At 68.7% G+C, this 56,511-nt stretch carries 52 protein-coding genes and 1 tRNA gene (2 of these 53 running past the window's edge); 34 read left to right on the top strand and 19 right to left on the bottom strand.

Annotated elements, in window-relative coordinates:
* The 5 genes from AC1RRS_RS00730 to AC1RRS_RS00710 all read left to right on the top strand — a co-directional run.
* A protein-coding gene (locus AC1RRS_RS00730; RefSeq protein ID WP_492853529.1) for an indolepyruvate ferredoxin oxidoreductase family protein crosses the window boundary here: on the top strand, positions 1–2,899 show its 3' portion. 542 nt of this gene lie to the left of the window's left edge; 2,899 of the gene's 3,441 nt are visible here — the last part of the coding sequence; its start codon lies off the left edge, out of view; the stop codon is at positions 2,897–2,899.
* Positions 2,900–3,000: 101 nt separating this feature from the next.
* Entirely contained in the window at positions 3,001–3,306 is a 306-nt protein-coding gene (locus AC1RRS_RS00725) for a hypothetical protein (RefSeq protein WP_492853528.1), read from the top strand.
* Positions 3,303–3,578: a type II toxin-antitoxin system RelE/ParE family toxin gene (locus AC1RRS_RS00720; RefSeq protein ID WP_492853527.1), complete on the top strand. Its 276-nt coding sequence runs from the start codon at positions 3,303–3,305 to the stop codon at positions 3,576–3,578. The genes AC1RRS_RS00725 and AC1RRS_RS00720 overlap by 4 nt, the downstream gene beginning before the upstream one ends.
* Positions 3,575–4,684 (top strand): NAD(P)/FAD-dependent oxidoreductase, encoded by a 1,110-nt coding sequence (locus AC1RRS_RS00715; protein ID WP_492853526.1) that lies wholly within the window; start codon positions 3,575–3,577, stop codon positions 4,682–4,684. The genes AC1RRS_RS00720 and AC1RRS_RS00715 overlap by 4 nt, the downstream gene beginning before the upstream one ends.
* Before the next feature lie 114 nt (positions 4,685–4,798).
* Positions 4,799–5,167 carry a hypothetical protein gene (locus AC1RRS_RS00710; protein ID WP_110119513.1) on the top strand — a complete coding sequence of 123 codons (369 nt, stop codon included), beginning with the start codon at positions 4,799–4,801 and terminating at the stop codon, positions 5,165–5,167.
* On the opposite strand, the gene AC1RRS_RS00705 is transcribed toward AC1RRS_RS00710, so the two are convergent.
* Together AC1RRS_RS00705 and AC1RRS_RS00700 are read right to left on the bottom strand one after the other, a co-directional pair.
* Positions 5,168–6,331 (bottom strand): aspartyl protease family protein, encoded by a 1,164-nt coding sequence (locus tag AC1RRS_RS00705; protein ID WP_492853525.1) that lies wholly within the window; start codon positions 6,329–6,331, stop codon positions 5,168–5,170.
* A 75-nt stretch (positions 6,332–6,406) separates the two neighbouring features.
* Positions 6,407–7,651 carry a PQQ-dependent sugar dehydrogenase gene (locus AC1RRS_RS00700; protein WP_492853524.1) on the bottom strand — a complete coding sequence of 415 codons (1,245 nt, stop codon included), beginning with the start codon at positions 7,649–7,651 and terminating at the stop codon, positions 6,407–6,409.
* 140 nt (positions 7,652–7,791) lie between these two features.
* On the opposite strand from AC1RRS_RS00700, the gene AC1RRS_RS00695 reads away from it, so the two are divergent.
* Positions 7,792–8,841 carry a glycosyltransferase gene (locus AC1RRS_RS00695; protein ID WP_492853523.1) on the top strand — a complete coding sequence of 350 codons (1,050 nt, stop codon included), beginning with the start codon at positions 7,792–7,794 and terminating at the stop codon, positions 8,839–8,841.
* A gap of 42 nt (positions 8,842–8,883) precedes the next feature.
* Positions 8,884–8,960, top strand: a tRNA-Met gene (locus tag AC1RRS_RS00690).
* Between the two features lie 117 nt (positions 8,961–9,077).
* Here AC1RRS_RS00690 and AC1RRS_RS00685 read toward each other — a convergent pair.
* The 4 genes from AC1RRS_RS00685 to AC1RRS_RS00670 all read right to left on the bottom strand — a co-directional run bounded on the left by AC1RRS_RS00685 (position 9,078) and on the right by AC1RRS_RS00670 (position 14,091).
* A complete protein-coding gene (locus AC1RRS_RS00685; RefSeq protein WP_492853522.1) occupies positions 9,078–9,902 on the bottom strand; it encodes a hypothetical protein in 825 nt (274 codons plus the stop codon).
* Between the two features lie 96 nt (positions 9,903–9,998).
* Positions 9,999–12,569, bottom strand: coding sequence for a hypothetical protein (locus tag AC1RRS_RS00680; protein ID WP_492853521.1), 2,571 nt, complete (start codon positions 12,567–12,569; stop codon positions 9,999–10,001).
* 111 nt (positions 12,570–12,680) lie between these two features.
* Entirely contained in the window at positions 12,681–13,067 is a 387-nt protein-coding gene (locus AC1RRS_RS00675; RefSeq protein WP_110119508.1) for a helix-turn-helix domain-containing protein, read from the bottom strand.
* A 121-nt stretch (positions 13,068–13,188) separates the two neighbouring features.
* Entirely contained in the window at positions 13,189–14,091 is a 903-nt protein-coding gene (locus AC1RRS_RS00670; RefSeq protein WP_487288580.1) for a PAS domain-containing protein, read from the bottom strand.
* A 276-nt stretch (positions 14,092–14,367) separates the two neighbouring features.
* On the opposite strand from AC1RRS_RS00670, the gene AC1RRS_RS00665 reads away from it, so the two are divergent.
* From AC1RRS_RS00665 to AC1RRS_RS00650, 4 genes are all read left to right on the top strand, one after another.
* Entirely contained in the window at positions 14,368–14,793 is a 426-nt protein-coding gene (locus AC1RRS_RS00665) for a TadE/TadG family type IV pilus assembly protein (protein ID WP_492853520.1), read from the top strand.
* Positions 14,793–16,460: a pilus assembly protein TadG-related protein gene (locus tag AC1RRS_RS00660; RefSeq protein WP_492853519.1), complete on the top strand. Its 1,668-nt coding sequence runs from the start codon at positions 14,793–14,795 to the stop codon at positions 16,458–16,460. Before AC1RRS_RS00665 ends, AC1RRS_RS00660 begins: the two co-directional genes overlap by 1 nt.
* Positions 16,461–16,500: 40 nt before the next feature.
* Positions 16,501–16,824, top strand: coding sequence for a hypothetical protein (locus AC1RRS_RS00655; protein ID WP_492853518.1), 324 nt, complete (start codon positions 16,501–16,503; stop codon positions 16,822–16,824).
* An 83-nt stretch (positions 16,825–16,907) separates the two neighbouring features.
* A complete protein-coding gene (locus AC1RRS_RS00650; protein WP_487288585.1) occupies positions 16,908–17,261 on the top strand; it encodes a PilZ domain-containing protein in 354 nt (117 codons plus the stop codon).
* A gap of 89 nt (positions 17,262–17,350) precedes the next feature.
* Here AC1RRS_RS00650 and AC1RRS_RS00645 read toward each other — a convergent pair whose 3' ends face one another.
* The 5 genes from AC1RRS_RS00645 to AC1RRS_RS00625 form a co-directional block, all read right to left on the bottom strand.
* Positions 17,351–17,782 (bottom strand): helix-turn-helix domain-containing protein, encoded by a 432-nt coding sequence (locus tag AC1RRS_RS00645; protein WP_110119520.1) that lies wholly within the window; start codon positions 17,780–17,782, stop codon positions 17,351–17,353.
* A gap of 111 nt (positions 17,783–17,893) precedes the next feature.
* On the bottom strand, positions 17,894–18,715 hold the full coding sequence (locus AC1RRS_RS00640; protein WP_492853517.1) for an acyl-homoserine-lactone synthase: 822 nt from the start codon (positions 18,713–18,715) through the stop codon (positions 17,894–17,896).
* A gap of 264 nt (positions 18,716–18,979) precedes the next feature.
* On the bottom strand, positions 18,980–19,708 hold the full coding sequence (locus tag AC1RRS_RS00635; RefSeq protein WP_487288587.1) for a helix-turn-helix transcriptional regulator: 729 nt from the start codon (positions 19,706–19,708) through the stop codon (positions 18,980–18,982).
* 169 nt (positions 19,709–19,877) lie between these two features.
* Positions 19,878–21,401, bottom strand: a complete 1,524-nt coding sequence (locus AC1RRS_RS00630) for a response regulator (RefSeq protein ID WP_492853516.1) — start codon at positions 21,399–21,401, stop codon at positions 19,878–19,880.
* Positions 21,402–21,544: 143 nt separating this feature from the next.
* A complete protein-coding gene (locus tag AC1RRS_RS00625) occupies positions 21,545–24,535 on the bottom strand; it encodes a TonB-dependent receptor (RefSeq protein ID WP_492853515.1) in 2,991 nt (996 codons plus the stop codon).
* 471 nt (positions 24,536–25,006) lie between these two features.
* Between AC1RRS_RS00625 and queC the strand changes: the two genes are divergently transcribed.
* The 5 genes from queC to AC1RRS_RS00600 all read left to right on the top strand — a co-directional run bounded on the left by queC (position 25,007) and on the right by AC1RRS_RS00600 (position 28,134).
* Entirely contained in the window at positions 25,007–25,786 is a 780-nt protein-coding gene (gene queC / locus AC1RRS_RS00620; protein ID WP_492853514.1) for a 7-cyano-7-deazaguanine synthase QueC, read from the top strand.
* Positions 25,787–25,915: 129 nt separating this feature from the next.
* Complete coding sequence (gene queE, locus AC1RRS_RS00615) at positions 25,916–26,548, top strand: 7-carboxy-7-deazaguanine synthase (RefSeq protein ID WP_492853513.1); 633 nt, start codon at positions 25,916–25,918, stop codon at positions 26,546–26,548.
* Between the two features lie 72 nt (positions 26,549–26,620).
* Positions 26,621–26,989, top strand: coding sequence for a 6-pyruvoyl trahydropterin synthase family protein (locus tag AC1RRS_RS00610; protein ID WP_334348542.1), 369 nt, complete (start codon positions 26,621–26,623; stop codon positions 26,987–26,989).
* Positions 26,990–27,197: 208 nt separating this feature from the next.
* Positions 27,198–27,671: a recombinase family protein gene (locus AC1RRS_RS00605; protein WP_492853512.1), complete on the top strand. Its 474-nt coding sequence runs from the start codon at positions 27,198–27,200 to the stop codon at positions 27,669–27,671.
* 67 nt (positions 27,672–27,738) lie between these two features.
* Complete coding sequence (locus tag AC1RRS_RS00600) at positions 27,739–28,134, top strand: YciI family protein (RefSeq protein ID WP_487288593.1); 396 nt, start codon at positions 27,739–27,741, stop codon at positions 28,132–28,134.
* 105 nt (positions 28,135–28,239) lie between these two features.
* On the opposite strand, the gene AC1RRS_RS00595 is transcribed toward AC1RRS_RS00600, so the two are convergent.
* Positions 28,240–28,470: a hypothetical protein gene (locus AC1RRS_RS00595; protein ID WP_110119496.1), complete on the bottom strand. Its 231-nt coding sequence runs from the start codon at positions 28,468–28,470 to the stop codon at positions 28,240–28,242.
* Between the two features lie 254 nt (positions 28,471–28,724).
* Here AC1RRS_RS00595 and AC1RRS_RS00590 point away from each other — a divergent pair, with 254 nt between their 5' ends.
* Positions 28,725–28,919 carry a hypothetical protein gene (locus tag AC1RRS_RS00590; RefSeq protein WP_233245226.1) on the top strand — a complete coding sequence of 65 codons (195 nt, stop codon included), beginning with the start codon at positions 28,725–28,727 and terminating at the stop codon, positions 28,917–28,919.
* A 954-nt stretch (positions 28,920–29,873) separates the two neighbouring features.
* Here the strand turns inward: AC1RRS_RS00590 and aroC are convergent.
* From aroC to argH, 4 genes are all read right to left on the bottom strand, one after another.
* Positions 29,874–31,001, bottom strand: a complete 1,128-nt coding sequence (gene aroC, locus AC1RRS_RS00585; protein ID WP_492853511.1) for a chorismate synthase — start codon at positions 30,999–31,001, stop codon at positions 29,874–29,876.
* Positions 31,002–31,100: 99 nt separating this feature from the next.
* Complete coding sequence (gene lysA / locus AC1RRS_RS00580; RefSeq protein ID WP_492853510.1) at positions 31,101–32,366, bottom strand: diaminopimelate decarboxylase; 1,266 nt, start codon at positions 32,364–32,366, stop codon at positions 31,101–31,103.
* A 19-nt stretch (positions 32,367–32,385) separates the two neighbouring features.
* Complete coding sequence (locus AC1RRS_RS00575) at positions 32,386–32,700, bottom strand: hypothetical protein (protein ID WP_199228294.1); 315 nt, start codon at positions 32,698–32,700, stop codon at positions 32,386–32,388.
* Complete coding sequence (argH, locus tag AC1RRS_RS00570; RefSeq protein WP_492853509.1) at positions 32,697–34,115, bottom strand: argininosuccinate lyase; 1,419 nt, start codon at positions 34,113–34,115, stop codon at positions 32,697–32,699. Before argH ends, AC1RRS_RS00575 begins: the two co-directional genes overlap by 4 nt.
* Between argH and AC1RRS_RS00565 the strand changes: the two genes are divergently transcribed.
* The 6 genes from AC1RRS_RS00565 (at position 34,116) to AC1RRS_RS00540 (ending at position 38,411) form a co-directional block, all read left to right on the top strand.
* Positions 34,116–34,745, top strand: coding sequence for a TlpA family protein disulfide reductase (locus AC1RRS_RS00565; protein ID WP_492853508.1), 630 nt, complete (start codon positions 34,116–34,118; stop codon positions 34,743–34,745).
* Positions 34,742–35,482 carry a GNAT family N-acetyltransferase gene (locus AC1RRS_RS00560; protein ID WP_492853507.1) on the top strand — a complete coding sequence of 247 codons (741 nt, stop codon included), beginning with the start codon at positions 34,742–34,744 and terminating at the stop codon, positions 35,480–35,482. Before AC1RRS_RS00565 ends, AC1RRS_RS00560 begins: the two co-directional genes overlap by 4 nt.
* Positions 35,483–35,557: 75 nt before the next feature.
* Positions 35,558–36,091 (top strand): CcdC protein domain-containing protein, encoded by a 534-nt coding sequence (locus tag AC1RRS_RS00555; RefSeq protein ID WP_492853506.1) that lies wholly within the window; start codon positions 35,558–35,560, stop codon positions 36,089–36,091.
* Between the two features lie 124 nt (positions 36,092–36,215).
* Positions 36,216–37,427, top strand: a complete 1,212-nt coding sequence (locus tag AC1RRS_RS00550; protein ID WP_492853505.1) for an acyltransferase family protein — start codon at positions 36,216–36,218, stop codon at positions 37,425–37,427.
* A 32-nt stretch (positions 37,428–37,459) separates the two neighbouring features.
* The gene (locus AC1RRS_RS00545) at positions 37,460–38,092 is read left to right on the top strand and encodes a hypothetical protein (protein ID WP_487288604.1); all 633 of its coding nucleotides are present in this window, start codon (positions 37,460–37,462) and stop codon (positions 38,090–38,092) included.
* Between the two features lie 7 nt (positions 38,093–38,099).
* Positions 38,100–38,411, top strand: coding sequence for a winged helix-turn-helix domain-containing protein (locus AC1RRS_RS00540; RefSeq protein WP_492853504.1), 312 nt, complete (start codon positions 38,100–38,102; stop codon positions 38,409–38,411).
* Here the strand turns inward: AC1RRS_RS00540 and gluQRS are convergent.
* Together gluQRS and AC1RRS_RS00530 are read right to left on the bottom strand one after the other, a co-directional pair.
* Complete coding sequence (gene gluQRS / locus AC1RRS_RS00535) at positions 38,408–39,247, bottom strand: tRNA glutamyl-Q(34) synthetase GluQRS (RefSeq protein WP_492853503.1); 840 nt, start codon at positions 39,245–39,247, stop codon at positions 38,408–38,410. The genes AC1RRS_RS00540 and gluQRS overlap by 4 nt on opposite strands.
* Positions 39,248–39,281: 34 nt before the next feature.
* The gene (locus AC1RRS_RS00530) at positions 39,282–39,905 is read right to left on the bottom strand and encodes a TetR/AcrR family transcriptional regulator (protein ID WP_110117906.1); all 624 of its coding nucleotides are present in this window, start codon (positions 39,903–39,905) and stop codon (positions 39,282–39,284) included.
* Positions 39,906–40,370: 465 nt separating this feature from the next.
* Between AC1RRS_RS00530 and greA the strand changes: the two genes are divergently transcribed.
* The 9 genes from greA to AC1RRS_RS00485 all read left to right on the top strand — a co-directional run bounded on the left by greA (position 40,371) and on the right by AC1RRS_RS00485 (position 52,595).
* Positions 40,371–40,850, top strand: a complete 480-nt coding sequence (gene greA / locus AC1RRS_RS00525; protein ID WP_492853501.1) for a transcription elongation factor GreA — start codon at positions 40,371–40,373, stop codon at positions 40,848–40,850.
* Positions 40,851–40,877: 27 nt separating this feature from the next.
* Entirely contained in the window at positions 40,878–41,564 is a 687-nt protein-coding gene (locus AC1RRS_RS00520) for a DNA-3-methyladenine glycosylase family protein (protein WP_492853500.1), read from the top strand.
* Between the two features lie 171 nt (positions 41,565–41,735).
* Positions 41,736–42,299: an HNH endonuclease gene (locus tag AC1RRS_RS00515; protein ID WP_487288647.1), complete on the top strand. Its 564-nt coding sequence runs from the start codon at positions 41,736–41,738 to the stop codon at positions 42,297–42,299.
* A gap of 1,673 nt (positions 42,300–43,972) precedes the next feature.
* Positions 43,973–45,685: a potassium-transporting ATPase subunit KdpA gene (gene kdpA, locus AC1RRS_RS00510; protein ID WP_492853499.1), complete on the top strand. Its 1,713-nt coding sequence runs from the start codon at positions 43,973–43,975 to the stop codon at positions 45,683–45,685.
* A 30-nt stretch (positions 45,686–45,715) separates the two neighbouring features.
* Positions 45,716–47,788, top strand: coding sequence for a potassium-transporting ATPase subunit KdpB (kdpB, locus tag AC1RRS_RS00505; protein ID WP_492853498.1), 2,073 nt, complete (start codon positions 45,716–45,718; stop codon positions 47,786–47,788).
* A gap of 109 nt (positions 47,789–47,897) precedes the next feature.
* Entirely contained in the window at positions 47,898–48,581 is a 684-nt protein-coding gene (locus tag AC1RRS_RS00500) for a TorF family putative porin (protein WP_492853496.1), read from the top strand.
* 11 nt (positions 48,582–48,592) lie between these two features.
* Positions 48,593–49,171 (top strand): potassium-transporting ATPase subunit KdpC, encoded by a 579-nt coding sequence (kdpC, locus tag AC1RRS_RS00495; protein WP_492853495.1) that lies wholly within the window; start codon positions 48,593–48,595, stop codon positions 49,169–49,171.
* A gap of 111 nt (positions 49,172–49,282) precedes the next feature.
* On the top strand, positions 49,283–51,895 hold the full coding sequence (locus tag AC1RRS_RS00490) for a DUF4118 domain-containing protein (RefSeq protein ID WP_492853992.1): 2,613 nt from the start codon (positions 49,283–49,285) through the stop codon (positions 51,893–51,895).
* Between the two features lie 7 nt (positions 51,896–51,902).
* Positions 51,903–52,595, top strand: a complete 693-nt coding sequence (locus tag AC1RRS_RS00485) for a response regulator (RefSeq protein ID WP_487288613.1) — start codon at positions 51,903–51,905, stop codon at positions 52,593–52,595.
* 237 nt (positions 52,596–52,832) lie between these two features.
* On the opposite strand, the gene AC1RRS_RS00480 is transcribed toward AC1RRS_RS00485, so the two are convergent.
* Complete coding sequence (locus tag AC1RRS_RS00480; RefSeq protein ID WP_492853494.1) at positions 52,833–54,620, bottom strand: ATP-binding protein; 1,788 nt, start codon at positions 54,618–54,620, stop codon at positions 52,833–52,835.
* A 289-nt stretch (positions 54,621–54,909) separates the two neighbouring features.
* On the opposite strand from AC1RRS_RS00480, the gene AC1RRS_RS00475 reads away from it, so the two are divergent.
* Both AC1RRS_RS00475 and AC1RRS_RS00470 read left to right on the top strand, forming a co-directional pair.
* Complete coding sequence (locus AC1RRS_RS00475) at positions 54,910–55,887, top strand: NAD-dependent epimerase/dehydratase family protein (protein WP_492853493.1); 978 nt, start codon at positions 54,910–54,912, stop codon at positions 55,885–55,887.
* Positions 55,888–56,109: 222 nt separating this feature from the next.
* Positions 56,110–56,511: the 5' end (the start) of a peroxidase family protein gene (locus AC1RRS_RS00470; RefSeq protein WP_492853492.1), read on the top strand. The gene runs 1,449 nt beyond the window's last position; the window shows 402 of its 1,851 coding nt (coding positions 1–402); it begins with the start codon at positions 56,110–56,112; its stop codon lies beyond the right edge, outside the window.

Raw genomic sequence — 56,511 nt, 5'->3', positions numbered from 1 at the left:
CTACGGGCTCCTCGGCATCGCCATGTCGCGCTTCTCGGGGCTCTGGACCGGCCTGATCGCCCTGGCCGACACCATGGACAGCGGCGTCACCATCGACGTGTCGCTGGGCCGCCACCATGTGGTGATCCCAGACTTCGCCATGCCGCCCGGCGGCCTGGGCATCCGGCTGAAGGACCAGCCGATGGAGAAGGAGCGCCGTCTACGCCTCCACAAGATCCCCGCCGCCCTGGCCTTCGCCCGCGCCAACCAGATCGACCGCGTGGTGCTGGGCGCCTCGCACGTGCGGGTGGGCAAGGCCCGCCTGGGCATCGTCTGCCAGGGTCAGGCCTACAAGGACGTGCTGGAGGCCTTCTCGGCCATGGGCGTGAGCCTGCAGGAAGCCGCCGACCTCGGCGTCTCGGTCTACAAGGTGGGCATGCCCTGGCCGCTGGAGCCTCTGGGCCTGCGCGCCTTCGCCGCCGGCCTCGAAACGCTCATGGTCATCGAACACAAGCGCGCCCTGATCGAACCCCAGGCCCGCGCCGCGCTCTACGACCTGCCGGCCCAGGCTCGCCCCCGCATCATCGGCAAGACCGACGAGAAGGGCCATCCGCTGCTGTCGGAGCTGGGCTCGCTGTCGGTGGCCGAAATCGCGCTGGCGATCTACGATCGTCTGCCGCCGGGGCCGCACATGGAGCGGGCCCGAGCCTATCTGGACCGCGTCTCGGCCGCCGGCGTCGCCGCCGTCAGCCTGGCCGCCGACCAGGCCCGCAAGCCGTTCTTCTGCTCGGGCTGTCCGCACAACACCTCGACCAAGCTGCCCGAGGGCAGCCGCGCCCTGGCCGGCATCGGCTGCCACTACATGGCCGGTTTCAACGACCCCTCGACCGACCTCAACACCCACATGGGCGGCGAGGGCCTGACCTGGGTGGGCGCGGCGCCCTTCACCACCGAGAAGCACGTCTTCCAGAACCTGGGCGACGGCACCTACAACCACTCGGGCTCCCTGGCGATCCGGGCCGCCGTCGCGGCCGGGGCGCACATCACCTACAAGCTGCTGTTCAACGACGCCGTGGCCATGACCGGCGGCCAGCGGGCCGAAAGCGGCTTCACCCCCGCCCAGATCACCCGCCAACTGGCCAGCGAGGGCGTCTCCAGGACCGTCATCGTCGTCGACGACCTCAAGCGCTACGAGGCCGTCACCGACCTGGCACCCGGCGTCGAGATCTTCCCGCGCGCCGAACTGATGAGCGTGCAGCAGATGCTGCGCGACACGCCCGGGACCACGGTGCTGCTCTACGACCAGACCTGCGCCACCGAGAAGCGCCGTCGCCGCAAGCGCGGGACCATGGCCAAGGCCACCCAGAAGGTCTTCATCAACCCGCTGGTCTGCGAGGGCTGCGGCGACTGCTCGGTGAAGTCCAACTGCGTGTCGATCGAACCGCTCGACACCGCCTTCGGCCGCAAGCGCAAGATCAACCAGTCCAGCTGCAATCAGGACTATTCGTGCCTTGAGGGCTTCTGCCCGTCCTTCATCACCCTGGAAGGCGCCGAGAAGGCCGGCGAGAAGGTCAAGCCCGCGCCGCTGTCGGTCGATTCCACGCCGCTGCCCGCGTTCGAGGAATTCCACGGCGTGCGGCGGATCATCTTCACCGGCGTCGGCGGCACCGGGGTGACCACCGTCGCCTCGATCTTGGCCATGGCCGCCCACATCGACGGCCGCGCCGGCAGCGTCGTGGATATGACGGGCCTGGCCCAAAAGGGCGGGGCGGTGTTCAGCCACGTCAAGATCGGCGAACTGGAGGACACCATCGTCGGCGGCCGTGTGCCGGCCGCCAGCGCCGACGTGCTGATCGCCTGCGACCTGCTGGTCGCCGCCAGCCCCGAGGCCCTGTCGCTTTACGCCAAGGACCGGACCATGGCCTTCGGCAACAGCGACTTCGCCCCCACCGCCGACTTCGTCACCAGCCGCGACGTGCGCTTCGACGGCGGGGCCATGGCCCGGCGGGTCAAGGCCGCGACCAAGGCCTTCGACGCCTGCCCGGCCCAGCGCCTGGCCGAGAGCCGCTTCGGCGACGCCATCTACGCCAACATGATCATGGTCGGCTTCGCCTGGCAGCGCGGGGTGATCCCGCTCTCCAGCCGCGCCCTCTACCGGGCCATCAAGCTGAACGGGGTGGACGCCGACGCCAACCTGCAGGCCTTCGAGCTGGGCCGCCAGATCGCCTTCGACCCGGCCGCGGCCGGCGACAAGCCGGTCGACGTCCCCACGCCCCAGACCGAGCCGCTGGACGCCCTGATCGCCCGCCGCGTCGAGGACCTGGTCGCCTACCAGGACGCTCACTACGCCGCCCGCTACGCCGAGCGGATCGCCAAGGTGCGTCATGCCGAGGTCGCCATGGTCGGGGAGGGGGCGGACCTGCCGCTGACCCGCGCGGCGGCGACCAATCTTTACAAGCTGATGGCCTACAAGGACGAGTACGAGGTCGCGCGCCTCTACACCGACGGCCGTTTCGCCAAGGAGCTGGCTGGAACCTTCAAGGGCGGCAAAGCCAAGGTCTGGCTGTCGCCGCCGCTGATCGCGCCCAAGGGCAAGGACGGCAAGCCGCGCAAGATCGCCTTCGGCGGCTGGATGCTGGATCTGGCCTTCCCGATGATCGCCCGCATGAAGGGTCTGCGCGGCGGGGCCTTCGACATCTTCGGCAAGACCGAGGAGCGCCGGATGGAGCGGGGGCTGATCGCCGACTACGAGGTCACGCTCGACCGCCTGGTCGCCGGCCTGCGTCCCGAGCGCAAGGCTCTGGCGCTGAAGCTGGCCGAGGTTCCCTCCGAGATCCGCGGCTACGGCCACGTCAAGGAGGCGGCGGTCGAAAAGGCCAAGGCGACGGCGGTGAAGCTGTGGGGGCAGTGGGAGGGCTGAGGCCCTCCTACCGGGCCTTGCCGCCGCGCACGGTGCAGGGGCGAGCGCCCGGCCCGCCATGAGCCATGGCGGGCCGGGAGGTTCGTGCTAGGCTTCCCGCCATGAACAGGCCGGTTCGACATCCAGACCAGGTGACGGTGACCTTGAGCGCCGAGGACGCGGCTGACCTCCTGGCGCGGGTCGAGCGGGGCGAGTTCGCTTCGCTGGAAGAGGGCGTCGCCGCCGAACTGGCGGAGCTCAACTATCGCCGAGCGGTCGATATCGTCGGTGGTTCGGACAAGCTCGAAGCCTTGCTCGACGAACTGGAAATGGAAGCCGTCGATCCGGCCGAGCATGTCGATGGCCGCCAATTCCTGTCTGAAATGCTGGCGGATCTGAAGGCGCGGGCCAAGGCCTCCGGCGAGTGAGCCTTCCCTATGTCCTGACGCCGCGCGCTCGGCGCGACTTGACGCGAATTCGCGACTATATCGCCGAGGACAGCCCGCGCGCCGGCGTCCGCTTTATCGAGAGCCTGATGGAGCGTTTCGAGCAGCTCGCCTTTGCGCCCTACATGGCTCAGGCGGTCGCCCGTCATCCTCGTTTCCGCAGGCTGCCGCACGGCGCCTATGTGATCTTCTACGAGGTCACGGACGACGCGGTGATCATCCGTTCCATCGAACATTCAGCGACCCTCAAATGACCGAGTTCGATTTCGACGCCGTGGTGGTGGGCGCCGGCGCCGTGGGGCTGGCCTGCGGTTACGCCCTGAGCCAGCGCGGGCTGACCGTCGCCGTGCTGGAGGCCGAGGGGCACATCGGGCAGGGCGTGTCGTCGCGCAATTCCGAGGTGGTCCACGGCGGGCTCTACTATCCGACCGGCTCGCTGAAGGCCCGGCTGTGCGTGCAGGGACGGCGGCGGCTCTACGCCTTCCTCGACGCCCACAAGGTCGCCTACAAGAAGTGCGGCAAGCTGGTGGTGGCCACCAGCGACGACGAGATCGCCCGCCTCGACGCCATCTGGGACCAGGCCCTGGCCAACGACGTCGAGGGCATGGAACGGCTCACGGGCGCGCAGGCCCGGGCGCTGGAGGCGGGCCTCAACGCCCACGCGGCGCTGCTGTCGCCGGAAAGCGGCGTCTTCGCCAGCCACGACTACATGCTGGCCCTGCAGGGCGAGATCGAGGCCGCCGGCGGGGCGGTGGTGCTCTCCACGCCGTTCGAGGGCGCGACCCCGCTGGAGGGCGGCGGCTTCACCGTGCGGGCCGGCGGCGCCGAGCCGACCACCCTGACCACCCGCCTGCTGGTCACCGCGCCGGGGCTGTCGTCCCAGGCCGTGGCGGCGAGCATCGAGGGCTTTCCGGCCGACCAGATCCCGGCCGCTCACTACGGCAAGGGCGTCTATTTCCGGCTGACGGGCAAGGCGCCGTTCCAACGCCTGGTCTATCCGCCGCCGATCCATGGTGCGCTGGGCACCCACTATCGCAACGACATGGGCGGCCAGGCGGTGTTCGGACCCGACCTCGAATATGTGCCCGCGCCCGACTACTCCGTTGATCCGAACCGGGCCGACGCCTTCGCCGCCTATATCCGCAAGTTCTGGCCGGGCCTGCCCGACGGCGCCCTCAGCCCCGACTACGCCGGGGTGCGGCCCAAGCTTCATGGTCCGAACGAGCCCCAGCCCGACTTCCAGCTGCGCGGCGCCGACACGCATGGCCTGCCGGGCCTCGTGGCCCTGTTCGGCATCGAGAGCCCGGGCCTGACCAGCTCGTTGGCGATCGGCGAAGCCGTATCCGAGTTGCTTTCTTGACGCGCGGTCGCCAAAACTGCTCACACTTTCGGCTGCCACGCGCCCTTGTGTCGGCCGGCTGACACCAAACCCCCGCTCGCGCGTTAGCCGATAGGCTGTTTCACGGAGAGGGCGATGGTGGACGATTTCATCGAGCGGCTGACCTCGCGCCTGGTGCGGGGCGCGGGACTGGTCATGGCCGCGGCGATCGCGGCGGTGTCGGGGGCCATGGCGGTGTTCGCCTTCCTGGCCTCGATCGTCGGCACGGCCTGGGCTCACGCCATCGTCGCCGGCATCGCCGCGGCGGTGGTGGCGATCTGGGCCCTGGCCCAGTCGAACCATCAGGCCAAGCATCGCAAGGCCCCGATCGAGGAGCGGGTGGCCGACATCATCCTGGCCCACCCCACCGCCTCGTTCCTGGCCGGCGTCGCGGCCGGGGCCCTGGTCAAGGGCAAGCCGTCCGAGGCCCGCAAGGCCTGGCGAGCCCGGCGCGAGGTCGACTAGCTACAGGTAGTCGGCCAGGGCGAAGCGGGCGTCCGTCGACTGACCCTTGCGTGTCAGCGGCAGGGTCACTTCGCGTCCCGCCGGGCCGCTGGTCATGACCACGGCCTCGCGCACCGAACTCACGCCGCGAACGATGTCGCCGGGCTGCACGCCGGCCTTGGCGGCGGGGCTTCCCGCGCCGACCTCCGCGACCCTGACTTCCGACCCCTCCAGATCGACCCACAGGCCCGAGCGGGCGTAGGTCGTCGTCGCAACCGGCAGCCCGTTGCGCTTCACCCACAGGGCGTTGTCGCCACGGTCGAAGGACAGGTTCAGCGTCTGCAGGATCGGCAGGCCCATCAGCGAGCCGGACGTCAGTTCCTGCGGCGCGTGGACCACGACCAGGGGATTCTCATAGACTTCCGACCCCACCTTCAGCCGCTTGGCGCGAACGGTGCGCGAGAGGTTCTTGGTCGGCCCGGCGATCCCTCGCGGGCGGATTGGCGCGTAGGGCGTTTGGTCATTCCACAGGCCCAGCTGACGCCCGAGCCGGTTTTCCATGTACAGCGCGTTCGGCGCGCCGGTGTCGAGCAGCGGCCGCAGCGGCTGGCCGTCGAGCTCGACGGCGGCGACGATGCGCGGCGAGCCGGCGACGGCGTTGCTTTCGCGCAGGTCCGATTCCAGGCGGGTGAAGCCGCTGCGATCGGCCAGGCCGCCGGGCCAGACCCGCCACAGGCCGGCCTCGAAGTCGAGCTCGCTGTCGAAGCTGGTCAGCATGCCTGCGGCGAGCAGGCCGTCGCCGTCCAGCTTGACGTCGGTCAGGCCCGCCAGGCTGACGCCCGACTGCCGGACCGCGCCGCCGAACACCACGTCATCGACGGCGTAGAGCGGGAAGACCTTGCCCTGGTTCAGGCGCACGTCGCGCAGCTTGCGCAGGCCCAGCTGCCCCGGAAGGTCGGGCCGCATGCCGCTGATCACCGCCCCGGTGTCGATGATGAAGGTGTAGGGACCCTTGCCGTCCAGCAGGACATCGATGACCACGCGCCGTCCCTGCAGCCGCACCTTGGCGGTGATGGGGGCGGTGATGGGGGCGGCGGTCGGGGCGTCCGCGGCCAGGGCGGTATTGGCCCCGGCGGCTCCGAACAGGGCGGCGAGCAGGGCGAGGGTCTGGCGGCGATCGAGCATGGATGCGGACTCGGGACTGGATTGGCGATCACAGTCTCAGGTTGTCGTCCTGCGTCAATCGCGCCTTGGTGAAATTCAGCCCTTCGGCGTGATCCGCAGCACCTTGCCGTCTTCCTCGTCGGTCACCGCCCAGACGGCGCCGTCGGGGCCGACCACGACGTCGCGGATGCGTTCGCCGAATTCGGTGGCGATGCGCTCCTCGCCCACCACCTTGTCGCCGTCCAGCGTCAGACGGGCGATGTGGTGCTCCTTCAGCGAGCCGACCAGCAGGCTGCCCTTCCAGGCCGGGAACAGGTCGGCCTCGTAGAAGGCCATGCCCGACGGCGCGATCACCGGGTCCCAGTAATAGATCGGCTGCTCCAGGCCTTCCTTGGCGGTGATCCCGTCGCCGATCGGCTTGCCGGAATATTCCTCGCCATAGGTGATGGTCGGCCAGCCGTAGTTCTTGCCGGCGCGGGGGATGTTCAGCTCGTCGCCGCCCTTGGCGCCGTGCTCGACGGTCCACAGCTCGCCGGTCTTAGGATTGATCGCGGCGGCCTGCAGGTTGCGGTGGCCGATCGACCAGAGCTCGGGCTTGGCCCCGTCCTGGCCGGCGAACGGATTGCCGGCGGGGATCGAGCCGTCCGGCCTGATGCGGATCACCTTGCCCAACGTGCCGTCCAGGCGCTGGGCCTGCATCCGGCCCTCGATGATCGAGCGCTCGCCGGTGGTGATGAACAGGTTTCCGTCGCGGGCGAAGACCAGCCGGCCGCCGAAGTGCAGGGCCGAGGCCAGGGTCGGGGTCTGCCGCCAGATCACCTGGACGGTCTCGACCTTGGGCGTCGCGCCCGGAACCAGCTTGCCGCGGGCCACGGTCGTGCCGTTGCCGCCGTCGCGCGGCTCGGCATAGCTCCAGTAGATCAGGCCGTTCTGGGCGTAGTTCGGATCGACCGCCAGGCCCAGCAGTCCGCCCTGGCCGTTGGCGTCCACCGCCGGCAGGCCGGCGACGGCCGGCGACAGGGTTCCGTCCTTGGCGAGGATGCGCAGGCGGCCGGCGCGTTCGGTCACCAGGGCCGAACCGTCGGGCAGGAAGGCGATGGCCCACGGATGCTCCAGGCCCTTGGCCACGACCTGCACCTGATAGGCGACGCCGGCGGCCTTCAGGGGCGCGCGGGTCTGGCCGGCGAAGGCCGGCTTCTGGTCGGGCGCGTTGGCGGTGCGCGTCTCCACCGGCCCGCCGTCGGCGGTGACGGCCGGGGCGGCGCTGTTCTGGGCCTCGCCGGGACCGCAGGCGGCCATGGCGAGAAGGGCGGAGGCGGCGAAGATCAGGGATGAGCGCATGAGGCGACCATAAACGGCTTTTCTCCCGGCAGGCGAGGGGGCGGCGAGGGGCGGGCCTGATTTTCGGCCGGCGCATTGACAGCGTGGGTCTCGCGGGGAAGGTTCCGGCGCTTGTTTTCCCGTCAGTTTCGGAGATCGCCTTGACCGCCATCCTGCACGCCATGCTGGGCAAGGGTCTGGGCGGCCTGGAACAGGTGTTCCTCGATTATCAGCCGATCCTCGAGACCTGGACGGCCCGCCGCGGCGGCCTGTGCGCGGGCGTGGTGCGGGCGGGGAGCAAGGTGGCTCAGGCCCAGGCCGGCCGCACCCCGCCGCTACTGTCGATGCCCGCCTACACCGACTGGGACCCCCTGACCCTGGGCGCGGCTCGCCGCATCGTGAAGGCGGTCAAGCCCGCCATCATCCTCAGCCACGGCCAGCGACCCGCGCGCCTGTTCGCCAAGGCCGCCCCGAAATCGACCCGCCTGGCGATCTGCGTCCACAAGCCGGTCTTCGACATCGAGACCACGCGCACCGACTACATCTGCGTCGGCCGTCACCTCGCCGACCTGGCGATCGAGCGCGGCGTACCCGCCGCCCACGTGCACTTCGTGCCCAACGCCGTGAAGATCCCGACCGTGCGGGCGACGCCCTTCGCCGAGCCTGGCCGCCCGCCGCGCATCGTCGCCGCCGGCCGCCTGCATCCCAAGAAGGGCTTCGACGTGCTGATCGCCGCCGCCGCCCTTCTGCGCGACCGGGGCCTGTCCTTCGAGGTCGAGATCGCCGGCGAGGGCGACGAGCGCGCCAAGCTGGAAGGCCTGATCGCCCAGCACGCTCTCTCCGACCGCGTGCGCCTGGTCGGCTGGCGCGACGCCTCGGCCTTCCTGGCCACGGGCGACGTCTTCGCCTTCCCGTCCTACCAGGAGGGCTTCCCCCTGGTGCTGCTCGAAGCCATGGCCGTGGGCCTGCCGGTCGCGGCCAGCGCCATTCCGGGTCCGGACGAGATGATCGTCGAGGGCGTCAGCGGCCGCTTGCTGCCGCCGGGCGACGCGGTCGCCCTGGCCGACGCCCTGGCCGCCCTGGTCGCCGACCCCGCCGGATCGCTGGCGTTTGGCGAAAAGGCCCGTGAAGCGGTGCTGGCCGACTATGGTCCCGACAGCCTCGCGCGGCGCCTCAGCGCAGTTGTGGATGACATCGCAAACCGGGCTTGAAGCCGGCGTCAGTTTGCGCTTATAAGCCCGCTCCGCTTCGGCGGCTGGGTAGCTCAGATGGTTAGAGCGGTGGATTCATAACCCACAGGTCGGCGGTTCGATCCCGCCCCCAGCCACCAACGGTTCCTCCCGACAAGTTGGCCTTAATGCGCCTGGCGTCCTTTTTGGCGCCATCTGCAAGTGTTATTGATTGACGCCAATGTGGGTAAGTGCGCGATCTTTATGCGAACTTGCCATTAATGCTGTATTCTAAATCCTATACCACCGATATTCATCATTATGGATTGGGTTAAGAACTGTTCTGGGCCTCCCTTTTCTTGAGCCTCTTGCATTGAGTATGGCGTCATTTCCTCAAGCTGAAAGCGATTCTCAAATCTAAAAACTTCCTCGAGCATTGGAATCCCGAATGAGTTCGGGTTTGATGGATCGTGATTTTCACTATTTATTCTGAGAAAGTCCCTTAGGTCATTTGTCATTACTCCGAAGACGAGTGGCCAAAGTTCTGATTTTTCATTCATAAATCTAGCTACTATAGCATTTCTATTTTCATAGTTAAAATTGCCTGATTCTTCCAGCAGGTTTATAAATGATTGTCTGGAATTTGGCTTATCGCTCTTAACTGTGTCTTCTTCGGACCAGTATATTGTGGATTTTCCGTCGTGAATTTGTGTCAGCATGTTGTGTACTAATTGATGCCTATTCATGCATATCATTGCCATTTCTGATTTGCTGAATATGCTGCACAATTTTATGGCCGAGATGTCGAATTCATTTATGAGTTTGCACGCAAAATTTGAAAAAATGTTGCTTTCTTCGGCTGATTTTTGCTCCCATACTTCCATTATGGATTGCTTGTTGGTGTTTGATTTGTATTTTCTTTGATATGCGCCCTCAAGCATGGCATAAACCATGATATTTATAGAATTTCTTTTTAGAACAATGCCGTATTCTTCGGTTGGTTTTCTGTACAAATATTGCCCAAGTGCCGTTACTGAATTGTATATATTCATCAATGTGTAGTGAACGCTCATTGGGAAGGGGAGTTCTGGGAGGGTTTTCATAAATATTTTGCCCTATGCTCAATTTTAGAATGTTTTGAACTGTTTGATATGGTCGCATTAGTTTCGGTGGTTCGGCAGTCCACATTGATGACCACATTAACCTTTCGGGTCATTGCCAACAGGCTTGGAGACGGCGCCTGACGCCTTGATGGTTGCTCGCGGCGTCCTCGGCTCCGGCGCTCCGCCCAGCGCCTGGCGGGCGGCGCGGGCGATGGCCGTGTCGAGCGAGCGCTGACAGGGGATCGGCTGGTCGAGGATCTTGCGGCAGGCGCTTTGCCGGCCCTCAGCGATCGCCGTCCCGCCGGCCGCCTTGCGCATATAGGCCTTGGCGCAGCCCGACAGCGCCCAGTCCATGGGCGGTTCGAAGGGCCGCGGACCCGTCTGCTTGCACAGCAGGATCGGCTCGTAGTGCGCCAGGGGTGTCGAGGCGTAGAGGATCGGGTTGATGTCCCGGGGATCGCCCGACGCCTCCAGCTTGAGCTCCCGCTGCAGGTGGCCGGCATGGGCCGAGCGGCTGCCGAACAGGGCCTTCAGCGGTGCGCTCAGTTCGTTGAGGAAGCTGTTGGCCCTCGGTTCGTCGGCCGGGGCGGCGGCGCTGGCCAGGGCCTCGTCGGTGCGCTCGCGATAGCCGATATAGACGAAGACGATGCGCAGCTTGTCGCCGCGCTTCTCGGCGATGGTCCGCAGGGCCGGCGCCAGTTCCCGCAGGACCTCGACCCCCGCGGCTTCGAAATAGCCGCCGTCGACGATATGGCCGGAGCCGGACCCGTCCTTGCGGGTCAGGGTTCCGGCCGGGCTGATCCAGGGGAAGCGCGCGCCGTTGTGGATCGCGGTGGAGACCGGAACGTCGCGATCGACGACGTTGTAGAAGTCGTCGGCATTGATCTCCCACGGGCTGAAGCGCAGGCGGCTGGTGAGGATGCGCCGGCCGGTCTCCTGGCTCGCGCCGTTGATGATGACCAGCGGCCGCCAGGCGGCGTCGGTCGGGCCGAACTGGCTGAAGCTCCGGCTCAGCAGATCCGGATGATCGCAGCCCGGAACGTCCTTGCAGTGCGCGCGCCATCCGGCCTCGAAGGCCAGTTCCAGGCCCTGGGCCCGGTCGGGCAGCAGGGCCACGGGCACGAGGCGCTGCAGCAGATCGGGGAACAGCATCCCGCCGAAGGTGGGGCTGAGGAAATCCCGGCCGGCGAAGTCGGTGACCGCGCCGCGCAGATCCTTCGGCTGCAGGTTCGGGCGGTCCTGCAGCACCGCCGCATAGCCGATCGCGCCGACGCTGCCGCCGGAAACCGAGCTGATGGCGAAGAGGTTGTGGGCCAGCTTGCCCCCCGTCTTCTCGTGCAGCGAGGCCAGAACCTCGGCGGTCCAGTAGCCGGCCCGCGACGCGCCGCCTTCCGAGGCGACCAGCACCAGGGTGCGCGCGCCGTCGGGTCCTGCCGGCGCCTGTTTGGCCCAATCCTCGTAGGCCCGATCGAGCGTCAGCCGCTGGTCCTGCGCGATCGCGTGATAGGGCGTCGTGGCCGCCCGCCAGCCGACCGGGTGGTTGTCGATCCACAGCCCGAAGATCGCCGCCGCGACCACCAGGAAGGCCAGGGTCGGCACGCGCGCGGCGTCGCCGGTCTGGATCAGCACGACCAGCACCGGGATGATGCAGCCTACCCCGAGGAAGGCCACGGCCGGCGCGCCCAGGGTCCAGCCGAAGGCGACGGGGAAGAAGATCGCCCACAGCATCGCGGTCAGGCTGATCAGGAAGCTGGCGATCACCCACAGGCGGCCGATGCGCAGCGGCTCGCGCGGCGGCAGGTCGGGTTCGCGTCTGGCGTTCGCCGTCGCCCTGATGCGTTTGCGGGCGTCGTACTGGGCGATGATCGCCGCGAAGAAGCCCAGGCCGATCAGCACCAGGGCGGCGATCAGTCCGGTGTTGGGGGCCGGGTTCTTGAACAACGCCCCGATGACGAACAGGAACGGCGCCAGGCCCAGCAGCCTCGGCGTCCAGCGCAGCAGCCAGTTGGGGGTCCAGGCCTGGCGATCGCGCCCGTAGTTCGACAGGATGATCAGGCGGGGCCAGATCCAGGTCTGCACCGCCAGGAACAGCAGGGTCAGGGCGAAGAAGATCTGGCGCACCGCGGTGTCGCCGGAGAAGTCGCCCTCCGCCACGGTGCGCACCAGGTCTCGGCCCTGCTGGACGAAGACCAGCGCCGCGCCGGCGGCCAGGGTGAGGATGGCGGTGGAACCGACGCCCTTGGTCTTGTCCAGCGTGTCGCGCAGAAGCGTCCACTTGCCCGGCAGGCCGTCGTACTGGCTGTGGTCGGGGAGGGGCTCTGGGCAGTCGCAGGGCTCGTAGTCGACCTCGACGGCGCCGCTGTTGTTCCAGTTGAACCCTTCGACGTCGTTGGCGAAGAGCTCGACCGTGCCCGCCTGCTCGAAGGTGACCGTCGCGCCCCGGCCGATGGGATAGAGCGTTTCGGGGTGCTCCCGCACGCGGGCGGTGAGCTCGAAGAACGGCCGATCCTTCGATACGGGGTAGATGTCCAGGATGTCGGCCAGGAAGAAGCGGTAGCCGCCGGCGCCCGAAGGCACGAACCAGTCCCACCAGCGGCCGCGGGCCGAGAAGCGCCAGCTTGCGCCGGCGGCGACCTCGCCGATCTCGGCGCCGTCTCGCGCCGGCACCCTTATCGTCTTCGCTTCGCCCATAGCCGCATCCCCCCGGATGTGTCGGATTGGCTACTATAGGTAGAGCAAATGGTTATGGCAAACTATGGCTGTGTCGTCTGCCGGTGATCAGGACGTCGCCCCGTCCTCGGCGGCGTAGACCGTGGCCAGCCTGAACAGCTCCGCCCGGATCGCGTCGGGAAGCTCGACGGCCGCCTGCATGAACGGACTGGCGTCGCGCAGGGCCGTGAAGCGCACGATCAGGTTTTCCCCGTCGGGACCCGTGTCGAGGCCGTCGAACAGGGCCGAGATCGGCACGTTGAGCGTCCTGGCCACCTCGACCAGCTTGGAAGCGCTGATCCGGTTCTCGCCGGTCTCATACTTCTGCACCTGCTGGAAGGTCAGGCCGATCGCCTTGCCCAGCTCTTCTTGTGAAACACCGGCCGCGCGACGATGCGCGCGGATCAGCGCGCCGACATGGGTGTCGACTGGATGTGGAATGGGCGAGCCCGCCATGACGCCGCTTCCGTATACGAAAACCAACGTTTCGGGTTTGCCTTGTGATCATCAAAAAGACAAGCGCTTACAGCGCATTGGCTGGCGATTGTTCCGTACGGTCAAGTTAACGGTATAGCGGTCAGGCCGCGATCGCGATCAGCACGCCGTCGGGGGCTCCGTCTCGCCGGATGGTCGCCAGCCCCAGCTCGACCGTCCGCTCGGCTCCGTTCTTGATCAGCAGGGTCACCGACAGGCGGGCCGGCGGGTCGCCTTGCAGGGCGTGCTCGACGGCCATGGTCAGGCCGCGACGCTCGGCGGGACGGACGATGTCGCTGAGCCGGCAGTCGCGCAGCTCGGCTTCCGAGAACCCGGTCAGGGTCAGGAAGTCGGCGTCCATGCTGGCCAGCACGCCGCGGATGTTCAGCCGGGCGGTCGCCAGGCCCGGCAGCACGGCCAGGGCCGTCTCCAGGGCCGAGGCGCGGTCGAGGCGGCCGCGCAGGTCGCGCTCCTCGGTGCGGTTGACGAACAGGGCCGCCACGCCGCCGGGATAGGGGAAGACGCGCACGCCAAAGCAGCGGCCGGCCTGGACGGTGGATTCCGACTCGAACTCCAGGGTCTCGCCGGTGCGCAGAACGCGGCGGAACTGCTCGCCGATCAGGGCCTGGGACGGCGCGTTGAACACCTCGTTCCAGGCCGCGCCGATCAACTGGGCGGCGCTAGAGCCCTTCAGGTCCTCGAACACCGGATTGACGGCGGTGATGCGCAGGTCGGGGTCGAGGGCCACGAAGGCCTCGTTCATGTGGCCCAGGATCGCCGATCGCGCGGTCTCGGCCGTGTGCAGCTCGGAATCGTTGTCGTGACCGCCCGGACCTTCGGTGAGGCCGGCGGCGGCGTAGTGCTCGGCTGAGATCATCACCACCCGTGGACGGCCATGGTGCGTGACGATGACGGGCCCCGACAGGGCCACATCCTGCCATTGGCCGAAATTGCGGCTGATTTCTCCGGCGGTCACCCTTGCGGGTGCGATGTCGCGCGACTTCATGTCGCTCCTCCAGATTTGCGTGGAATCCGGACGCTACGCATTCACTGAAGCAAACTCTCGGAATGGTTGGTCAGTTGCGCGCTAAAGTTACCGGTGGCTGAGTACGGGGGCAACGCAGTCTGGGGGGTGGCAGAACGTCGCAGAGGATGCGGGTTCCATGTCCGCGAACTTCGCGAAATCCGGATTACACGTACGAACGCGGAGACAGCCAAGGTCGATCTAATCTCGCTTCACAACCCAAAGGGTGTTCGCTCCAAACGGGTACGGGAGGCGTATGTGACGAAGACGCGTTCGATCCGGAAGTTCGCCGCCGACCGGCAAGGTACGGCCCTGGTGGAATTCGCGCTCGTGTGCCCGGTGCTGATCGCCATGGTGATCGGCATGGTCGGCTGGGGCTCCTATTTCTGGATGGCCCATTCGGTGCAGCAGGTGGCCAACGACGCCGCCCGCGCCGCCGTGGCCGGCCTCAACGCCACCGAACGGAGCCAGCTGGCCCAGGCCTCGGCCGCCGAGGGCGTGACCGACTACGCCGGTCTTGACGCTACGCGGCTGACCACCAAGGTCACCGATCGCGGCGACCGGGCGGTGATCTCGGTCTCCTATGACGCTTCCAACAGCGTGGCCTTCGCCTTCGCCAAGATCGCTCCCATGCCGTCCAGCCTGATCACCCGTCAGGCGGTCGTCCGTCTGGGAGGGTATTGATGGTGCGCCGTTTCCGTTCCCATCGCGGCTTTCTTTCCAACAACCAGGGGGGCGTGGCGATCATCGCCGCCGCCGCCCTGACCGGCGGGGTCGGCCTGGCCGCCCTGGCCGTCGACCTGGGCTCGGTTTATCTGCAGTCTCGGCGCCTGCAGGGGGTGGCCGACCTTGCGGCCCTGGCCGCGGCGGCCGACCTCGACCGCGCCGATCGCGCCGCCAGCGCGACGGTCGAGGTCAATCCCGTCGGCGGGGCCGTGGCCGTGCAGGTCGCCAAGGGCCGCTACGACGCCCAGAAGACGGCCGCCGCCCAGCGCTTCCAGAGCGGCGCGACCACGCCCGACGCCGCCCGCGTGACGGTGGAAGGCCAGGCCGACCTGTTCTTCGGCCAGGCCCTGCTGGGCCGCCCCTCGATCCCGATCCGCCGACAGGCCACGGCCGCCCGCGCCGATCTGGCCAGCTTCTCGATCGGCACGCGCCTGGCCAGCGTCGACGGCGGCGTCGCCAACGCCCTGCTGACCGGCCTGACCGGCAGCTCGGTCAGCCTGTCGGTCATGGACTACCAGGCCCTCGCCAGCGCCGACGTCGAGCTGTTCGGCTATCTCGACGCGCTCAACACCAAGCTCGGGATCAAGGCGGCCAGCTACAACGACCTGCTCGCCACCGACGTGAAGACCAGCAAGGCCCTGTCGGTGCTGTCGGACGTGCTGTCGGCGGCCGGCCAGACCCGCGCCTCGGCGGCGGCCAAGGTGCTGTCCTCGGCCACCAACGCCAACCAGAGCATCAAGCTCAGCGCGCTGATCGACGCCGGCCCCTACGCCCGCCAGGACCGCGTGGTCGGCGGGGCGGGGGCGGCGGTCGGCATCGACGCCATGCAGATGGCCAACGCCATGCTGATGCTGAGCAACGGCTCGCGCCAGGTGCAGCTGGATCTCGGAACCGCCATCCCGGGCCTGGCCGACGTCGACGCCTGGCTGGCCATCGGCGAGCCGATGAACAACGCCCCGTTCATGACCGTCACCCAGGACAAGTCGGTGGTCATCCGCACCGTACAGACGCGGCTCTATGTCGAGGCCAAGCTGCTGGGGTCGGGCAGCCTGCTGGGCGGCGCGGCCCAGATCAAGGTGCCGCTGATGGTCGAGCTGGCCTCGGGCGAGGCCAAGCTGGCCGCCCTGGACTGCACGGCCCGCACCACGACCCTGGCGGTCAAGCCCAGCGTCGGCTCGCTGACCATCGGCCAGGTCGACACCAGCAAGCTGTCGAACTTCAAGCAGGCCCTGACCCCGACCAAGGGCCGCATCGTCCAGGCGCCGCTGTTCACGGTGGACGGCTCGTCCAAGGTCGACCTGGGCGGCGGCACGTTCCGCAACGTCGTGTTCAGCAGCGCCGAGGTGAAGGCCCGCACGGTCAAGGCGGTGAAGACCAACGACCTGGTCGGCACGACCGTGGCCACGCTGATCACCGGCCTGACGCTGGACGTCAATCTGCTGGGCATCCAGCTGGGCCTGGGCAAGTCGGCGGTGCTGACGGCCCTGACGCCGGTGCTGGCGGCCGCGGCCGCGCCGCTCGACCAGGTGATCAACAGCCTGACGGGCATGCTCGGCGTGGGCCTGGGCGAGGCCGACGTCCGCACCAACGGCATGCGCTGCGGCGCCCCGGCCCTCGTGGCCTGATCTTCAGTTCAACCCCAAGCAGGAAAGCGTGAGTTCAGTCATGTCCAGGCAGTCGGTTCCGTCGCAGCAGTGGCCAGGTCTCGGTGACGCGTCGGAGGATCTTCCGACCGGTCCGTTCGGCCGGCGCGGGGTGTCGGCGGCCGAGATGGCCGGGCCCTCGCTGCTGCATTCGGATTTCCAGCCGCCCAGCATCCGCGCCCGCCTGCACGTGCTGTGCGCGCTCTACGCCCACACCCCGTCGCCCGACCGGCGGCTGGCCCTGCTCGACAGCCTGGAGGAGCAGGTGCTGGAGCTGGCGCACCTGATGGCCATCGACCTGCTGAGCAACGGCTGGCGGCCCGACGCGACGCGCGACGCGGCCTGATCGCTATGCTCAAGCTTTAGGTAAATGTCGGAAAAACCTTTGGAACAGACGGCCGATTAACCGCGCCGTGCGTTCCTTGAGGCATGTCGATATTCGATTCACGTTCGGGGGCTGACCGGCGTACCGCGCCGCGCCTGTCCACGAACAGGTCCGGCAAGGTGCTGTGCGGCGCCTTCGCCTGGGACTGCGTGATCAAGGACATGTCGGACGGCGGGGCCCGCGTGCAGATGCTGTCGGGATCGACGCCGCCGGCGAGCGCCCAGTTGGTCGACCTGGTCGGCGGCTTCGCCCACGACGCCAAGGTGGCCTGGCGCAAGGACCGCGAGATCGGCCTGACCTTCCTCAAGAGCCACGACCTGCGCGGCCTGGCCCCCGCCGGGGCCCAGACGGCCAAGCGCATCTGGCTGGCGGCCCAGAGCCGCGCCAACGCCGGCTGACATGCAGGCGTTGATATACAGACCAAGAAAAAGCCTCGCCTGGGGGGAGGCGAGGCTCTTCTAAGCAGTTTACTCGGTGATCGCTCGGATCAGGCGTCGGCCCGGGCGGCTTCCTCGGCCATGGCGCGGACGAGGTCCAGCACCTGGCGGCGGACGCGGCCGCGGTTGATCTTCGGGAACACCTCGGCCAGTTCCAGGCCTTCCGGCGTGGTCAGGAATTCCTGAACGACGCGTTCGGCGTGGTGACCGACTTCGTCCTCTTCGGCGCCGTTCATCGGGTCGGCGAGGCCGTCGAAGAAGAAGGACACCGGCACCTGCAGGGTGCGGGCGATTTCGTACAGTTTCGAAGCGCTGACGCGGTTGGCGCCACGCTCGTATTTCTGGACCTGCTGGAAGGTCAGGCCCAGGGAATCGGCCAGCTGCTCCTGGCTCACGCCCAGGAGTTTACGACGCATCCGGACTCGTCCGCCGACGTGCAGATCGACCGGGTTGGGTCGCCGGCCTTCGGTTTCTTCACTCAACTTTTTCGCCTCCAACGGTTGTTTGTGTAAAATGACACGACCGGGGCGTTGGCGAAAGTCGAGCTAGCTCAGGTGCGGCGCTACGTCGCTGAGGTGGAGCTTATGCTCCGCCTAAGCGTTAAGCTGAAACTCCGATTTCTGACCGCGATCGCTCCAGATCCGCCGAGCTTGGCCGCTTGCGTCGTGCAAGCGGAAAAGCGCTTCCGCGGAAAGGGTTTCGTCACGCTCCGAACCCGGAAGAATCTGAGGCGTCATCGCCCGCAGCACCTGGCGCTGCACGGCGACCAGATCACCGAAGGCCCGCAGGTCAAGTTCGTCGACGTGATAGCCCACGGTCGATTCGATGGCGATCGATTCGCGAACCCGCTGGAGCAATTCTCGCGACAGGAGAATTTCCGATCCGGCGACCACGCCGTACTCGTAGGGGCGGGGCAGGCCGACCAGCCGGGTGTCGATCGGCGAGTTCATGATTCCCGGATACAGCGCCATGTCGATCATGCCGACGAAGCGGGTGACGTTGTTGACCAGCGCCAGCTCCATGGCCGCCGCCCAGGCTTCGAACACGCGCGTGCCGCGGCCCGGACCCTTCTTGGCGCGATAGGCCTCGGTGGTGAAAAGGCGGCTGGCCTCCCACACGTCCTGACCCTTCTTGGGGCTTTCGCCCGGGGCGATCAGGTGGCCGAACTTGTCGGCCAGCATGCAGCGGTCGTCGGTGGGCCGCAGGCGCAGGCCGACCTCGAGCTGCATGTCGTCGTCGAAGCCCAGCAGGTAGATGGCGCGGGCGTCGTCGTAGTCGTCGACCTCGCCGCCGTCGAGCACGACCAGGTCGACCCAGCCGTTCTTCTCGACGCACTGCTTGCGACGTTCTTCATGCATGGCCCACAGCTGGGGGCCGTAGAGGTGGCGATTTTCGCAGGTGACGATGTGGATCATGGCGATGCTGTCCCCCGTTCTGGACAGCTCGCATTAGGCAGTATGATCCGCCCAATCACCGATAGGCCAAACGGCCTATGCGCACGCCGCCTCAGTCCGTGAGGCATTTCCAGTTTTTAAAGGGAATTGGTCTGTGCGCTGGCGCACACACAGCCATAATTAGCGTTCCGCGCGGGCGCTAAACGACTATGTCGAAGACCTAACAGATCACCGAGCCATATTCAAGGTTGTGAAATTTCGCGTATCGACGTTACGCGTGTGGAGTCACTCGGCCTTCAGCAGGCCCAGTTCGCCGGCCTTCATCACCGCTTCCTGCCGCTTGACCACGCCCAGGCGCTTCTTGGCCGCTTCGACGTGATGGTGGACGGTGCGGGGCGAGAGTTCGAGGATCGCGCCGATCTCCCAGTCGGTCTTGCCGCGGCTGGCCCAATAGAGGCACTGGGCCTGGCGCTCGGAGATCACCCCGTAGTCGGGATTGTCGTCCTGCAGTTCCCAATGCTTGAGCATGATGGTGCCGAACACCGTGGCCAGGCTCTCGACCACGGCGCGGGCGGCCGGGTCGGTGTCGGGCGCGCCCGTGGCCATGCGGATCAGCACCTCGTGGCCGGCCGGGCCGAACACCCGCACCACATAGCCGTCGTTCATGCCGAACTCGGAGGCCTCGCCCCACATGGCGTGGGCGCGCTGGTCGCCCAGCGGCTTGGCGTCGGTCCAGGCGAAGGACTTGCTCGATTTCAGCAGCAGCTTCACGCACGGGTCGTGGACGACGTAGCGTTCGCCCCAATAGCGGCTGTCCCAGGCCTCGAAGTCCTGGCGCGACAGGGCCGGGGGCTCCTTGCCGTAGCGCTCGGCGTTGACCAGGGTGGCGGCGAAGCGCTCGTAGCCGAAGGCCGCCAGGGCGCGGCCGAAATGCTCTTCGACTTCGGCCGGCGCGCCGTAGTGCGGCGCCTTGCTCAGGAAATCCCAAGCCTGCTGTTCGGCCGAATTCAACACGACGCTCTCGTCTCCCGCTCGCACAACAACTTAGGGCTACTTTGGCGCGCAGGCCAGTAGCGGCGTCGATCTGTCGCGGGCTCTACTCAAGCCAGATCTTGAGACAACTTTCGGTGTCTTTGAGTTTCGTAGGGGTTGAGTCTTGCGGAGCTTGATCAGCCAGGGCGGATCAGGCCGCTTCCTGCTCGTCTTCGCCGGCCAGCAGGGCGCTCAGCACCACGGCCAGGCGCTCGGGCTTGATCGGCTTTTCGACCACGTCCTGCATGCCGGCGGCCAGATAGACGGCGACGTCCTCGGGGCCGGCGTTGGCGGTCAGGGCCACGATCGGAGCCGCGCCGGCCGGGCCGGGCAGTTCGCGGATGGCGCGGGTGGCGGCCACCCCGTCCATGCGCGGCATCTTGATGTCCATCAGGATCAGGTCGAACCGGCCGGTGCGGGCGGCCTCGACCGCCTCGACGCCGTCGGTCACCTGCTCCGAGGTGCAGTCGAACATCTCGCACAGCGCCTCGGCGACCATGCGGTTGGTGGCGTTGTCGTCGACGATCAGGATGTGGGCGGGGCGGGCCGAGACGGTCACCTCCTCGGCGTCGTCGAACAGCGCCTCGGCGACCGGGGCGGTCAGGGCGAAGCGCAGGGTCAGGCCGGCGCCGCGGTTGGGCTCGGCGCGCACCTGGCCGCCCATCTCGCGCAGCACCCGGTGGGCCAGGGCCATGCCGACGCCGAGAGCCATCTCGGCGCGGTCGTCCATCCGGCCTTCGCCGAGCGGGTCGAACACGCGGGCCAGGCGTTCCTCGGCGGTGACGGCGGCGGCGTTGTCGCGCACGTCGCCTTCCAGGCGCAGGCGGTCGCCGTCGAGGCGGGCGCGCAGGCTGGCCTCGATCACGCCGCGCCCGTGGGCCAGGGCGCCGTCGATGAGGGCGTCGAACACCTGCAGCAGGCGCGAGGGATCGATCAGGGCGGCGGCTTCGGGCTCGCCGTCATAGGAGAACAGCAGGGTCGAGCCGCCTTCGGCCGCGCGCGGCGCCCAGCGGGCCTCGACGGCGTCGGCCAGGTCGCGCAGGCGGGTCGGCTCGGGCGACAGGGCCAGGCCGCCGGTGGCGGCGCGGTGCAGGTCCATGGCGCGGCCGAGGATGTCGCTCATGTCGCGGCTGGTGTCGCTGATGGCGCGCACGCAGGCGGCGGCGTCGGGCGCCAGGCGCTGCTGTTCCAGCCGGTCGGTGAAGGCCTGGACGCCGTCCAGGTGCAGGCCGATGTCGTGCGCCATGCGCTCGACCAGGCCCATGGCCTCGCGGGCTTCGCGCTGCTTGCGACGGTGCGAGGCCAGCAGCGAGGCGAGGCCCCCGACGCCGACATAGTCGCCATGCTCGTCGGTGGCGACGAAGGCGGTGCGGAAGACGGGGGTGGCGCTCTGGGCCAGGGCGTCGACGAAGACGCCGGGGTCCATCGACACGCGCACGCTGCGCGGCTCGGGGTCCATGACCTCGGTGACGGGGCGTTCGTTGAGGTGTTCGGCGGCGACCAGCATCTGGCCGACGAAGACGTCGCGATAGATCAGGCCGATCGGCTCGCGGCCTTGCGTGACCGCCAGGGCCGCCAGGCGCGGTTCGCTCGCGAAGATCTCCAGCACCGTCCGGCAGGACGTCTGAGGATCGACCGGTTCACGGCGATCGATGAGGCGGGCGAGCGTTTCCATGCGGCCGGGGGCTGGACGACGTTGAGTTCACAGCTTGGACGACTTGGCCTTGCAGAGTCGTTAAGTCACAGGCCTGAAAGCAGGAAGGGCGGCGGATTTGCACCCGCCGCCCTCGTTTTTTCAACGAACCTGGTTCAGCCGGATCACCAGGTCTTGGTGATGCTGATCCCGTACAGCCTGGGTTCCAGCGTGTAGACGTTGGTGAACAGGCCCGAGGTGTCGTCGGTGGTGTAGGCGTCGGTGATCGGCGTGTCGTTCAGCAGGTTCTTGACGTAGGCGTCGAACGACAGGCCCAGCTCCGGCTTCTCGATCTTGAGCGTCAGGTTGACGTTCTCCCACGACTTCAGCCGGTCGTACTCGGTGTTGTAGATGCGGGCGTACTGCTCGCTCTGGCGGTAATAGTCGCCGCGCACGGTGGCCGACCAGCCGGACGGCAGGTCCCAGGTGTACTGGGCGCCCAGCGACAGGGTCCAGTGCGGGGAGTTGGGTAGTTCGTTGCCCGACAGGTCGGCCGCGCGGCCGTCGATCGAGGCCCCGGTGGCGTAGTTGTAGAGCCCGGTGCCGTTGGCGATCGTGTTGGCCGTCAGGGCCACGGTGACCAGGCCGGTGGCCTGGGTCGAGGTGAAGCCGTTCGACATCAGGGCGCCGACCAGGGTGCTGGCCCCGGCCGAAGGGCCGCCGGCCGCCGCCAGAATGGTCTGGACGGCCGTGGCCTGGGCGGCGCTCAGCCCCGCGCCGCCGCTGGACGTCGCCAGTGTCAGCAGGGTGTTGGTCAGGTTGCTGTAGTAGCTGCTGGCGCCGGTGCCCGGACCCGCGCAGGCCAGCGGCAGGGTGGCGCCCAGGCCGGCGCTGAGGACCGTGGCGACGCCCGCGGTGGTCAGCACGCAGTTGCTGCCCAGGGCCGCGGTCGGCCGGGCGGCCTTGACCAGGGTCAGGGCCGCGTCGCCCTGGGTGCGGTTCATGGTGTCGATCGAGGTGACGCCGTCGCCGATCTCGGTGTGCAGATAGCCGACATTGGCGTTGAGGCGCAGGCCGTGGATCGGCTGCCACAGGGTTTCCAGCTCGACGCCCCAGACCTTGGCGTCGATGTTCTCGTTCACCGAGGTGCGGTTGACGATCTTCGAGATCTGGTAGCCCTGGTAGTCGTAGTAGAAGCCGGTGGCGTTCAGCAGCAGGCTGCCGCCCAGCAGGGTGTTCTTGGCCCCGACCTCGAAGGCGTTGACGAATTCCGGCTGGTAGGTCGCCGCCACGCCGGCCAGGCCGATGGCTCCCGGCGGGTTGGCACCGCCGCCCTTGTAGCCCTTCGAATAGAAGGCGTAGAGCAGGCTCTCGTCGGTGAAGGGCAGGTTGGCCTTGTAGTCGAAGCCCAGGCGCCCGGTCAGTTCCTTGAAGTCGGAATACTGCGCCGAGGGCGTGCCCTGGGTCAGGCCGTAGCCCGTGGTCAGCAGCGGGGTCGGATAGTAGTCGGACTTCTTCTTGTCCTGGGTCTGGCGCAGGCCCAGCGTGAACTTCAGATCCTCGTTGGCCTGCCAGTAGACCTCGCCGAACAGCGCGGTGGCCCGCAGGTGATAGGGCGTGTGGTTGTCATAGTAGTTGTGGCCCTGGCCGGTCGGGGTGGCCGAGGTGTCGATGCCGATGCAGTTGGCCGTGGTCGACGGGTTGCAGGTCGGGTTGCCGGTGTTCTGGAAGTTCAGCGCCAGGGCCGAGATCGTCAGGCCGTTGCTGACCACCAGGTAGTCGGTGATGCCCTGGTAGTCGAAATAGATGCCGCCGACGTTGAAGTTGATCGGCCCGTCGAAGGCCGACTGCAGGCGGAACTCCTGGCTCAGCTGTTTGGCCGTCGACCGCGAGATGTCGTAGGTCAGGAAGGTGTTGGACGTTCCGGTCTGCGGATCGGTGAAGAAGCCGCCCGGCGTCAGGGCCGTGCTGTTGAACGTGCCCGGCGAGATGTTCCGGAAGTAGTCCTGCTTCGAATAGATGCTGCCGTTGCTGAGCGAGGTCAGCGAGGTGAAGGTCAGGCTGTCGGTGATGTCGTAGGCGAAGTTGAACTGGTAGACGTCCGAGGTGGACTTGTAGATCGGGTCGAACAGCGTCTCGATCTCGCGCAGGTCCTTGCTGACCGTGTCGCCGGCGTTGAGGTCGCCGCTGGTGAAGCCCACCAGGTTGCCCAGAACGCCGTACAGCGTGCCCGAGGTGTTGACCGTGCCGTAGGCGGCGTCGGTGTAGAGGCTGGCCGAGGAGCACCCTTGCGTCAGGTATCGTCGGGACGTGCCGGTGGCCACCCCGCCGACCGTGGCCGGACCCGGATCCTTGGTGCAGAGCTGCTTGCCGATGCGGGCGCGGTTGTCGTCCTCGTTGAAGTGCTCCCACATCAGGTTGACGCGCAGGCGCTCGTTCGGATTGACCTGCAGGCTGACGCGGGTGGACCACAGGTCGCGATCGTCGACCTTGTGGTTGTTGTAGGTGTTGGTGACGAAGCCGTCGCGTTTCACCGAGGCGGCCGCGATCCGCAGCGCCATCTTCTCCTCGACGATCGGGATGTTGACCATCCCGCGCAGCTTGGTCGTGCCGTAGTTGCCGTATTCGGCGCGGGCCAGGGCTTCGAACTGGTCGGCCGGCTTGGCGGTGATGATGTTGACGACGCCGCCGGTGGCGTTGCGGCCGTACAGCGTGCCCTGCGGGCCGCGCAGCACTTCCACCCGCTCGACGTCGTAGAACTCGGCCTCGAACAGGTTGGAGGCCTGAAGGGGCGCGTTGTTGACGTGCACGCCGACGCCGTTGTCGGCCGAGACGCCGACGCCCTTGGAGCCGATGCCGCGGATCTGGAAGTTGAAGCTGTTGGTGAAGTTGCTCTTGCCGAAGCTGACGTTCGGAATGGCCTGCTGAAGGTTCGGGCCGCCGTCGATCTTCTGGACTTCCAGGCTGTCCTGGCTGAAGGCCGAGACCGCGATCGGCACGTCCTGGAGGGCTTCCTCCTTCTTCTGGGCGGTGACCACCAGCTCTTCGATCACGTTGTCCTGGGCCGGCTTGGCCGGTGCGGACGTCTGGGCGAAGGCGGGGGCGGCCACGGCGGCCAGCACGGCGGCGGAAGCGCTCATGGCCAAGAGGCCGCGCAAGCGCAGGGTCTGCGTCATTCGAAATCCCTCCCTGGACGCGATGACGCCTTGTTGGCGGCCCCTATCCGCGTCCCGTTGTTTCCTCGTCGCCGCACGTTTTCATTGTCGTATCTCCTTTGCGGAGATCGGCGGGCAGGTGTCCGGCAGACCTGCTTCGGCATTGCAGGATTGCATACTTGCGTTCTTTGGCTGTCAACTGCCGCGCCTGTAAGTAAACGGCGATAGGTTACGGCTTTTCACTTGACGCAACGTCATCTGTTGCGCCGAAAACTCGCTTATTAGAAATTTAGAAAAGACGGTCCGCCGGGTGACGCAAGGTCATCCGTGACGGTCTACTGAAAACAGGGAGAAAATTTGCTCCCCCGCACGCTGTATCTTGTCGCATTCCCGTAAAAGGTACAGTCGGAAAACGCTGGTTGTCGAAGCCCCGGCGGCGGCGCGTCGCGCCCCGCCGTTCCAGCCGGGGGCAAGGTCGTGTAGAGGAGCGGCATGTCCGCATCTTCCACCTCTTCCGCGCCCTCGGGCGCCGCCCTGGTGCTGTTCTCCGGCGGCCAGGACTCCAGCGTCTGCCTGGCCTGGGCGCTCGAGCGCTATGAGCGCGTCGAGACCCTGGGCTTCGACTACGGCCAGCGCCATTCGATCGAGATGGAGGCCCGCCAGGCCGTCCGCCATCAGGTCGCCGCCCGCTTCCCGCACTGGGCGCAGCGTCTGGGCGAGGACCACGTCCTGGATATCAAGAGCTTCGGCGCCGTCGCCGAGTCCGCCCTGACCGCCGACCGCGCCATCGAGATGACCGAGCGCGGCCTGCCGTCGACCTTCGTCCCCGGCCGCAACCTCGTGTTCCTGATCTACGCCGCGGCCCTGGCCGACCGCCGGGGCATCGACGCCCTGGTCGGCGGCATGTGCGAGACCGACTTCTCGGGCTATCCCGACTGCCGTCGCGACACGCTGGACGCCATGCAGAGCGCCATGAACCTCGGCATGGACCGAAACTTCCGCGTCGAGACGCCCCTGATGTATCTGACCAAGGCTGAGACCTGGGCCCTGGCCAAGACCCTCGGCGGCGAAGACCTCGTCGACCTGATCGTGGTCGAGAGCCACACCTGCTACCAGGGCGAACGCGGCGAGCTGCATCCCTGGGGCCACGGCTGCGGCGAATGCCCGGCCTGCGAGCTGCGCGAAAAGGGCTACGCCGAGTGGGACGCGGCCGGTCGTCTTCCGCTTCCTTCTCCCCTTGCGGGAGAAGGTGGCGGCGAAGCCGTCGGATGAGGGGTCTCTCAAACCGATGACGCCGCGCCCGATCGTTCCGCCCTACGCGGCGGATCTCGCCATCAACCCCTCACCCGACGGTCCTCCGGACCGCCACCCTCTCCCGCAAGGGGAGAGGGGAGGTTCTCGATGACCTACTCTGTGAAAGAAATCTTCCTCACCCTGCAGGGCGAAGGCGGCCAGGCGGGCAAGGCGGCCGTGTTCTGCCGTTTCGCCGGCTGCAATCTGTGGACCGGCCGCGAGCAGGACCGCCACAAGGCCGTCTGCACCTTCTGCGACACCGACTTCGTCGGCACGGACGGGGAGGGCGGCGGCAAGTTCGCCACCGCCGACGCCCTGGCCGCTGCCGTCGAGGCCGCCTGGACCGGCGGTCCCAACGATCGGCTGGTGGTCTGCACCGGCGGCGAGCCGCTGCTTCAGCTGGATGAGCCCGCCATCGCCGCCCTGCACGCCCGCGGCTTCCAGATCGCCTGCGAGAGCAACGGCACGGTCGTCGCGCCCGAAGGCATCGACTGGGTGTGCATCAGCCCCAAGGCCGACGCCCCCGTCGTCCAGACCCGCGGCCAGGAGCTGAAGCTCGTGTTCCCCCAGGAAAAGGCCATGCCGGAACGCTTCGAAAGCCTGGATTTCGAGCGCTTCTATCTCCAGCCGATGGACGGCCCGGACCGCGACGCAAACACGCAATTGGCCGTCGCCTATTGCCTTTCCCACCCTCAATGGCGTTTAAGCGTCCAGACACACAAGTATCTCGGCCTGCCCTGACGGATAAGGCGCTCGGTTTGGTGACAGGACCGTTGCGCTAGAGCCTCCCAGGCCTAGTCATAAAAGAAGTCCATGTCCGAACCCGTCTTCGAGATCACGAAGGCCGCGCATTTCGATGCGGCCCACTACATTGAGCAAGGCCCCGGCGACCATCGCTATCGCCGGCTGCACGGCCATTCGTTCCGCGTCGAGGCCAGCGTGAAGGGCTCCATGCAGGCGGCCGGCTGGGTCGCCGACCTGGAAAGCCTGGACGTCGCCCTCAAGGCGGTCGCCACCGAGCTCGACCACGGCCTGCTCAACGATCGCCCCGGCCTGGAAAGCCCGACCCTGGAGCGGATCTGCCTCTATTTCGCCGAGCGCCTGAAGCCGCAGTTCCCCGGCCTGTCGCGCGTGGTCCTGTCGCGCCCGACCATCGGCGAGAGCTGCGCGCTGACGCTGTAGAGGCGACCCTCCCCCTCTGGGGGAGGCGGCCGAAGGCCGGTGGGGGGACGTTTTCAGCTTCCGCCACGCTGGCCGATCTCGCAATCGCTCCCCCCACCGATCGCTGCGCGATCGCCTCCCCCAGAGGGGGAGGTTCGATTATCCCCGACTTTGACGCCGCCGCCCTCTGGCGCGGCGGCGCGGAGTTCGTCACACAGCGCCCATGCGCATGATCGGCTACTTCCGGGTTCCGCCCGTACGGGGCGCGACCTTCGACGGACCCCTGGCGGACAAGCTCAGCGCCGCCGGCTGCGAGGCGCTGCACCACGACGCCTGCTATGCCCTGGCGGTGCACAAGCCGGGGCTGGACGCGGCCATCGCCTCGGCGCGGCCTGGCGACCTGCTGGTCGTCCCCAGCCTGCACGCCTTCGCCGCCCATCTGGTCGACCTGCTGCAGGTGCTGGGCAAGATCCAGGCGGCGGGCCTCTACCTGATGACGCTGAGCGAGGGGATCGACACCCGCATGCCCGGCGCCTTCTTCACGGTTTGCGCCCAGCTGGCCCAGTTCAACGACCAGACCCGCATGGTCCGCAACGCCGAGGAGAAGATCGTCCGCCTGGGCCGTCCGCGTCCCGCGACGCCGGAGACTGAGCCTGAAGGTGATGCGTCGGAAGCGGTCGCAGAGGCTCCGCCCGAGGCCTGAGACCTCTTTTCAGAGAACGCCGGTCGGGCTACCCCTTGCGCCTATAAGCGCCCCGGGAGGCCTCGCCGTGCTCTACGCCATCCTCTGCTACAACGATCAGGACCTGGTCTCGAACTGGACCCCGGCGCAGGACGCGGCCGTGATGGAAAAGCTGTCGGTCGTTCACGACCGGCTCTATGCCGAGGGCAAGCTGGGACCGGCCGGCCGCCTGGGCTTCACCGGCTCGGCCAAGACCCTGGTCAAGGGCCAGGAGCCGCCGATCGTGATGGACGGTCCCTACGCCGAGACCAAGGAGGCCATGCTCGGCTTCTACATCGTCGACTGCGCCTCGATGGACGAGGCTCTCGACGTGGCCCGCGCCCTGGGCGAGGCCAATCCGACCGGCGCCTACGAGATCCGGCCGCTGTCGCTGTATCTGGAGGGCTTGGCCGTGGGCGATCAGATCCCTCAGGCGGCGGAGTAGAGCCCCCTCAGTCGCTTCGCGACAGCTCCCCCAGAGGGGGAGCATCTGCGGCGTAGATCCTCCCCCTCTGGGGGAGGCGGCCCGGAGGGCCGGAGGGGGGGGGCGTCAGCCGCGCTGGGCCTTCTTCCACTCGCGGAATTCGCGCTTTTCGCGGTCCTTCTTGCTTTCGCCGGGGATCACCGCCTTGCCGGCGCCGACCACGACCTTGCCGGTCGTGCCGACCACGGCTCCGGCCGTGCCGACGGCCGCGCCCGCGACGGCGCCGGCCAGGCACCCCTGGGCGCCGACCGCGACGGCCAGCAGGGCGGGAACGAGAAGCAGGCGGGAAACGCGCATGGGGAAGAAACTCGCGGAACAATGGTTCGCCGGTTCTAGCCGAATAAAGGTTTACGATCTCCGCGTCGCAAGGTCGCTGTCGTCTGGCCGACTTTTCAGGTCTTCGAGTCTGTAGGCCGACAGTTCTCGTGGTAAAAATGCGGCGGTGCAGCTTGATTAAGATTTGTAAACGAAAAAATCAGGAACGAGTCCTAAAGTTCGGCGGTTGGTTGGTCGAATGCTAGAGACTTGAACCGATGCCCCGCCGAGAAGACATGATCAAGCAGGAGGCCCAGGCGCTGTGGCGAGAGCTGCGCGGCGAGCCCGTCCCCGACCTCAGCGGCGAAGAACTGCTTGCCAGATTGTGTCGAGATCTTGACGTCGCCGACTACGACCGCGTCCAATCGCCCTTCCTGCGCCCGTCGATGATCATGCGGCCGGAAGAATGGCCGGAGCGTCGGGAGGGGTGACGTTCGGGTCCTTTCTGATGGGCGAGAGTTCCCGCCAGCCTCCTCTCCCGTAAAATCCCCGCGAAAGCGCAGCCGCCTGGTCCCTCTCCCCTTGCGGGAGAGGGTGGCCTCCGAAGGAGGTCGGGTGAGGGGTCTCTCAAAAATCAAAGCCGCGTGCGGCGGTCAGGCCGGGCGGGGCGTCTCCCATCTGAGAGACCCCTCATCCGTCGGCCTTCGGCCGCCACCTTCTCCCGCAAGGGGAGAAGGAACGCCGACGGGCATAGAGCGCCCTCAATCCCCGACGATCGCGCCAAAGACCCCAACCAATCCAGCCGCTTACAACTTTCTCAGCGCTCTGGATCAGACGCGCTGAAACCCGCTGCATAATCAGAGCTGTCCCGTCGCAGGGAGAGGGCGCAAGGATCCGGCCCGAAGCGTGCGGCGGTGATGCGATCGAGCGGGGCTGAAGGAGCGGCGAGAGCCGGGCCTGAAGGCTTAAATGAGGGTGGGGGACGTAAATCCATCCATCGGGAGCTTGCCTGTATCGGCTCCCGCCCGTCCGAGGGTCCGCTCCGGCGCCTTCTGTCTGCACGCGATGGCTAGCGAAGCTTACAGCCCGGTTCCGGGGAAGGCATACGCCGAAGGGGGTGAAGGGCGGAAAAGGCCCGCGCGCCCCGGCCTGAGGGATAGAACGATCGCGCGGGGCGTCAGAGCTTCGTCGAAACGGTATTTAGAACTCACACATCCGGGCGAGGCCCGGACGCCCCGCGCCCTCTCCATCAACTCAGCGGTTCACCGCGTGAGAGCGAAGCCGCACGCCCAGGAACCTCCCCCTGTGGGGGAGGCGGCCGAAGGCCGGTGGGGGGACGTTCTCAGCTTTCGAGGCGCCGGCCATTCTCGCACCAACTCCCCCCACCGATCGCTGCGCGATCGCCTCCCCCACAGGGGGAGGTTCCTTGGGAGCGCCGAAGGATCCTAGACCCGCTCGCCGCTGCCGCCCGGCAGGAACGCGCCGCCGCCGGTCTGACCGCGATGACGCAGGAAGGCGTCGGCCAGGACGCAGGCGGTCATGGCTTCCACCACCGGCACGCCGCGGATGCCCACGCACGGATCGTGGCGGCCCTTGGTGCGCAGGTCGATCTCCTCCCCGGCCTCGTTGAGGGTCTGGCGCGGGATCAGGATCGACGAGGTCGGCTTGAAGGCCACGCGGGCCGTGACCGGCTGGCCGGTGGAGAGCCCGCCCAGCACGCCGCCGGCGTGGTTGGACAGGAACTCCGGCTGGCCGTTCGGGCCAAGGCGCATCATGTCGGCGTTGTCCTCGCCGGTCAGGGCGGCGCTGTCGAAGCCTTCGCCGATCTCGACGCCCTTGGCGGCGTTGATCGACATCAGGGCCGCGGCCAGTTCGGCGTCGAGCTTGCCGTACAGCGGCGCGCCCCAGCCGGCCGGCACGCCGGTCGCTTCCACCTCAACCACGGCGCCGGTCGAGGAGCCGGCCTTGCGGATCTTCTCCAGATGCTCTTCCCACACCGGAATGATCGCGGCGTCCGGCGACCAGTAGGGGTTCTCTTCGGTCTGCGCCCAGTCCCAGTTGGCCCGGTCGATCTTGTGCGGGCCGATCTGCACGAGGGCCGCGCGCACCGTGACGCCCGGGATCACCAGCCGCGCCACCGCGCCGGCCGCGACCCGCGCGGCGGTCTCGCGCGCCGAGCTGCGCCCGCCGCCGCGATAGTCGCGCACGCCGTACTTGGCGAAATAGGGGTAGTCGGCGTGACCGGGGCGGAAGGCCTGGGCGATCTCGCCATAGTCCTTGGAGCGCTGGTCGGTGTTCTCGATCATCAGGCTGATCGGCGTGCCGGTGGTGCGCTGGCCGCCGGTGCGCTCGTCCTCGAACACGCCCGACAGGATCTTCACCGCGTCCGGCTCCTGGCGCTGGGTGACGAACTTGCCGTTGCCCGGCCGGCGCTTGTCGAGGAAGCCCTGGATCATCTCGGCGGTCAGCAGGATGCCCGGCGGCACGCCGTCGACGACGCAGCCGAGGGCGGGCCCGTGGCTCTCGCCCCAGGTGGTGACGCGGAACAGGTGACCGAAGGTGTTGTGCGACATGGCGAGGCTTCTAGCCCAAAGGGCGTTTGGGGGCGAGACTTTGCGGGCGGGGAGCGGGCAGGGCGGCGACGCGCAAGAATTTGCCGCCGCCGCTTTGGCCTACACCCAGTCCGGAACAAGGTCCCGGGCCAGCATCTCGTCATAGGTCGGACGCTTGCGGATCACGGCGTAGCGATCGCCGTCGACCAGCACCTCGGGGACCAGCGGGCGGGTGTTGTACTCGCTGGCCATGGCCGAGCCATAGGCCCCGGCCGACATGAAGGCCACCAGGTCGCCCGGCCCGAACGGCGGCAGGGCGCGGTCGCGGGTGAAGGTGTCGCCGGTCTCGCAGACCGGGCCGACCACGTCGTAGACCGTCTCGCCGTCACGCGGCAGCACGGGCCGGATGTCGTGGAAGGCGTCGTACATGGCCGGACGCACCAGGTCGTTCATGGCCGCGTCGATGACCAGGAACTTGCGGCCTTCCGGACGCTCGTGGACGTGGATGACTTCCGACACCATGACACCCGCGTTGGCGGCGATGACCCGGCCCGGCTCGAAGGCCAGCTTCACCGGCAGGCCCTTGGTCACCTCGGCCACCATGGCGGCGAAGGCGGCCGGGGGCGGGGGCTCGGGGTGGTTGAAATAGGGTACGCCCAGGCCGCCGCCGAGATCCAGGCGCTCGACCGACAGGCCCTCGCCCAGCAGCTGCTCGACCAGGCCCCGCATCTTCGTGAACGCGGCGCGCATGGGCTCGAGGTCGGTGATCTGGCTGCCGATGTGGCAGGCCACCCCGATCGGCTCCAGCGCGGCGTTGTTGCTGGCGTTGGCGTAGAGGCGGGCGGCCTCGGCGAACGAGACGCCGAACTTGTTCTCCGACTTGCCGGTGGCGATCTTGGCGTGGCCGCCGGCCGCGACATCCGGGTTGACCCGGAAGGCGATCTTGGCCCGCACGCCCAGCTCGGCGGCGACGCTGGCGATCAGTTCCATCTCCGGCTCGGACTCGACGTTGATCTCGGCGACGCCGGCCTTCAGGGCGAAGGCGATCTCCTCGCGCTTCTTGCCCACGCCCGAGAACACGATGCGCTCACCGGGAATGCCGGCGGCCAGGGCGCGGCGGACCTCGCCTTCCGACACCGTGTCGGCGCCGGCGCCCAGGTCGCCCAGCACCTTCAGCACGGCCACGTTCGAATTGGCCTTCACCGCATAGGCCACGAGCGGATCGACGACGCCGGCCTGCACGAGGGCGTCGCGGAACACGGTGAAGTGCCGCTCCAGGGTGGCGCGGGAATAGACGTAGACGGGCGTGCCGACCTCGGCCGCGATCCTGGCCAGGGGGACGCCTTCACAGGCGAGGCCCTCGGGGCCGTATTCGAAGTGGTTCACAGAAATGCTTTCGGGGAGATCAGTTCGGCGTCGAGGACGGGAAGCCGGCGGCGGACGGGCCGCCGAACGGGTCGGACGGCGCGCCGCGCAGCGGAGCGGCGCGGGTCGTGCGGTTGCTCGACGCCGGGTCGATGTTCTCCTGGGTGCCGTTCGGGCGGGCCGGCTGGTTGGCCTGGGCCGAGGCTTCGCGGCGCTTGGAGGCTTCGGCGGCCTTCTTCTCCGGACCCCACAGCGGCGCGGGACGCTCCAGCTCGGCCTGCTTGCCGCAGGCGGAGAGGGCGGCGCCGGTCAGGCCCAGGGCGGCGATGGCGAGCAGCGTGGCGGGACGGATCATGCCAGGGTTTCCTTCCAACGCGCGATCTGGGCGCGGACCTGGGCGGGGGCGGTCCCGCCATAGCTCATGCGGCTGGCCGCCGAGGCGGCCGGGGTGAGGACGGCGTAGACCCCGTCGGTGATCCGCGGTTCGATGGCCTGGAATTCGGCCAGCGACAGGTCCGACAGATCGACGCCCTTGGTCTCGGCGGCTTTCACGGCCGAGCCTGTCACGTGGTGGGCGTCACGGAAAGGCATGTTCAGTTCGCGCACCAGCCAGTCGGCCAGATCGGTGGCGGTCGAGAAACCGGCGCCGGCCGCGGCGGCCATCTTTTCGGTGTTCGGGGTCAGGTCGGCGATCATGCCGGCCATGGCCAGCAAGCTCAGTTCCAGGGCGTCGAAGGCCTCGAAGGTCGGGACCTTGTCCTCCTGCATGTCCTTCGAATAGGCCAGCGGCAGGCCCTTCATGACCACGGTCAGGGTGGTCAGGCTGCCCAGGATCCGGCCGACCTTGGCGCGGATCAGCTCGGCGGCGTCGGGGTTCTTCTTCTGCGGCATGATCGAGCTGCCGGTGGTGAAGGCGTCGGTCAGCTTGATGAAGCCGAACATCGGCGTCGTCCACAGCACGATCTCCTCGGCCAGGCGCGACAGGTGCGTGGCGGTGATCGAGGCGGCCGACAGGGCTTCCAGCGCGAAGTCGCGCGAGGAGACGCTGTCCAGCGAGTTGGCGGTCGGACGGTCGAAGCCCAGGGTCGCGGCCGTCTGGTGGCGGTCGATCGGGAAGGGCGAGCCGGCCAGGGCCGCGGCGCCCAGCGGGCACTCGTTCATCCGGGCGCGGGCGTCGCGGAAGCGGCTGGCGTCGCGGCCGAACATCTCGACATAGGCCATCAGGTGGTGGCCGAAGGTCACCGGCTGGGCCGGCTGCAGGTGGGTGAAGCCCGGCATCAGGGCGTCGGCATAGGTCTCGGCCTGGGCCAGCAGCGCCTTCTGGAGGGCGACCAGCTGGCCGGCCGAGCGGTCGGCGGCGTCGCGCACCCACAGGCGGAAGTCGACGGCCACCTGGTCGTTGCGCGAGCGGGCGGTGTGCAGCCGGCCGGCCGTCGGGCCGATCAGCTCGCGCAGCCGCGCCTCGATGTTCATGTGGATGTCTTCGTACTCGTCGCGGAACGGGAAGGTCCCGGTGGCCAGCTCGTCCTCGATCTTGGCCAGGCCCTCGAGGATTTCCTCGCCGTCGCTGCTTGCAATGACGCCTTGGGTGATCAACATCCGCGCGTGGGCGCGGCTGCCCGCCAGGTCCTGCGCCCAGAGGCGCTTGTCGAAGCCGATGGAGACGTTGATCGCCTGCATCAGTTCCGCCGGCTTGGCCGAGAACCGTCCGCCCCACATGGCTTGGCCCTGGCCGTTCGCGGCGGGCGTTTTGGAGGCGGTGTCGGTCATATGAGCGAAGTCCAGTCGAACGGTGCGGTGACCAAGCCGAAGCCCGGCCCCCTGAAATGGGCCATCGGCGCCGTCATGCTCGTCGGCGTCGTCGGCGTCCTATACGTCATCGCCCAGGCTTCGTTCAAACCCGCAGAAGCCGCCGACCTCACGGAATTCAAGAAGGCGTCCCTAGCAAAGCTGGATGTGCCCAAGTCGCCGCGCGGGGCGCCGGCCACCGTCTTCACCGACATGGCCGGAAAACCGCACACCCTGGCCGACTTCAAGGGGCAGGTGGTGGTGATGAATCTCTGGGCCACCTGGTGCGCGCCCTGCAAGAAGGAGATGCCCACCCTGGCCAAGCTGGCGGGCGCCTATCCCACCCAGCCGCTGAAGGTGCTGCCGGTCAGCATGGACCGCGACGACGACGTCAACCTGATCAAGGCCGAGATGGCCAAGAACCCGCCGCTCGTCTCGTTCCGCGACAAGTCCTACAAGCTGTCGTTCGACCTCCAGCCGCGCGCGATCGGCTATCCGACCACGGTGATCTACGACAAGCAGGGCCGCGAGCGGGCCCGCATCGCCGGCGAGGCCGACTGGTCCAGCCCCGAGGCCCGCGGCCTGGTCGAAGCCCTGTTGAAAGAGAAATGAGCCCCGACGTTCTCGAACCGATCGCCGACGGTGCCTGGCCCGCTCGTGAGCGGCAACGCCTGGGCGGCTGGCGGCTGAACGCTGCCGACGGCTTCTCGCTGCGCATCAACGCCTGCTGGCCGCTGGGCGAGCCGGATCGCGACCCCGAGGCCGCCATCGACGCGGTCGAGGCCTTCTACGCCGCGCGCGGCCTGCCCGTGCGCTTCAAGCTGACCGAAGACGCGACGTCGCCGGCCGATCTGGCCGAACGCCTGGCCCGCCGAGGCTACGAGACCCATGGCGAAACCCTGGTGATGACCGGCGCCGTCGCCGGCCTCGCCGATCCGGACGTGACCCTGTCGACCGCGCCCGACCCGGCCTTCGAGGCGGTGCTGGTCGCCTCGGCCAAGGGCGACCTGGCCGACGCCCGCGAGCGGCTCGAAGCCCTGGCCCGCATTCCGGCCCCGGCCCGGTTCGCCCGTCTGGCCGTCGAAGGGCGCGCCGCCGCCCTGGGCGCCTGCGCGGTCGATGGCGAAGCCGTGGGAATCTTCGGCATGCGCACCGATCCGGACTTCCGCCGCCGGGGCCTGGCCCGCCGGGTGCTCGACGCCCTGCTGGCCGAGGCCGAGGGGCTGGGCGCGCGCACGGCCTATTTGCAAGTCGAGGCCGCCAACGCCCCGGCCATCGCCCTCTACGCGGCGCGCGGTTTTTCGACGGCCTATCGTTATCGCTACTGGAGCAGGCCCGCTCGCGATTGACGAGAGCGCCGGTTTGAGGTGCTCATCCGCTCCGGGGAAGCGGCGCGTGGCCGCGTGTGTGTTGGGGGAACGGCCGTGGATCACGGAAACCAGAAACTGATCAGCTACGGGATCACGGCGGCGGTCGTGGCCATCGTCTTCGCCCTGCGCTTCCGCGCCATGAACAAGGAGCGGCGGCTGAAGCTGGAGTTCATGTGGATCCTGCCGGCGATCATGGTCGCCGCCACGATCTTCCTGTTCGTGCAGTTCACGCCGCATGGGACCGACTGGCTGTGGCTGGGCCTGATCTTCGCCGTGGGCGCGACGATCGGCTGGTGGCGCGGCCGCCTGATTCCGATCGCCATCGATCCCGACACCCACGAGCTCAACACCAAGCCCTCGCCGGCGGCGATCCTGTTCCTGCTGGGCCTGTTCGTCGTGCGCTTCGCCCTGAAGGCCTTCCTCGAATCCGAAGCCCAGGCCTGGCACATCAACGCCGTGCTGCTGACCGACGGCTTCGTGGTGCTGGGCGTGGGCCTGTTCGCCGTCTCGCGCCTGGAGATGGCGTTGCGGGCCATCGGCCTGCTGCGTGAAGCTCGCGCGACCAAGGCGGCGCAGGCGGCGGCCTAGATACTCCTCGTCGAACTCGATCAGCGACACGTGCGATTTAGAACGCCGTTTTCTAACTAGTTTACAAAACAAACTAGTTGATACAGTGTGCGGCTCGCCACCGAGACGGGTGGGGGAGGAAGCCATGCACGCGCCGCTCAAGACCCTGGAGAGACCGACCGTCGACGACGGTCGCAACGCCCCGATCGGCGCCCTGCGCGCCTTCGTCACCCTGCTGGTGATCGCCCACCACACGGCGATGACCTATCACCCCTACGCGCCGGCCCCGAAGGCGTTCGCCGCGCCGCCGATCCTGTGGACGGCCTTCCCGGTCGTCGATCCGCAGAAGGTCGGGGCGTTCGGGATCCTGACCCTGGTCAACGACACGTTCTTCATGTCGCTGATGTTCTTCATCTCCGGCCTGTTCGTCGCCCAGGGCCTGCGGACCAAGGGCGCGGGCGGTTTCCTGAAGGGGCGGGCGCTGCGTCTGGGCGTTCCGTTCGTGATCGGCGCCGGCCTGCTGGCGCCGCTGGCCTACTGTCCCGCCTGGCTGCAATCGGGCGGCGCGCCGTCGCTGGGCGCCTTCGCGCAGGCCTGGACCCATCTGCCGTTCTGGCCCGGTGGCCCGGCCTGGTTCCTGTGGGTGCTGCTGGCCTTCGCAGCGATCATCGCGGGGCTGCACGCCCTGGCTCCTGGCGCGATCGACGCCCTCGGGCGTCTGGTCAAGGGCGCGGAGGCCAGGCCCGGCCGGTTCTTCCTGGGTCTCGTCGCCATCAGCCTCGCGGCCTATCTGCCGCTGTCGATGACCACGCCGTTCGGCCACTGGACGATGGTCGGGCCGTTATCGGTGCAGACCGCCCGCATCGGCCACTACCTCGTCTACTTCCTGGCGGGCGCCGCCGTCGGCGCGGCCGGCGTCGGCCAAGGCCTGACCGATCCTGATGGCAAGCTGGCCAAGCGCTGGTGGGTCTGGCAACTGGCGCCGATCGTCCCGGTCGTCGGCGGCGTGGCCGTGCTGATCGTCGCCTTTTCGCCCAACCCGCCGCCCCGGCCGGTGCTGGACGTGCTCGGCGGCATGATGTTCGCGCTGGGCTGCGCGGCCCTGTCGTTCGCCGCCCTGGCGACCTTCCTGCGCTTCGCCCGCAAGACCGGTCCGATCGGCGCCAGCCTGCAGGCCAACGCCTACGGCATGTACCTGCTGCACTACGTCTTCACCTCGTGGCTGGCCTGGATGCTGCTGCCCGCCGCGTGGGGCGGCCTCGCGAAGGGCGCGGCGGTGTTCGTCGGGGCGACGGCGCTGAGCTGGCTGCTGACCATGGCCCTGCGCCGCATGCCGCTGTTGGGACGAATCCTTTGACCCTGCATGATGTTCGCGACGGAGCCGCGCCCATGAACGACAAGCTGAAGACGGTGCAGGACGACCTGGCCTTCCTGCGCGGCATCGCCGAGGGCGGCGCCGAGCGGGGCGGGTTCGGCGTCGCCGGCGGGGCCCTCTATGGATCGGCCGGCCTGCTCTACGGGATCCAGACCCTGGTCTATTTCGCCCAGGAGAAGGGCGTCCTGTCGCTGGGAGGGCTGGGCAACCTGATCCTGGCCTGGCTGCCGACGCTGATCTTCCTGGTGCTGATGACGATCGTGATCGTGGTTGAGCGCAGGAAGCCCAAGGGCGGTGTCGCCCACCGGGCGATCAACGCCGCCTTCGCCGGGGCGGGCCTGGCCAATCTGGCGCTGATCATCGTCTTCGCCGTGGCCGCCGCCCGCAATCACGACTTCCGCTACTGGCTGTTCCATCCGGCGGTGGTGTTCGTGATGCAGGGCGCGGTCTGGTACGCCGTCTTCGCCCTGCGCAAGCGGGCCTGGATGCTGGTGGTCTCGCTGGGCTGGCTGGCTTCGGGCGTCGCCCTGGGACTGCTGGTCGATCGGGCGGACCTCTACCTGCTGATCGCCAGCATTGGCCTGTTCGGCTTCATGATGGTCCCCGGCTTCTTCCTGATGCGCCAAGCCCAGCGCGCGGCGGCCTGAGGCGGGCGTGGCGGAACGGTTCGACATCAGCGGGCTCGACGACGTCATCCATGGCCGGGTGCGGCTGGGCATCGTCGCCTACCTGGCCAGCGCCGAGGTCGCCGACTTCACCGAGCTGAAAAACCTGCTGGAGGTCACCCAGGGCAACCTCTCCATCCACCTGCGCAAGCTGGAGGAGGCGTCTTATGTCTCGATCGACAAGAGCTTCGTCGGCCGCAAGCCCCTGACCCGCGTACGCCTGACCGACACCGGCCGGGCAGCCTTCGCCCGCTATCTCAAGGCCATGGGCCAGCTGGTGGAGCAGGCGGGCGGCGGCTAGACGCCCATCTCCGCCCGCAGCGCCCGCGGCGTCACGCCGGCGGCGCGCAGTTCGCGCAGGGTCTGGGCCTTGTCGCGCTTGGCGTAGCGCTTGCCGTCTGGTCCGACCAGCAGGCCGTGGTGGCGGTAGGTCGGGACGGGGAGGTCCAGCAGCGCCTGCAAGAGGCGCTGGATGTGGGCGGCCTCGAACAGGTCATGGCCGCGGATGACGTGGGTGATGTTCTGCAAGGCGTCATCCAGCACCACGGCCAGGTGATAGGCGACGCCGACGTCCTTGCGGGCCAGCACGATGTCGCCGGCGGTCTCGGGACGCGCCTTGATCAGCCCGGTCTCGCCTTCGGGACCGGCGCCTTCCTCGACGAAGCTCAGGGCTTCGAAGCCGCCCAGCGTCGCTTGCGCGGCGTCCAGCGACAGCCGCCAGGCGAAGGCCTCGCCGCGCGCCAGGCGTTCGGCCTCTTCGGCTGCGGGCAGGGGCGCGCCGCGATAGGGAACGGCCGGCTCGTGCGGGGCGCGGCCAATATCGAGCTCCTTGCGGGTCTTGAAGCAGCGATAGACGAGACCGCGCTCGCGCAGGACGTCGATGGCGGCGTGATAGTCGGCCAGGTGCTCGGACTGGCGGCGGACGGGCTGCTCCCAGGCAAGGCCCAGCCAGGCCAGGTCCTCCAGGATCGCCGCTTCGTAGTCCGGCCGGCTGCGGGTGGCGTCGATGTCCTCGATGCGCAGCACGAAGCGCCCGCCGGTCTCGCGCGCGGCCTTGAAGGCCGTCAGGGCCGAGAAGGCGTGGCCGCGATGCAGATGGCCGGTGGGGGAGGGGGCGAAGCGGGTGGCGAAACTCATCCGCGCCAAGTCCTCCGTTTCACGGGGGAGGAGATCATCCGCGATCGAACTTGGCGAACATGCCCAGGTGGTCGAACACCGCCTTCAGGAAAGCTTCCTCGCCGCCGAGCATGGCCTTCAGGCCGGCGAACTGTTTGAAGCCGCTCATTTCGGCGAGGCCATGGCCGGCGCACCAGGCGGCGATGGTCGCCAGCTCCAGGTCGATCTCCGAGACGCCGGGACCGGCCTGGTGGGCGATGGTGTTGCGCACCTGGCAGTAGGCCCCTTCCTCCTTCATCTGGTCGGGCAGGGCGTCCTTGTCGCGCGAGCAGTCGTACATCACCCGGTAGAGCGCCGGGTTGTCGCGGGCGAAGGTGACATAGGCCACGCCCAGGTTGGTCATCCGCTGACGGTCGCTTTCGCTGTCGTGGCGGGCCTTCATCAGCGCCTCGTCCAGCGCCACCCAGCCCTCGTGGGCCACGGCGTCGAGCAACTGGCCCTTGTCCTTGAAGTGGTGGTAGGGCGCGGCGGGGCTGACGCCGGCCTCGCGGGCCACCGCGCGCAGCGACAGGGCCGCCGGGCCGTCGGTCTCGAGGATCCGTCGGGCGGCCTCGACGAGGGCGCGGCTGAGATCGCCGTGGTGATAGGGACGGGCGGCTTCGGGCGAGGCGAGAGTCATCGGGCGGCACTCTATCCCTTACGTAGCGAAAATTCATCCAAACATTGTCAAGATATCTTGACGCCGCTTAGATCCGTGTTATCTAAGCATCGTTCAGATGGATCGGCCGATCAAGAGACCGCCGCTGGACCACGCTGGCCGAGGGGGTCGGCGCGAAACAACTTTCAAGGATGTGTGTGATGACCAACCGTAGCTTTGAAGCCTTCGAAGGCATCTTCGACCGCGTCGCCATCGGTTATTTCCTGGTGGCCGCTCTGGCCGTCGCCGGCGCCGTGCTCGCGATCGCGCTGTAAGGACGAAATGTCCGTCGCGGCCGTCCCGGCCTGTCCGGGGACGGCCGCCGGGGTGCGCCGCTCGACTTGAAACCGGCGCTCCGCTCGGCCATAGCCGAGCCGGCGGAACGACCCGCGACACCTCGGGTTTCCGTCTGATGACTGTCTTTTCCCATTTCCCGCGAGACGCCCGATGAGCGTGGCCTTCACCAAGGAAGGCGACGCCGAGGCCTTCGCCGCCGACCTTCCCGACCGTCCGATCTCGACCCAGCCCAATCTCGTCACGGCCGAAGGCCTGGCGATGATCGAGGCCGAGTTCGCCGCCGCCCGCGCCGCCTATGCCGCGGCCCAGGCCGCCGGCGGCGTCGCGGAAGACCGCACCGCCATGGCCCGCGCCACCCGCGACCTGCGCTACTGGTCGGCCCGCCGTGGCACCGCCCAGCCGGTCGAGCGCGACGAGAGCCGCACCAGCGTGCAGTTCGGCGACACGGTCACCTTCGACCGGGAAGACGGCCGCACCCAGACCTTCCGCATCGTCGGCGAGGACGAGGCCGATCCGGCCAAGGGCTCGGTGTCCTATGTCTCGCCCCTGGCCCGCGCCCTGATGGGCAAGAGCGTCGGCGACACCGCCATGGTCGCCGGCGGCGAGGTCGAGATCGTCGCCATCGGCTGAGGTCGTGAGCCCGCCGCAAGTTTCGGATTGCCAGCGATCCCCGGCGAGGGCTTCCTCGCCGGCGTGATCTCCGCTTCTGCTCCCACCCCCGACCTGATCGCCGCCGCCCGCGCCCACCTGGCGCAGGCCGACCCGCTGTTCGGCCGCCTGGAGGCGGTGACCCCCGTCTTCGAATGGCGTCTTAGACCCGGCGGCTTCGCCGGTCTGGCCAGGATGATCGTCGAGCAGCAGATCTCGGTGGCCGCCGCCGCCTCGATCTGGGCGCGGGTGCAGGCGGGCCTGCCCGACATGACACCGCACGCCCTGATGGCCCTGGACGATCCCGCGCTCCAGGGTTTTGGCCTGTCGCGGCCCAAGGTGCGCTATCTGCGTGAGATCGCCGACGCGCACCTGACGGGCGCCTGCGACTTCGACGCCCTCAAGGCCCTGCCCGACGCCGAGGCCGTGGCGGCCCTGGTCGCCATCAAGGGCGTGGGCCGCTGGACGGCCGAGACCTTCCTGATGTTCTGCGAGGGCCGCATCGACGTCTTCCCCGGCGGCGACGTCGCCCTGCAGGAAGCCATGCGCTGGGCCGACGGGCTGGAGGTCAGGCCCAACGAGAAGGCGGCCTATGTCCGGGCGGAGGCCTGGAAACCTTATCGCGGGGTGGCGGCGCATCTTCTTTGGGCCTGCTATGGCGGCGTTCGGCGCGGCGAGATCACGCTGACGGCGTAGGGGGCGAACTTTCGCAAGCTTCGTCTTGGTTCTGTCGCCGATTGGGATCATCCTTTCTGTGCGTCCGGGAGTGAATGGCGATTCCCTGATTTGCGTAGGAAGGAGGCCCGTCTTCAGTCCGACCGCGTACCAGCCCCATAGGGACCTCGTCGGTTCCATGAGCGGGAGGCCCTGATGCAGGTGCTGACCCGCCCCCCGTCCGGCATGCCGGCGCTCGTGCTCAACGCCGACTATCGGCCGCTGAGCTATTATCCGCTGTCCCTCTGGCCATGGCAGGAGGTGATCAAGGCGGTGTTCCTCGACCGCGTCGACGTCGTCTCGACCTACGACCACGTGGTCCATTCGCCGTCCTTCGAGATGAAGCTGCCCAGCGTGGTGTCGCTGAAGCAGTACGTGCCGCAGGAGCGGCCGCCGGCCTTCACCCGCTTCAACCTGTTCCTGCGCGACAGCTTCAGCTGCCAGTACTGCGCCTCGCCCGAGGACCTGACCTTCGACCACGTGATCCCCCGCTCGCGCGGCGGCCGCACCACCTGGGAGAACATCGTCACCGCCTGCGCGCCCTGCAACCTGGCCAAGGGCGGCCGCACCCCGCGCGAGGCGGGCATGCACCCGTTCCACACGGCGCGCCGGCCCTCGATGCACGAACTCCAGGACCGCGGCCGCAAGTTCCCGCCCGGCCACCTTCACGCCAGCTGGCTCGACTACCTCTACTGGGACATCGAGCTGGAGTCGTAGGTGGGGCCCTTCTCCCCTTGCGGGAGAAGGTGGCGGCCGCTCGCGAGGAACCTCCCCCTGTGGGGGAGGCGATCGCGCAGCGATCGGAGGGGGGAGGTGGTGCGAGATATCCGACGCCTCGAAAGCTGAAAACGTCCCCCCACCGGCCTTCGGCCGCCTCCCCCAGAGGGGGAGGTTCCGCCTGCGGCGGACCCCCTCAGTCGCTCCGCGACAGCTCCCCCAGAGGGCGAGCATCTGGAGCGCAAGGATCCTCCCCCTCTGGGGGAGGTGGCCCGAAGGGCCGGAGGGGGTGAGCACGGCGCTTCGTCCCCGCGCTTTCGCTGCGAGCTGATGAAGGGGAGCGGAGCGCCCGGGCGACGCCCGGAGGTGCTTATGTTGTTACCGTTTCGACGAAGCCAAGGCGCTCCGCGCGGTCGTTTGGCTGCCGGCTTCCCGGGCGGCGGCGCTCTTAACGCCTTACCAGGACCGCCTTCGAGGTTTCCCTGTTGGACGGCGACGAGGAGAGGGGTGCTCTGTAGTCCTCGCCCAAGCCGACGGCGGGCGGGCCTGGCCAGCGCCAGGTCCCGGACGCGACGGATCTTCCCAATCCGCCCCAGTCCCGCTCGATCGCATCCCGCCGCCGCATGGTCGCTGGCCTTGCGCCCCTTCGGTGCGGCGAGACGGGGTTATTATGCGGGTGGTTTGAGCGCGTCTGATCCAGGGCGGTGAGAAAGTTGTAAGGGGTTGGATTGGTTGGGGTTCTTGGCGCGGTCGACGGGGATTGGCAGCGATCTATCCCCGTCAGCGTCCCTTCTCCCCTTGCGGGAGAAGGTGGCGGCCGAAGGCCGACGGATGAGGGGTCTCTCAAACTTGAGACGCTTCACCCGGCCTGTCCGCCCCACGCGGTGTTGAGATCTGAGAGACCCCTCACCCGACCCCGCTCCGCGGGGCCACCCTCTCCCGCAAGGGGAGAGGGAACGGGAAAAGCCTGGGTCCCCGCTTTCGCGGGGATTTTACGGGGAAGGGAGCAGCGGGCGCCCTGGATCGCGCCCTCTAATCCCGGAAATAGCTGCGACGACGGCTGCGGCCGCGTCCGCGGCGGCGCAGGCGGGGCTCGATGCTGGGCCAGATGAGCAGAGCCAGCAGGGCCACGATGACCAAGGTTGGAAACAGCGGTGACATGAGCCCAGAACGCGCGTGACTTGGATCGGCTGCCACCGTTTCGCGATTTTGCGATGCAAACAAGAGTAAATTTCCGCGCGGCGCCAAGTTGTTCGGAAACCGGGCGCTTGTCACGATAACGCCTTGTTTCTAAGGCTGCCGGCAAAGTTTGCCGAAAACCTTGATCTCGCCAAACTGCACCCTTGTACGCGCTGCGTTGCAGCATGGCTTGCCGCGGCGGCCGGTCTTTATGCGGCGCTTATGCGCGGCTCACATCTCCCGAATGGAGCCCTTACGCGGCTCCGTGGTCCCTTCCGCGCCAACTGGAAGGAGGCCGAACGTGGCTGACATCATTTTCCTGGCGCTGGGCGGAGGGCTGTTTCTGGCCTTCGGCCTTTTCGCCATCGCATTGAGGCGCGCATGACCTTGTTCGTGAACGCGCTTTGGGGAGCCGGGGCGATCGTCGTCGCGGCCTACATGGTCACGGCGCTGATGCGGCCGGACCGCTTCTGACGCTCTTCGGATAAACTCACATGAACTGGCAAGGCTGGGCGGAAATCGCCCTGACGCTTGGCCTGGCGGTCGGCATCGGCTGGCCGCTGGGCGTCTACATGTCGCGCGTCTGGAACGGCGAGCGCACCTGGCTCGACCCCGTGCTCGGCCCGGTCGAGCGCCTCTTCTACGCCGCCTGCGGGGTCGATCCGCGCAAGGGCCAGACCTGGATCGGCTATGCCGGCGCCCTGCTGGCCTTCAACGCCGTCGGCTTCTTCCTCGTCTATGGCGTGCTGCGCCTGCAGGGCGTGCTGCCGCTGAACCCGCAGGGCTTCGCGGGCCTCTCGCCGCACCTGGCCTTCAACACCGCCGTCAGCTTCGTGACCAACACCAACTGGCAGAGCTATGGCGGCGAGACCACCATGTCGACGCTGAGCCAGATGCTGGTGCTGACGGTGCAGAACTTCGTCTCGGCCGCCACCGGCGCGGCGATCGCGGCGGCCCTGGCGCGCGGCTTCCTGGCCAGCAAGGGCGAGGACGTCGGCAACTTCTGGAGCGACGTGATCCGCACGACGCTGTGGGTGCTGCTGCCGCTGTGCGTGGTGGTCGCCCTGGTGCTCGTGGCCCTGGGCGTGCCCCAGACCCTGGCCGCCGGCGTCACCGCCCACACCCTCGAAGGCGGCGAGCAGAAGATCTCCCTCTTCGCCACCGCCAGCCAACTGGCCGTCAAGCAGCTGGGCATCAATGGCGGCGGCGTCTTCAACGCCAACTCCGCCCATCCGTTCGAGAACCCGACCCCGCTGACCAACCTGATCACGGCGGTGTCGATCAACGTGCTGGGCTGGGCCGCCTTCTTCGCCTTCGGCCGCAGCGTCTTGGCCAAGAAGGACGTCCGCGCCCTGGTCGTGGCGGCCATGGTGCTGCTCAGCGCCGGCGCGGCCGCGATCTATGTGACCGAGACCCAGGCCCCGCCGGCCCAGGTCGCGGCGCATGTCGACACGTCGGTGAACATGGAAGGCAAGGAGGTCCGCTTCGGCGCGCCCTCGACCGCCGTCTGGGCCGCCATGACCACCGGGGCCTCCAACGGCTCGGTCAACGGCATGCACTCCAGCCTGATGCCCCTGGGCGGCGGGGCAGCCATGTTCCTGATGCAGCTGGGCGAGATCCTGCCCGGCGGCATCGGCTCGGGCGTGGCGATCATGGTCGTCATGGCCCTGCTGGCGGTGTTCGTCGCCGGGCTGATGGTGGGCCGCACGCCGGAATATCTCGGCAAGAAGATCGAGGCCCGCGAGATCCAGTTCTCGATGCTGGCGGTGCTGGTGATCCCGCTGTTCATGCTGGGCTTCGCCGCCTTCGCCGCGATCCTGCCGGAAGCCTTGAAGGGCCTGATGCACGCCGGACCCCACGGCCTGTCGGAGATCCTCTACGCCTACGTTTCCGGCACGGCCAACAACGGCTCGGCCTTCGCGGGCCTCACCGCCAACGCCCCGTGGTGGAACGTCACCCTGGGCCTGGCGATGATGTTCGGGCGCTTTGCTCCCATCGTGGCGGTGCTGGCCATCGCCGGGGCGCTCGCGGCCAAGCCCAAGCTCGCCCCCACGGCCGGCGCCATGCCGACCGACGGCGGTCTCTTCGTCGGCCTGCTGATCGGGGTGATCCTGATCCTCGGCGGCCTGCAGTTCTTCCCCGCTCTGGCGCTGGGGCCGATTGTCGAGCACTTCCAGGCGCTCGCCTTCGTCGCCTCGAGCCACTGATCGCTTACCGCTGATCGAAAGCGCACTTCCATGACAACCTACGAAAACGGAGCCGTCGAGGGCGGCCGGCGCAAGCCGGCCAGCCTGGCCGGCGGCCTCTCCGCTCCGATCCTGGCCCGCGCGGCCAAGGACGCCTTCCTCAAGCTCGACCCGCGCAAGCTGACCGGCAATCCGGTGATCTTCGCGACCTGGATCGTGGCCCTGCTGTCGAGCGTCTCGGCCGTGGCGGCCATCGTCGCCCAGCAGTCGGCCGGCTTCGCCGTGCAGGTCTCGCTGTGGCTTTGGGCCACTGTCCTCTTCGCCAACCTGGCCGAGAGCGTGGCCGAGGGCCGGGGCAAGGCCGCCGCCGACAGCCTGCGCGCCGCCCGCGTCACCACCAAGGCCAAGCTGATCATCGACGACCAGGCCGGCACGGTGATCCCGACGCCCGCCCACAAGCTGGTCCCCGGCGAGCTCGTGCTGGTCGAGGCCGGCGACGTCGTCCCCACCGACGGCGAGATCGTCGAGGGCATGGCCAGCGTCAACGAGGCCGCCATCACCGGCGAGAGCGCGCCGGTGATCCGCGAAAGCGGCGGCGACCGCTCGGCCGTCACCGGCGGCACCACGGTCGTCTCCGACTGGATCAAGGTGCGGGTCACCGCCGCGCCGGGCTCGACCTTCCTCGACCGCATGATCGCCATGGTCGAAGGCGCCGACCGCCGCAAGACGCCCAACGAGATCGCCCTGGCCGTGCTTCTGGCCGGCCTGACCCTGATCTTCCTGATCGCGGTGGTCACCCTGCTGGGCCTGGGCAAGTTCTCGGGCGTGGCGCTGGACCCGCTGGTGCTGGGCGCGCTGTTCATCACGCTCATTCCGACGACCATCGGCGGGCTTCTCTCGGCCGTCGGCATCGCCGGCATGGACCGCCTGCTGAAGGTCAACGTCCTGGCCACCTCGGGCCGTGCCGTGGAAGCGGCGGGCGACGTCGACACCCTGCTGCTCGACAAGACCGGCACCATCACCTTCGGCAACCGCATGGCCACCGAGGTGATCGCCGCTCCCGGCGTGCGTCCCGACGCGGCCCTGCGCGCCGCCGTCATGGCCTCGCTGGCCGACGAGACGCCGGAAGGCCGCTCGATCGTCGAGCTGGGCCGCCAGCAGGGCCTGGCCCTGGAGGCCCCGGCCGGCGCGACCTCGATCGCCTTCAGCGCCGCGACCCGCCAGTCGGGCCTCGACTTCGCCGGCCAGTCCTGGCGCAAGGGCGCGGTCGACGCGGTCTATCGCAGCCTGGCCATCGATCCCAAGCGCATCCCGGCCGAAGTCGCCGCCGCCGTCGACCGCATCGCCCGCTCGGGCGGCACGCCGCTGGCGGTCAGCGAGGACGGCGCCCTGGTCGGCGTCATCCACCTGAAGGACGTGGTCAAACCCGGCGTGAAGGCCAGGTTCGCGGACCTGCGCCGCATGGGCCTGCGCACGGTGATGATCACCGGCGACAACCCGGTGACCGCCGCCGCCATCGCTTCGGAGGCTGGGGTCGACGACTTCCTCGCCGAGGCCACCCCCGAGGACAAGCTGCGGCTGATCCGGGCCGAGCAGGCCAAGGGCCGGCTGGTGGCCATGTGCGGCGACGGCGCCAACGACGCCCCCGCGCTCGCCCAGGCCGACGTCGGGGTGGCCATGCAGACCGGCGCCCAGGCCGCCCGCGAGGCCGGCAACATGGTCGATCTCGACAGCGACCCCACGAAAGTCATCGAGATCGTCGAGGTCGGAAAGCAGATGCTGATCACCCGCGGCGCGCTGACGACCTTCTCGATCGCCAACGACGTGGCCAAGTACTTCGCCATCATCCCGGCGATGTTCGTGGTCGCCCTGCCGGCCCTGGGCGGGCTGAACATCATGAAGCTGCACAGCCCGCAGAGCGCCATCCTGTCGGCGGTGATCTTCAACGCCCTGGTGATCGTGGCCCTGATCCCGCTGGCCCTGAAGGGCGTGAAGTACCGCGCCATCGGCGCCGGCAAGCTGCTGTCGCGGAACCTCTTGATCTACGGCCTGGGCGGCCTCGTCGCCCCGTTCGTCGGCATCAAGCTGATCGACATGATCGTCTCGACCCTGGGCCTGGCCTGATGAACCGCCCGATCGTTCCGGACCTGGTTTTCGGCCTCGGGGCGATCGGGCTCGCCTTCCTGGCGGCCAAGGCCGCCGAACTCCTCGCGTCGTGAAAGGCGCTCTCTCAATGTCCAAGTTCTCTTCGCTGCTGATGGCCTCGGGCCTCGTCTTCGCCCTGGCCGGCGCCGCCCGCGCCGAGGCCCCCAGCGTGACCTTCAACCTCGGCGCGGCCTCCGACTACGTGTTCCGGGGCGTCAGCCAGACCGATGAAGACCCGCAGGTCTTCGGCGGCGCCGACCTGACCGCCGGCAAGGTCTACGCCGGCGCCTGGGCTTCGAACGTCGACTTCGGCGACAAGACCGACGCCGAGGTGGACCTCTATGCGGGCTACAAGCCGACCCTGGGTCCCGCGACCCTGGATCTGGGCGTCATCTACTACGGCTATGTCGGCGCGCCGGGCGGGGCCGACTACGGCAACGCCGAGCTGAAGGTCGCCGCCAGCGTGCCGGCCGGCAAGGGCGGGGTGGGGGCGGCGGTGTTCTACAGCCCCGACGGCTTCGGCACGGCGAAAGAGGCGACCTATTACGAGGTCAATGGCGGCTATCCGCTCACCAAGGCCATCAGCGTTTCGGCCGCCCTGGGCCGCCAGACCTATGCCGGCCCCGGCGACTACACGACCTGGAATCTGGGCGGGACCTGGAATTTCACCGACAAGCTGGCGCTCGACTTGCGCTATCACGACACGTCCGAGCATGACTTCGGCAAGCTGTACGACAGCCGCGCCGTCGCCACGCTCAAGGCCGTGTTCTAGAGGAGGCCACAATGCTTCAGCATCTTCGTCCGGCCCTCGTCTCGATGGGCCTGTTCACCGTCCTTCTGGGCCTGGCCTATCCGCTGGCGATCACCGGCGTGGCCCAGGCGGCGTTCCCGGCCCAGGCCAACGGCTCGCTGGTCCATGACCGCCATGGCCAGGTCGTCGGCTCCGCGCTGATCGGCCAGGTCTTCGCCAAGGCCGAGTACCTGCACGGCCGTCCGTCGGCCGCCGGGAACGGCTATGACGCCTCGGCGTCCAGCGGCTCCAACATGGGTCCGCTGAACGACAAGCTGATCGAGCGCGAGAAGACCGACGCCGCCGCCCTGCGGGCCGAATTTCACGGCGCGGCCATTCCCGCCGATGCGGTCACGACCTCGGGCTCGGGCCTGGATCCGGACGTCTCGCCGGCCTATGCCCGCCTGCAGGCCCCGCGCATCGCCGCCGCCCGCAACGCCCCGCGCGGCGAGGTGCTGGGGATGATCGAGGCGGCCGTGAAGCCGCCGCTGCTGGGCTTCATCGGCCAGCCGCGCGTCAATGTGCTGGACGTCAACCGCGCCCTGGACGAGCGCTTCCCGATGGTCGGCTAGGCCTTGGCGGGCGACCCCTCTTCATACCCCGAAAGGGGCCGCCCCGACCCCGAGGCGCTTCTGGCGGCCGCCAACAAGGCCCGCCGGGGGCGCCTCAAGGTGTTCCTGGGCATGGCGCCGGGCGTGGGCAAGACCTACGAGATGCTGCGCGCCGCCCGTCGTCGGAAGGCCGAGGGCCAGGACGTGCTGGTCGGCGTCGTCGAGACTCACGGTCGCCGCGAGACCGAGAGCCTGCTGCGCGGTCTCGACGTCCTGCCCCGTCGTCCGGTCGAGAACCGGGGCCGCAGCTATCTGGAGTTCGACCTCGACGCGGCCCTGGAGCGACGGCCCAAACTGCTGCTGGTCGACGAATACGCCCACTCCAACGCGCCCGGCTCGCGCCATCCCAAGCGCTGGCAGGACGTCGAGGAGATCCTGGCGGCCGGGATCGACGTCTGGACCACGCTGAACGTCCAGCACCTGGAGAGCCTGGTCGACGTGGTGCTGCGCATCACTGGCGCCCGCCAGCGCGAGACGGTGCCCGACAGCGCCCTGGCCCGCGCCGACGACATCGAGCTGATCGACATCACCCCCGACGAGCTGCGCGAGCGGATGGCGGCGGGCAAGGTCTATGTGCCCGAGACGGCCCGCCTGGCGTCGGAGAACTTCTTCAAGGTCGAGAACCTCACCGCCCTGCGCGAGCTCGCTTTGCGCCGTGCGGCCCAGACGGTCGACGACCAGCTGGTCGCGGCCATGCGCGAGAAGGGCGTCGAGGGGCCGTGGGCGGCGGGCGAGCGGATCCTCGTCCTGGCCGGCGGCGACGCCATGGCCTCGACCCTGGTCCGGGCCGGGCGGCGATTGTCCGACATGATGATGGACGCGCCCTGGACCCTGGCCCATGTCGAGCGTCCCGACCGTCCGCCGCCGCCAGAAGCCGCCGCCGCCCGCACTCGCGAGGCGCTGAAGCTGGCCGAGCAACTGGGCGGCTCGACCGTCGTGCTGACCGGGACCGACGTCGTCGCCACGGTCATGGCCTGGGCGCGGCGCAACAACGTCACCCAGATCGTGATCGGCCGAAGTGGGGGCAAATCCAGGGACTCGCGCTGGAAGGAACTGACCGGCCGCTCCCTGGCCGCCGCCCTGCTGCGCGAGGCGCGGGGCGAGGCGATCCACGTGGTCACCGGCGCGGGCGGGGAGGGGAGCGCCGAGCCGCCGGTTCCCAGACCGCGCCGCTTCGACTGGCCGGCCTACCTGACCGGCGGCGGCTTCGTGGTCGCCGCCAGCCTGGTCGCCTGGGCGCTCGATACGGCCTTCGACCGGGTGGAACTGGGGATGATCTACCTGGCCGCCGTGCTGGCGGCCGGGGTGATGCACGGCCTGCGCCCGGCCCTGGCGGCGGCGACGGCGGCCTTCCTCGTCTACAACTACTTCTTCCTGGCCCCGCGCTACAGCTTGGCCATCGGCTCGCCGACCGACGTGCTGACCCTGATCGTGTTCTGGGCCGTGGCTCTGGCCACTGGCGGGCTGGCAGGGCGCGTGCGCGACCAGGCCATCGGCTCGCAGAAGCGGGCGGCGGGGGTGACCAGCCTGCTGGCGGCCAGCCGCACGCTTTCCGCCGCCTCGGGCAAGGCCGCCGTCGCCAAGGCCCTGGCCGAACAGGCCGCCGCCGCCTCGGGCGCGCGGGCCGTGGTCTTCCTGCCGGAGGGCGAGGAACTGGCCCCCGCCGCCGGCGCGCCCGACCTTACGGATCTGGGAACCGCCCCCATGGCCGCCGCCCGCTGGGCCTGGGAGAAGGGCGAACCGGCCGGCGCCGGCACCGGCACCCTGCCGCAGGCCGCCTGGACCTTCTGGCCGCTGGAGGGCCTGGGCGCCCGCGCCGGCGTGGCGGGGATCGAGGCCGGGACCGTGGTTTCCGGCTCCGACGAGGAGCGCCTGCTGCTGGCCCTGCTCGACCAGGGCGCGGTGGCCTTGCAGCGCGCCGAACTGGCCGCCGGCGCGGTCGAGGCCGAGGCCCTGCGCCGCTCCGACCGCTTCCGCAACGCGCTGCTGAACTCCATCAGCCACGACCTGCGCACGCCCCTGACCACGGTGCTGGGCGCGGCCACCACCCTGATCGACTACGGAGACAAGCTGGCCCCGCCGGCGCGCGCCGACCTGGCGCTGGGCATCAAGGAAGAGGCCGAGCGCCTCAACGGCTACGTCGCCAACCTGCTGGACATGACCCGCATCGAGGGCGGCGGGCTGAAGCTGCGCACCGACTGGATCGACGCCCGCGACGTGCTGGCCGCCGCCGCCGACCGCGTGGCCCGCCGCCTCGACGGCCGGGTGCTGGTGCGGGATTTCCCCGAGACGCTGAGCCTGGTCCAGGCCGACCCGAACCTCTTGGAGCAGGTGGCGGTCAACATCCTGGAGAACGCCATCGCCTATAGCCCGGCCGGAGCCAGGATCGAGGTCGCCGCCTACGAGGACCGCGCCCACGTCGTCATCAGCATCGAGGACGAGGGGCGGGGCATTCCGCCGGCGGATCTCGAGCGGGTGTTCGAGAAGTTCCGCCGTCTGCAGGATCCCAGCGACCGCTCGCCGGGCGCCAGCCAGGGCGTGGGGTTGGGCCTGGCCATCGCCAAGGGCTTCGTCGAGGCCATGGGCGGGCGCATCGCCGCCGCCAGCCCGATCCACGACGGCAAGGGCACGCGGATGCTGATCAGCCTGCCCAAGGGCGTCGCCACGCCCCACCATCTGCTATGAGCAGGTCATGAGCGCGCTTCGCCCCCGCATCCTGGTCATCGACGACGAGCCGCAGATCCATCGGTTCCTCGCCCCCGCGCTCGACGCCGCCGGCTACGACCCGCTGCGCGCCGACGGCGGCCAGGAGGGCTTGCGCGGCATCGCCCTGTGGTCGCCCGACGCCGTCGTGCTGGACCTCGGCCTGCCCGACATGGACGGCAAGGAGGTGCTGGAAAAGGCCCGCGCCTTCTATGACGGCCCGATCCTGATCCTGTCGGCCCGCGACCGCGAGATCGAGAAGATCGACGCGCTGGACAAGGGCGCCAACGACTATGTCGAAAAGCCGTTCGGGGTCGGCGAACTGCTGGCTCGCCTGCGGGTGGCCCTGCGCCAGCGGGCGGCGACCCAGGCGCCGGCCGGCCCGATCCGCGCCGGGGCCGTCGAGCTCGATCTCGAAAAGCGCCTGGTCACCCGCGACGGGGCGGTGGTGAAGGTCTCGCCGCGCGAATACGAGGTCCTGGCCCGCCTGGCCCTGGGACGCGGCAAGGTGCTGACCCACAAGGAACTGCTGACCTCGGTCTGGGGGCCGGCCCACATGCACGACACCCAGTACCTGCGGGTGTTCGTGGGCCAGCTGCGCCAGAAGCTGGAGGCCGACCCGGCCCACCCGAAGATCCTGCTGACCGAACCGGGCGTGGGGTACCGGTTCATCGGGGATTGAGGGGGCGGCAGGCTCCTCGTCTCTCTTGTCACCGAGCATCCCCGCCTTCGCGGGGAGAGACGGATTTGGGGCGGCGCGTGGTTCTCGTCCTTCAATGGCCGTCAACTACGTTGTCATCCCGGCCGTAGCGAAGCGGAGCGCCGGGACCTCCCACCGCTGCCGAACCTGCCGACGTGGGAGGTCCCGGCTCTACGGACCGCTGACGCGTTCCTCCGGCCGGGATGACAAGCCTTCAACCTACCGCCGCGGCCGGCTGAGCCGAGCCGCGTCGCGCACCCGGGTCAGCAGAGTGGCGATGTCGATCGGCTTGGCCACGTGGCCGTCCATGCCGGCGGCCAGGCAGGCGTCGATCTCGGCCTTCACCGCATTGGCCGTCAGGGCCAGGATCGGCGTGGCGCTGGCCGGGAAGGGCAGGGCGCGGATCGCCCGCGTCGCCGCCAGGCCGTCCATGCCCGGCATCCGTACGTCCATCAGCACCACGTCATAGGCCCGCGCGCGCACGGCCTCGACGCCCGTCGCCCCGCCGTCGGCGCAGTCCACCGCGTGATCGGCCGAGCGCAGCACCGCCTCGGCGAGGGCGCGGTTCATCTCGGCGTCGTCGACGACCAGGATGCGCAGGGCCTCGTCCTTGGCGGCCATGGCGGGGGGATCGTCTTCGGCCGGGCGGTCGGCGGGGCGGGCGGGGATCTCGAACCAGAAGGTCGAGCCCTTGCCGACCTCGCTGTCGACGTCGATGGTTCCGCCCATCAGCTCGACCAGCCGCTTGCAGATCGCCAGGCCCAGGCCCGTGCCGCCATAGCGGCGATGGATGGTGGAATCGACCTGGCCGAACGGCTGGAACAGACGCTCCCGCGCCTCGGGGGCGATGCCCGGGCCGGTGTCGGCGACCGTGAAGCGCAGGCGGTCGTCTCCGGTGGGCGCGACCGACAGGATCACGCCGCCCCGGGCGGTGAACTTCACGGCGTTGGTCACCAGGTTCAGCAGCACCTGACGCAGGCGGGTCGGGTCGCCGGCGATCGCCTCCGGCGTTTGCGGTGCGATCTGAAGGCTCAGCGCCAGCCCCTTGGCCTCGGCGTCGGGACGGGCCATGGCCGCGCAGCTGTCGACCAGCCGCGCGGGAGCCACGACGCCGTCCTCCAGCATCAGCTTGCCGGCCTCGACGCGGGAGAGGTCGAGAATGTCGTCGACGATGGCCAGCAGGGCCCGGGCGGCGTCGCGCACGAAGCCGCGATAGCGCCCGCGTTCGTCGCCGGACAGCGCGTCGCGGGCCAGCAGTTCCGAAAACCCCACCAGGCCGTTCAGGGGCGTGCGCAGCTCGTGGCTCATCGCCGCCAGGAACTCCGACTTGGCGCGGTTGGCCGCCTCGGCCTCGTGCTTGGCGTCGGCCAGATCAAGGGTCAACTGGGCCAGCCGCTGGTTGCGCCGCTCCACCCGCTCCAGGGCCGCCGTCCGCTCCTGCAACAGCCGGCGCAGGTCGCTGACCCCGGCCCGGGTGGCGATGGCCGCGCCGAGCGTCTGGCTCATGTGGCGCAGCAGCTCGATCTCCTCGACATTGAAGGCGGCGGCCTCGCCGGCCATGGCCTTCAGCACGCCCACCGCCTGCTCGCCGTCGAACAGGGGCGCGCAGACCATCGAGCGCAGGCCCACCCGGCGGCAGGCGTCGCGGTCGACGCGGGGATCGGTCTCGCTGTCCTCGCATACCAGGATGGCGGCCTGTTCGACGCTCAGGCCCGACAGGCTGCCGGCGCGCGGCAGGCGCAGGCCCAGATGCTCGGCATAGCCTTCGCTGACCGCGCGGTAGACCATCTGGTCGCCGTCGACGAGCTCGACCACGGCCCCGCGCCCGGCCATCAGCCGGTGCACGCTGTCGACCACGATCTGCATGAAGTCATCGACGCCGACGTCGCTGCTGGCCAGCAGCGACTGGATCTCGGCCAGGGCGCGCAGGCCCTCCATCCGCCGGTTGAGGATTTCGAGACGGGCGGCGCCAGGGATAGCGGGGAGCGACGTCGACAGATGACGCATCGCGGGCATCCAGCTTCGCCTTGAGACTGGAACCAGCGCTGGTCCCGCACAAGCACCCTCCGGCTGAGCCGCCGCGGCTTCGCCTGATGGTGTCGTGGGCGGACGCCTGCCAGACGCCTGCCACGCCTGTCGGAGAGAAACCTCCGTTCGCGCCGCTTTTCCTGCAAATCGGCCACGATGGGGACGCGGCCGGGGGCTAGAGATTGCCTTTGGACGCGGAATGTCGAATGACGAGCGCCGATGATTTTACCGTCGGCCGGGCCAGGCGCCGACGAGCGAGGATTGCGGTATGAGCGGAGGCCCTGTCCTCGTCACCGGCGCGGCCGGTTTCATCGGCATGCATGTGGCCGAGCGTCTGCTCGATCGCGGCGAGACCGTGATCGGCGTCGACGTGTTCAACGACTATTACGATCCAGCCCTGAAGGCGGCCCGCGCCGCCCGCCTCGACGGGCGCGCGGGCTTTACGATGGTGCGTCTGGACATCGCCGAGCACGAGGCGCTGCTGGAACTCGTGCGGTCGTCGGGCGTCAAGCGGGTCGTCCACCTGGCAGCCCAGGCCGGCGTGCGCTACTCGATCGAGAACCCCTTCGCCTACGAACGCTCCAACCTGGCCGGCCACCTGGCGGTGCTGGAAGCCTGCCGCCACGGCGGCGTCGAGGCCCTGGTCTACGCCTCGTCGAGCAGCGTCTACGGCGATCGGCCCCTGAACGGCTCGGGCTTCAAGGAGACCGACCCGGTCGACGCCCCGGTCTCGCTCTACGCGGCCACCAAGCGCTCGTGCGAGCTGATCAGCCAGAGCTACGCCCGGCTCTACGGCTTCCCGCAGGCGGGCCTGCGCTTCTTCACGGTCTATGGGCCGTGGGGGCGCCCCGACATGGCCTATTTCAGCTTCACCCAGAAGATCCTGAAGGGCGAGCCGATCGAGGTGTTCGGCGAGGGGCGGATGGCCCGCGACTTCACCTATATCGACGACATCGTCGACGGCATCGTCGGCGTGCTCGACAACCCGCCGGCCCCGGGCGGCCACGAGATCTACAACATCGGCGACAACGACCCGGTCGGGCTGATGGACATGATCGCCGCGCTGGAGGCCGCGCTCGGCCGCGAGGCGGAGAAGGTGTTCCTGCCCATGCAGCCGGGCGACGTCACCGCCACCTATGCCGACATCTCCAAGCTTCAGGCCCTGACGGGCTACAAGCCCGTGGTCGGGGTCGGCGAGGGCCTGCAGCGCTTCGCCCGCTGGTACGCCGGTCACTACGCCGGCTGACGCCGCGCTGACGCGTCAGGCGTCTTCGCCTCAATTCGAACGGCCACGGACGGTCGCTGGAAAGCCTGGCGGCGGCGCTCGCGCGCGTCCGCCAGCAGGGGCGCGGGCGCGCGCGAAATTCCCCTTCGCGTAACATTGATATTCCCCTCGCGGTTGCACCGAATCCGTGTTTAGCTCCGGGTTGCAATCGTGGGGCGTGCCCATCTGCGGGGAGGGCGACGAGTGGCGGGTTCGTTACTGGAAAGTCTGCTGGGCGGCGCGGCGCGGGTGCTGAGCCGGATTCAACCCTGGCACAAGTATCCGACCACGCTGGCCGTGCCGACGCTGGCGGGGCTGCGCGTCAACATGCGCCACGAAAACCTGTTCGACACCGAGATGGAGCCGACGATCGCCGCGCCCGACCCGGCGCCCGGCTCGATCGACGTGCGCGAGGCCCGCACGGCGGACGGCAGCTACAACGACCTGTCCAAGCCCTGGATGGGCATGACCGGGGCGCGCTTTGGCCGCAACATGCCGATCGAGCGCACCTTCGGCGAGGAAGAGCCGGCCCTGATGACCCCCAATCCGCGGGTGATCAGCAACCGGCTGCTGGCCCGCAAGGAATTCGTGCCGGTCCCGCACCTG

This window comes from Caulobacter sp. GW821-FHT12A07 (assembly GCF_058807655.1).
This window is presented reverse-complemented; position numbering and strand designations above follow the sequence as displayed.

Bases quoted from the DNA above. Each gene is read 5' to 3' on its own strand.
- AC1RRS_RS00530 (WP_110117906.1), bottom strand. From the start codon at position 39,905: ATGACTCTCGCCTCGCCCGAAGCCGCCCGTCCCTATCACCACGGCGAT.
- AC1RRS_RS00475 (WP_492853493.1), top strand. From the start codon at position 54,910: ATGAGCGGAGGCCCTGTCCTCGTCACCGGCGCGGCCGGTTTCATCGGC.
- AC1RRS_RS00700 (WP_492853524.1), bottom strand. From the start codon at position 7,651: ATGCGCTCATCCCTGATCTTCGCCGCCTCCGCCCTTCTCGCCATGGCC.
- kdpC (WP_492853495.1), top strand. From the start codon at position 48,593: ATGCTTCAGCATCTTCGTCCGGCCCTCGTCTCGATGGGCCTGTTCACC.
- AC1RRS_RS00490 (WP_492853992.1), top strand. From the start codon at position 49,283: ATGGCGCCGGGCGTGGGCAAGACCTACGAGATGCTGCGCGCCGCCCGT.
- gluQRS (WP_492853503.1), bottom strand. From the start codon at position 39,247: ATGAGTTTCGCCACCCGCTTCGCCCCCTCCCCCACCGGCCATCTGCAT.
- AC1RRS_RS00675 (WP_110119508.1), bottom strand. From the start codon at position 13,067: ATGGCGGGCTCGCCCATTCCACATCCAGTCGACACCCATGTCGGCGCG.
- queC (WP_492853514.1), top strand. From the start codon at position 25,007: ATGTCCGCATCTTCCACCTCTTCCGCGCCCTCGGGCGCCGCCCTGGTG.
- AC1RRS_RS00565 (WP_492853508.1), top strand. From the start codon at position 34,116: ATGAGCGAAGTCCAGTCGAACGGTGCGGTGACCAAGCCGAAGCCCGGC.
- kdpB (WP_492853498.1), top strand. From the start codon at position 45,716: ATGACAACCTACGAAAACGGAGCCGTCGAGGGCGGCCGGCGCAAGCCG.
- AC1RRS_RS00560 (WP_492853507.1), top strand. From the start codon at position 34,742: ATGAGCCCCGACGTTCTCGAACCGATCGCCGACGGTGCCTGGCCCGCT.
- aroC (WP_492853511.1), bottom strand. From the start codon at position 31,001: ATGTCGCACAACACCTTCGGTCACCTGTTCCGCGTCACCACCTGGGGC.
- AC1RRS_RS00480 (WP_492853494.1), bottom strand. From the start codon at position 54,620: ATGCGTCATCTGTCGACGTCGCTCCCCGCTATCCCTGGCGCCGCCCGT.
- AC1RRS_RS00705 (WP_492853525.1), bottom strand. From the start codon at position 6,331: ATGCTCGATCGCCGCCAGACCCTCGCCCTGCTCGCCGCCCTGTTCGGA.
- AC1RRS_RS00670 (WP_487288580.1), bottom strand. From the start codon at position 14,091: ATGAAGTCGCGCGACATCGCACCCGCAAGGGTGACCGCCGGAGAAATC.
- AC1RRS_RS00655 (WP_492853518.1), top strand. From the start codon at position 16,501: ATGTCCAGGCAGTCGGTTCCGTCGCAGCAGTGGCCAGGTCTCGGTGAC.
- greA (WP_492853501.1), top strand. From the start codon at position 40,371: ATGAGCGTGGCCTTCACCAAGGAAGGCGACGCCGAGGCCTTCGCCGCC.
- AC1RRS_RS00550 (WP_492853505.1), top strand. From the start codon at position 36,216: ATGCACGCGCCGCTCAAGACCCTGGAGAGACCGACCGTCGACGACGGT.
- kdpA (WP_492853499.1), top strand. From the start codon at position 43,973: ATGAACTGGCAAGGCTGGGCGGAAATCGCCCTGACGCTTGGCCTGGCG.
- AC1RRS_RS00500 (WP_492853496.1), top strand. From the start codon at position 47,898: ATGTCCAAGTTCTCTTCGCTGCTGATGGCCTCGGGCCTCGTCTTCGCC.
- AC1RRS_RS00725 (WP_492853528.1), top strand. From the start codon at position 3,001: ATGAACAGGCCGGTTCGACATCCAGACCAGGTGACGGTGACCTTGAGC.
- AC1RRS_RS00640 (WP_492853517.1), bottom strand. From the start codon at position 18,715: ATGATCCACATCGTCACCTGCGAAAATCGCCACCTCTACGGCCCCCAG.
- AC1RRS_RS00595 (WP_110119496.1), bottom strand. From the start codon at position 28,470: ATGCGCGTTTCCCGCCTGCTTCTCGTTCCCGCCCTGCTGGCCGTCGCG.
- AC1RRS_RS00660 (WP_492853519.1), top strand. From the start codon at position 14,793: ATGGTGCGCCGTTTCCGTTCCCATCGCGGCTTTCTTTCCAACAACCAG.
- AC1RRS_RS00485 (WP_487288613.1), top strand. From the start codon at position 51,903: ATGAGCGCGCTTCGCCCCCGCATCCTGGTCATCGACGACGAGCCGCAG.
- AC1RRS_RS00610 (WP_334348542.1), top strand. From the start codon at position 26,621: ATGTCCGAACCCGTCTTCGAGATCACGAAGGCCGCGCATTTCGATGCG.
- AC1RRS_RS00590 (WP_233245226.1), top strand. From the start codon at position 28,725: ATGATCAAGCAGGAGGCCCAGGCGCTGTGGCGAGAGCTGCGCGGCGAG.
- AC1RRS_RS00685 (WP_492853522.1), bottom strand. From the start codon at position 9,902: ATGAAAACCCTCCCAGAACTCCCCTTCCCAATGAGCGTTCACTACACA.
- AC1RRS_RS00605 (WP_492853512.1), top strand. From the start codon at position 27,198: ATGATCGGCTACTTCCGGGTTCCGCCCGTACGGGGCGCGACCTTCGAC.
- argH (WP_492853509.1), bottom strand. From the start codon at position 34,115: ATGACCGACACCGCCTCCAAAACGCCCGCCGCGAACGGCCAGGGCCAA.
- queE (WP_492853513.1), top strand. From the start codon at position 25,916: ATGACCTACTCTGTGAAAGAAATCTTCCTCACCCTGCAGGGCGAAGGC.
- AC1RRS_RS00625 (WP_492853515.1), bottom strand. From the start codon at position 24,535: ATGACGCAGACCCTGCGCTTGCGCGGCCTCTTGGCCATGAGCGCTTCC.
- AC1RRS_RS00575 (WP_199228294.1), bottom strand. From the start codon at position 32,700: ATGATCCGTCCCGCCACGCTGCTCGCCATCGCCGCCCTGGGCCTGACC.
- AC1RRS_RS00650 (WP_487288585.1), top strand. From the start codon at position 16,908: ATGTCGATATTCGATTCACGTTCGGGGGCTGACCGGCGTACCGCGCCG.
- AC1RRS_RS00545 (WP_487288604.1), top strand. From the start codon at position 37,460: ATGAACGACAAGCTGAAGACGGTGCAGGACGACCTGGCCTTCCTGCGC.
- AC1RRS_RS00715 (WP_492853526.1), top strand. From the start codon at position 3,575: ATGACCGAGTTCGATTTCGACGCCGTGGTGGTGGGCGCCGGCGCCGTG.
- AC1RRS_RS00710 (WP_110119513.1), top strand. From the start codon at position 4,799: ATGGTGGACGATTTCATCGAGCGGCTGACCTCGCGCCTGGTGCGGGGC.
- AC1RRS_RS00630 (WP_492853516.1), bottom strand. From the start codon at position 21,401: ATGGAAACGCTCGCCCGCCTCATCGATCGCCGTGAACCGGTCGATCCT.